This window comes from Streptomyces griseochromogenes (genome assembly GCF_001542625.1).
GTDB lineage: Bacteria > Actinomycetota > Actinomycetes > Streptomycetales > Streptomycetaceae > Streptomyces > Streptomyces griseochromogenes.
On record NZ_CP016279.1, the window covers coordinates 6,224,162 to 6,279,549 of the forward strand.

At 72.7% G+C, this 55,388-nt stretch carries 55 protein-coding genes (2 of these 55 running past the window's edge); 34 read left to right on the forward strand and 21 right to left on the reverse strand.

Going from position 1 to position 55,388, the window contains the following annotated elements; all coding sequences use genetic code 11:
• A protein-coding gene (locus AVL59_RS26735; protein WP_067309103.1) for a TetR/AcrR family transcriptional regulator crosses the window boundary here: on the forward strand, positions 1-101 show its 3' portion. The gene continues 469 nt to the left of window position 1, outside the view; 101 of the gene's 570 nt are visible here — the last part of the coding sequence; its start codon lies off the left edge, out of view; it ends in the stop codon at positions 99-101.
• 29 nt (positions 102-130) lie between these two features.
• Complete coding sequence (locus AVL59_RS26740) at positions 131-1,318, forward strand: GDSL-type esterase/lipase family protein (RefSeq protein ID WP_067309106.1); 1,188 nt, start codon at positions 131-133, stop codon at positions 1,316-1,318.
• A gap of 22 nt (positions 1,319-1,340) precedes the next feature.
• Here AVL59_RS26740 and AVL59_RS26745 read toward each other — a convergent pair whose 3' ends face one another.
• Both AVL59_RS26745 and AVL59_RS26750 read right to left on the reverse strand, forming a co-directional pair.
• Positions 1,341-1,991, reverse strand: coding sequence for a class F sortase (locus AVL59_RS26745; RefSeq protein ID WP_067309109.1), 651 nt, complete (start codon positions 1,989-1,991; stop codon positions 1,341-1,343).
• Between the two features lie 111 nt (positions 1,992-2,102).
• Positions 2,103-2,708 (reverse strand): hypothetical protein, encoded by a 606-nt coding sequence (locus AVL59_RS26750; protein ID WP_067309112.1) that lies wholly within the window; start codon positions 2,706-2,708, stop codon positions 2,103-2,105.
• A 1,094-nt stretch (positions 2,709-3,802) separates the two neighbouring features.
• Here AVL59_RS26750 and AVL59_RS26755 point away from each other — a divergent pair.
• Both AVL59_RS26755 and AVL59_RS26760 read left to right on the forward strand, forming a co-directional pair.
• On the forward strand, positions 3,803-4,801 hold the full coding sequence (locus AVL59_RS26755; RefSeq protein ID WP_067309114.1) for a Vgb family protein: 999 nt from the start codon (positions 3,803-3,805) through the stop codon (positions 4,799-4,801).
• Between the two features lie 122 nt (positions 4,802-4,923).
• A complete protein-coding gene (locus AVL59_RS26760; protein ID WP_067309116.1) occupies positions 4,924-5,799 on the forward strand; it encodes an SCO6745 family protein in 876 nt (291 codons plus the stop codon).
• 74 nt (positions 5,800-5,873) lie between these two features.
• Here AVL59_RS26760 and AVL59_RS26765 read toward each other — a convergent pair whose 3' ends face one another.
• Both AVL59_RS26765 and AVL59_RS26770 read right to left on the reverse strand, forming a co-directional pair.
• Positions 5,874-7,082, reverse strand: coding sequence for a cytochrome P450 (locus AVL59_RS26765; RefSeq protein WP_067309117.1), 1,209 nt, complete (start codon positions 7,080-7,082; stop codon positions 5,874-5,876).
• Positions 7,079-7,789 (reverse strand): cyclodityrosine synthase, encoded by a 711-nt coding sequence (locus AVL59_RS26770; RefSeq protein ID WP_237281683.1) that lies wholly within the window; start codon positions 7,787-7,789, stop codon positions 7,079-7,081. The genes AVL59_RS26765 and AVL59_RS26770 overlap by 4 nt, the downstream gene beginning before the upstream one ends.
• A 188-nt stretch (positions 7,790-7,977) precedes the next feature.
• Between AVL59_RS26770 and AVL59_RS26775 the strand changes: the two genes are divergently transcribed.
• From AVL59_RS26775 to AVL59_RS52595, 8 genes are all read left to right on the forward strand, one after another.
• Positions 7,978-8,853 (forward strand): fructosamine kinase family protein, encoded by an 876-nt coding sequence (locus AVL59_RS26775; protein ID WP_067309120.1) that lies wholly within the window; start codon positions 7,978-7,980, stop codon positions 8,851-8,853.
• A gap of 172 nt (positions 8,854-9,025) precedes the next feature.
• Positions 9,026-9,217 (forward strand): putative ATP-grasp-modified RiPP, encoded by a 192-nt coding sequence (gene tgmA, locus AVL59_RS26780; protein ID WP_067309123.1) that lies wholly within the window; start codon positions 9,026-9,028, stop codon positions 9,215-9,217.
• A 17-nt stretch (positions 9,218-9,234) separates the two neighbouring features.
• A complete protein-coding gene (gene tgmB / locus AVL59_RS26785) occupies positions 9,235-10,218 on the forward strand; it encodes an ATP-grasp ribosomal peptide maturase (RefSeq protein WP_067309126.1) in 984 nt (327 codons plus the stop codon).
• 35 nt (positions 10,219-10,253) lie between these two features.
• Positions 10,254-11,150 (forward strand): Gfo/Idh/MocA family protein, encoded by an 897-nt coding sequence (locus AVL59_RS26790; protein WP_067309128.1) that lies wholly within the window; start codon positions 10,254-10,256, stop codon positions 11,148-11,150.
• 128 nt (positions 11,151-11,278) lie between these two features.
• A complete protein-coding gene (locus AVL59_RS26795) occupies positions 11,279-11,983 on the forward strand; it encodes a response regulator transcription factor (protein WP_067309130.1) in 705 nt (234 codons plus the stop codon).
• Positions 11,980-13,443 (forward strand): sensor histidine kinase, encoded by a 1,464-nt coding sequence (locus tag AVL59_RS26800; RefSeq protein WP_067309133.1) that lies wholly within the window; start codon positions 11,980-11,982, stop codon positions 13,441-13,443. The genes AVL59_RS26795 and AVL59_RS26800 overlap by 4 nt, the downstream gene beginning before the upstream one ends.
• 55 nt (positions 13,444-13,498) lie before the next feature.
• On the forward strand, positions 13,499-13,900 hold the full coding sequence (locus AVL59_RS26805) for a hypothetical protein (protein WP_067309136.1): 402 nt from the start codon (positions 13,499-13,501) through the stop codon (positions 13,898-13,900).
• Complete coding sequence (locus AVL59_RS52595) at positions 13,900-14,142, forward strand: hypothetical protein (RefSeq protein ID WP_067309137.1); 243 nt, start codon at positions 13,900-13,902, stop codon at positions 14,140-14,142. The genes AVL59_RS26805 and AVL59_RS52595 overlap by 1 nt, the downstream gene beginning before the upstream one ends.
• A 93-nt stretch (positions 14,143-14,235) precedes the next feature.
• Here AVL59_RS52595 and AVL59_RS52600 read toward each other — a convergent pair whose 3' ends face one another.
• Together AVL59_RS52600 and AVL59_RS26815 are read right to left on the reverse strand one after the other, a co-directional pair.
• Complete coding sequence (locus AVL59_RS52600) at positions 14,236-14,379, reverse strand: hypothetical protein (protein WP_159400087.1); 144 nt, start codon at positions 14,377-14,379, stop codon at positions 14,236-14,238.
• 63 nt (positions 14,380-14,442) lie between these two features.
• Positions 14,443-14,709, reverse strand: a complete 267-nt coding sequence (locus AVL59_RS26815) for a hypothetical protein (RefSeq protein ID WP_159400088.1) — start codon at positions 14,707-14,709, stop codon at positions 14,443-14,445.
• Between the two features lie 139 nt (positions 14,710-14,848).
• Between AVL59_RS26815 and AVL59_RS26820 the strand changes: the two genes are divergently transcribed.
• Positions 14,849-15,955, forward strand: coding sequence for a PP2C family protein-serine/threonine phosphatase (locus tag AVL59_RS26820; RefSeq protein ID WP_067309141.1), 1,107 nt, complete (start codon positions 14,849-14,851; stop codon positions 15,953-15,955).
• A gap of 237 nt (positions 15,956-16,192) precedes the next feature.
• Complete coding sequence (locus AVL59_RS26825) at positions 16,193-16,660, forward strand: hypothetical protein (protein WP_067309143.1); 468 nt, start codon at positions 16,193-16,195, stop codon at positions 16,658-16,660.
• 19 nt (positions 16,661-16,679) lie between these two features.
• On the opposite strand, the gene AVL59_RS26830 is transcribed toward AVL59_RS26825, so the two are convergent.
• On the reverse strand, positions 16,680-16,925 hold the full coding sequence (locus AVL59_RS26830) for a hypothetical protein (protein ID WP_159400089.1): 246 nt from the start codon (positions 16,923-16,925) through the stop codon (positions 16,680-16,682).
• A gap of 248 nt (positions 16,926-17,173) precedes the next feature.
• Here AVL59_RS26830 and AVL59_RS26835 point away from each other — a divergent pair, with 248 nt between their 5' ends.
• Together AVL59_RS26835 and AVL59_RS26840 are read left to right on the forward strand one after the other, a co-directional pair.
• Complete coding sequence (locus AVL59_RS26835; protein WP_067309145.1) at positions 17,174-18,409, forward strand: serine hydrolase domain-containing protein; 1,236 nt, start codon at positions 17,174-17,176, stop codon at positions 18,407-18,409.
• Positions 18,410-18,527: 118 nt separating this feature from the next.
• Positions 18,528-19,760 (forward strand): cytochrome P450 family protein, encoded by a 1,233-nt coding sequence (locus AVL59_RS26840; RefSeq protein WP_067309148.1) that lies wholly within the window; start codon positions 18,528-18,530, stop codon positions 19,758-19,760.
• 118 nt (positions 19,761-19,878) lie between these two features.
• On the opposite strand, the gene AVL59_RS26845 is transcribed toward AVL59_RS26840, so the two are convergent.
• On the reverse strand, positions 19,879-21,420 hold the full coding sequence (locus AVL59_RS26845) for a PucR family transcriptional regulator (RefSeq protein ID WP_067317817.1): 1,542 nt from the start codon (positions 21,418-21,420) through the stop codon (positions 19,879-19,881).
• A gap of 176 nt (positions 21,421-21,596) precedes the next feature.
• On the opposite strand from AVL59_RS26845, the gene AVL59_RS26850 reads away from it, so the two are divergent.
• From AVL59_RS26850 to AVL59_RS26860, 3 genes are all read left to right on the forward strand, one after another.
• Positions 21,597-22,217 carry an L-threonylcarbamoyladenylate synthase gene (locus tag AVL59_RS26850; RefSeq protein ID WP_067309151.1) on the forward strand — a complete coding sequence of 207 codons (621 nt, stop codon included), beginning with the start codon at positions 21,597-21,599 and terminating at the stop codon, positions 22,215-22,217.
• Positions 22,218-22,326: 109 nt separating this feature from the next.
• Positions 22,327-23,082 carry a dienelactone hydrolase family protein gene (locus AVL59_RS26855; protein ID WP_067309154.1) on the forward strand — a complete coding sequence of 252 codons (756 nt, stop codon included), beginning with the start codon at positions 22,327-22,329 and terminating at the stop codon, positions 23,080-23,082.
• A gap of 145 nt (positions 23,083-23,227) precedes the next feature.
• Positions 23,228-24,427, forward strand: coding sequence for a glycoside hydrolase family 64 protein (locus AVL59_RS26860; protein ID WP_067309157.1), 1,200 nt, complete (start codon positions 23,228-23,230; stop codon positions 24,425-24,427).
• Between the two features lie 46 nt (positions 24,428-24,473).
• On the opposite strand, the gene AVL59_RS26865 is transcribed toward AVL59_RS26860, so the two are convergent.
• Complete coding sequence (locus AVL59_RS26865; RefSeq protein ID WP_067309160.1) at positions 24,474-26,870, reverse strand: M4 family metallopeptidase; 2,397 nt, start codon at positions 26,868-26,870, stop codon at positions 24,474-24,476.
• Between the two features lie 768 nt (positions 26,871-27,638).
• Here AVL59_RS26865 and AVL59_RS26870 point away from each other — a divergent pair.
• The 5 genes from AVL59_RS26870 (at position 27,639) to AVL59_RS26890 (ending at position 33,759) form a co-directional block, all read left to right on the forward strand.
• Positions 27,639-28,712, forward strand: a complete 1,074-nt coding sequence (locus tag AVL59_RS26870; protein WP_079147004.1) for an NADP-dependent oxidoreductase — start codon at positions 27,639-27,641, stop codon at positions 28,710-28,712.
• A gap of 23 nt (positions 28,713-28,735) precedes the next feature.
• Positions 28,736-29,128: a MerR family transcriptional regulator gene (locus tag AVL59_RS26875; protein ID WP_067309161.1), complete on the forward strand. Its 393-nt coding sequence runs from the start codon at positions 28,736-28,738 to the stop codon at positions 29,126-29,128.
• 155 nt (positions 29,129-29,283) lie between these two features.
• Positions 29,284-31,080: an alkaline phosphatase family protein gene (locus tag AVL59_RS26880; protein WP_159400090.1), complete on the forward strand. Its 1,797-nt coding sequence runs from the start codon at positions 29,284-29,286 to the stop codon at positions 31,078-31,080.
• Positions 31,081-31,160: 80 nt separating this feature from the next.
• The gene (locus tag AVL59_RS26885; RefSeq protein WP_079147006.1) at positions 31,161-32,663 is read left to right on the forward strand and encodes a metallophosphoesterase family protein; all 1,503 of its coding nucleotides are present in this window, start codon (positions 31,161-31,163) and stop codon (positions 32,661-32,663) included.
• A gap of 67 nt (positions 32,664-32,730) precedes the next feature.
• Positions 32,731-33,759: an LLM class flavin-dependent oxidoreductase gene (locus AVL59_RS26890; RefSeq protein ID WP_067309174.1), complete on the forward strand. Its 1,029-nt coding sequence runs from the start codon at positions 32,731-32,733 to the stop codon at positions 33,757-33,759.
• Positions 33,760-33,934: 175 nt separating this feature from the next.
• On the opposite strand, the gene AVL59_RS26895 is transcribed toward AVL59_RS26890, so the two are convergent.
• The 4 genes from AVL59_RS26895 to AVL59_RS26910 all read right to left on the reverse strand — a co-directional run bounded on the left by AVL59_RS26895 (position 33,935) and on the right by AVL59_RS26910 (position 38,664).
• Positions 33,935-36,313 carry a SpoIIE family protein phosphatase gene (locus AVL59_RS26895; RefSeq protein ID WP_159400091.1) on the reverse strand — a complete coding sequence of 793 codons (2,379 nt, stop codon included), beginning with the start codon at positions 36,311-36,313 and terminating at the stop codon, positions 33,935-33,937.
• Between the two features lie 80 nt (positions 36,314-36,393).
• Entirely contained in the window at positions 36,394-36,960 is a 567-nt protein-coding gene (locus AVL59_RS26900) for a TetR/AcrR family transcriptional regulator (protein ID WP_067317821.1), read from the reverse strand.
• Between the two features lie 94 nt (positions 36,961-37,054).
• Entirely contained in the window at positions 37,055-38,227 is a 1,173-nt protein-coding gene (locus AVL59_RS26905) for a permease (protein WP_067309177.1), read from the reverse strand.
• A 77-nt stretch (positions 38,228-38,304) separates the two neighbouring features.
• The gene (locus AVL59_RS26910) at positions 38,305-38,664 is read right to left on the reverse strand and encodes an ArsR/SmtB family transcription factor (RefSeq protein ID WP_067317823.1); all 360 of its coding nucleotides are present in this window, start codon (positions 38,662-38,664) and stop codon (positions 38,305-38,307) included.
• 140 nt (positions 38,665-38,804) lie between these two features.
• Here AVL59_RS26910 and AVL59_RS26915 point away from each other — a divergent pair, with 140 nt between their 5' ends.
• Positions 38,805-40,145 carry an MFS transporter gene (locus AVL59_RS26915; protein WP_067309179.1) on the forward strand — a complete coding sequence of 447 codons (1,341 nt, stop codon included), beginning with the start codon at positions 38,805-38,807 and terminating at the stop codon, positions 40,143-40,145.
• 84 nt (positions 40,146-40,229) lie between these two features.
• Here AVL59_RS26915 and AVL59_RS26920 read toward each other — a convergent pair whose 3' ends face one another.
• The 5 genes from AVL59_RS26920 to AVL59_RS26940 all read right to left on the reverse strand — a co-directional run bounded on the left by AVL59_RS26920 (position 40,230) and on the right by AVL59_RS26940 (position 45,142).
• Positions 40,230-41,483 carry an MDR family MFS transporter gene (locus AVL59_RS26920; protein WP_067309180.1) on the reverse strand — a complete coding sequence of 418 codons (1,254 nt, stop codon included), beginning with the start codon at positions 41,481-41,483 and terminating at the stop codon, positions 40,230-40,232.
• Positions 41,480-42,604, reverse strand: a complete 1,125-nt coding sequence (locus tag AVL59_RS26925; protein WP_067309183.1) for a PLP-dependent cysteine synthase family protein — start codon at positions 42,602-42,604, stop codon at positions 41,480-41,482. Before AVL59_RS26925 ends, AVL59_RS26920 begins: the two co-directional genes overlap by 4 nt.
• Before the next feature lie 118 nt (positions 42,605-42,722).
• Positions 42,723-43,151, reverse strand: a complete 429-nt coding sequence (locus AVL59_RS26930; protein ID WP_159400092.1) for a hypothetical protein — start codon at positions 43,149-43,151, stop codon at positions 42,723-42,725.
• Positions 43,152-43,280: 129 nt separating this feature from the next.
• On the reverse strand, positions 43,281-44,474 hold the full coding sequence (locus AVL59_RS26935) for an FAD-dependent oxidoreductase (protein WP_067309186.1): 1,194 nt from the start codon (positions 44,472-44,474) through the stop codon (positions 43,281-43,283).
• 104 nt (positions 44,475-44,578) lie between these two features.
• Positions 44,579-45,142, reverse strand: coding sequence for a hypothetical protein (locus AVL59_RS26940; RefSeq protein ID WP_159400093.1), 564 nt, complete (start codon positions 45,140-45,142; stop codon positions 44,579-44,581).
• Between the two features lie 633 nt (positions 45,143-45,775).
• Here AVL59_RS26940 and AVL59_RS51690 point away from each other — a divergent pair.
• Genes AVL59_RS51690 through AVL59_RS26960 form a run of 5 tightly spaced genes read left to right on the forward strand, consistent with a single transcriptional unit; the run spans position 45,776 to position 50,330 of the window.
• Positions 45,776-45,886: a keywimysin-related RiPP gene (locus AVL59_RS51690; protein WP_107407388.1), complete on the forward strand. Its 111-nt coding sequence runs from the start codon at positions 45,776-45,778 to the stop codon at positions 45,884-45,886.
• 25 nt (positions 45,887-45,911) lie between these two features.
• Positions 45,912-47,762, forward strand: a complete 1,851-nt coding sequence (locus AVL59_RS26945) for a lasso peptide isopeptide bond-forming cyclase (RefSeq protein ID WP_067309194.1) — start codon at positions 45,912-45,914, stop codon at positions 47,760-47,762.
• 29 nt (positions 47,763-47,791) lie between these two features.
• Positions 47,792-48,046 carry a lasso peptide biosynthesis PqqD family chaperone gene (locus AVL59_RS26950; RefSeq protein ID WP_067309199.1) on the forward strand — a complete coding sequence of 85 codons (255 nt, stop codon included), beginning with the start codon at positions 47,792-47,794 and terminating at the stop codon, positions 48,044-48,046.
• Positions 48,043-48,480, forward strand: coding sequence for a lasso peptide biosynthesis B2 protein (locus AVL59_RS26955; protein ID WP_067309203.1), 438 nt, complete (start codon positions 48,043-48,045; stop codon positions 48,478-48,480). The genes AVL59_RS26950 and AVL59_RS26955 overlap by 4 nt, the downstream gene beginning before the upstream one ends.
• Positions 48,477-50,330, forward strand: coding sequence for an ABC transporter ATP-binding protein (locus AVL59_RS26960; RefSeq protein WP_067309205.1), 1,854 nt, complete (start codon positions 48,477-48,479; stop codon positions 50,328-50,330). The genes AVL59_RS26955 and AVL59_RS26960 overlap by 4 nt, the downstream gene beginning before the upstream one ends.
• Positions 50,331-50,349: 19 nt before the next feature.
• Here the strand turns inward: AVL59_RS26960 and AVL59_RS26965 are convergent, their stop codons facing one another.
• Positions 50,350-50,736 (reverse strand): nuclear transport factor 2 family protein, encoded by a 387-nt coding sequence (locus tag AVL59_RS26965; RefSeq protein ID WP_067309208.1) that lies wholly within the window; start codon positions 50,734-50,736, stop codon positions 50,350-50,352.
• Positions 50,737-51,139: 403 nt separating this feature from the next.
• On the opposite strand from AVL59_RS26965, the gene AVL59_RS52605 reads away from it, so the two are divergent.
• From AVL59_RS52605 to AVL59_RS26980, 4 genes are all read left to right on the forward strand, one after another.
• Positions 51,140-51,313: a hypothetical protein gene (locus AVL59_RS52605; protein ID WP_159400094.1), complete on the forward strand. Its 174-nt coding sequence runs from the start codon at positions 51,140-51,142 to the stop codon at positions 51,311-51,313.
• Positions 51,310-51,660, forward strand: a complete 351-nt coding sequence (locus AVL59_RS26970) for a hypothetical protein (RefSeq protein ID WP_159400095.1) — start codon at positions 51,310-51,312, stop codon at positions 51,658-51,660. Before AVL59_RS52605 ends, AVL59_RS26970 begins: the two co-directional genes overlap by 4 nt.
• Positions 51,657-51,935 (forward strand): hypothetical protein, encoded by a 279-nt coding sequence (locus tag AVL59_RS26975; protein WP_067309214.1) that lies wholly within the window; start codon positions 51,657-51,659, stop codon positions 51,933-51,935. The genes AVL59_RS26970 and AVL59_RS26975 overlap by 4 nt, the downstream gene beginning before the upstream one ends.
• Positions 51,936-52,053: 118 nt before the next feature.
• Positions 52,054-52,530, forward strand: a complete 477-nt coding sequence (locus tag AVL59_RS26980; protein WP_067309217.1) for a cupin domain-containing protein — start codon at positions 52,054-52,056, stop codon at positions 52,528-52,530.
• Here the strand turns inward: AVL59_RS26980 and AVL59_RS26985 are convergent, their stop codons facing one another.
• Positions 52,531-54,870, reverse strand: coding sequence for a SpoIIE family protein phosphatase (locus AVL59_RS26985; RefSeq protein WP_067309220.1), 2,340 nt, complete (start codon positions 54,868-54,870; stop codon positions 52,531-52,533).
• Between the two features lie 54 nt (positions 54,871-54,924).
• Positions 54,925-55,388: the 3' portion of a peroxiredoxin gene (locus AVL59_RS26990; RefSeq protein WP_067309222.1), read on the reverse strand. 4 nt of this gene lie beyond the right edge of the window; the window shows 464 of its 468 coding nt (coding positions 5-468); the start codon falls outside the window, past its right edge; its stop codon occupies positions 54,925-54,927.

A 55,388-nucleotide genomic window follows, 5' to 3' on the forward strand; every position in this document is an offset into this window, starting at 1 on the left:
CGGCCGGCGGATTCAGTCACAGCGCCCCCGACGCGCAGGAGTCGTGGACCCGGATCCTGGACGCCCTCGACGCGCTGCTGCGCAACTGGCCGACGCCCTGACCCCGCACCCCGACCGACAGGTACGCACCATGTCCTCCACCCGGCACGACTGGATCACGACGCCCCTGACCGAAGACCTCGTCCGCGGCGCCCTCGATCTGGAGCGCACCGAACACGGGCTGTTGCCGCACCGGCTGCCCGCCCGGGCCCGCGCCCAGTGTGCCGACCCGCAACTGCACATGGCGGAGTCCCAGCCCTCCGGGGTACGCCTGGTCTTCCGCACCCGGGCCACCGCCGTCGAACTCGACACGCTGGCGACCAAACGGGTCTACGTCGGCGCCCCGCCACGCCCTGACGGCGTCTACGACCTGCTCGTCGACGGGCACCCGGCCGGCACCGCCTCGGTCACCGGCGGGGCGAGACTGACGATCGACATGGCCACCGGAACCGTCGAGCACCGGCCCGGCCCGGTCGGCACCGTGCGCTTCACCGGCCTGCCCGGTGAGGCCAAGGACGTCGAGATCTGGCTCCCGCACAACGAGGCCACCGAACTGGTCGCCCTGCGCACCGACGCGCCCGTCGAGCCCGTGCCGGACCGGGGCCGCAAGGTGTGGCTGCACCACGGCAGTTCGATCAGCCACGGCTCGGACGCCGCGAGTCCCACCACCACCTGGCCGGCGCTCGCCGCCCGTCTCGGCGGGGTGGAGCTGATCAACCTGGGCCTCGGCGGCAGCGCGCTCCTCGACCCCTTCACCGCTCGCGCGCTGCGCGACACGCCCGCCGATCTGATCAGCCTCAAGCTCGGCATCAACCTGGTGAACACCGACCTGATGCGGCTGCGCGCCTTCGGTCCCGCCGTCCACGGCTTCCTCGACACGGTGCGCGAAGGCCACCCCGACACTCCGCTGCTCGTGGTCTCGCCGATCCTGTGCCCCATCCACGAGGACACGCCGGGTCCCACAGCCCCGGACCTCAGCGCGCTGAGTGCGGGGCGGCTGCGGTTCCAGGCCTCCGGGGCCCCGGAGGAGCGGGCCCGCGGAAAGCTCACTCTGGGCGTCATCCGGGAAGAGCTGGCCCGGATCGTGCGCGAGCGCGCCGCCGAGGACCCGCGTCTCCATCACCTCGACGGCCGTGACCTCTACGGCGCGTCCGACTTCGCCGAACTGCCGCTGCCCGACGACCTCCACCCGGACGCCGCCGCGCACCACCGGATCGGCGAGCGCTTCGCCGCGCTGGCCCTCGCCCCGGGCGGCCCTCTCTCGGACGGCTCCGTGTGAGCCGTCCGGGTCGGCCCGGAACTCACAGCAGGTGGGCGAAGACCACCAGGTTGTCGGTGTAGTCGTTGACCGTGTGGTCGTAGTCCCCCGCGCAGGTGATGAGCCGCAGCTCGGGGCGCGAGGTGTCGGCGTACACCCGCTTGCTGGGGAAGTCGTCCTTCGGGAAGGTCTCCGTGTCGTCCACGACGAAGCTCGCCCGGCGCCCGTCGGCCCGGTCGACGGAGAACAGGTCGCCCTCCTCCAGCCGGTCGAGGTTGGCGAAGACCGCCGCGGAGGTCGCCGTGTCGACGTGCCCGGCGATGACCGCGGTGCCCTTCTCGCCGGGCGAGGCGCCGTCGACGTACCAGCCGACGAGATTGGTGTTGTCGGAGGGCGGGGGCTCGAGCTGGCCCGAGCCCCCGATGGTGAGGGCGGTGAAGGGGGCGTCCACGGAGATCTTCGGGATGAGGAGCCGCAGCGGCGTGGAGCGGGGCAGCGCCTCACCGGCCCCGCGCGGGTCCGTGCGGGCGGCGCTCGACCCCGAGGCGCGGGACGTGCCCGCGGGGTCGCCGGCCCCGTGGGGGCCGCCGAACACGGTGACGGCGAGGACGACGATCACCACCGCCCACAGGGTCCGCCGCCCGCCGCGGCGGGCACCCTGCTCGCCGGGCGCGGAGGAGGGATCTGCTGCCATCGGACACCACCTCACTCGGGCACGGCAGCAACAGGGATCGGGACGGCGGGCCGTACCGCCGGCGTGTCGCGTGCCGGCGGCGGCCGCGTCCCCTGGTGTGTGGCGGGTCGGTCAGGACACCGGCTCGGTGCCCTTCTTACGGCGCAGCGCGTACATGCCACTGGCGCCTACGGCGAGCACGGCCAGGCCGCCCGCGGTGACCCCGGGCGTGGCGAGGGCGCCGCCTCCGGTGTGCATGCCGCCGCGCGGCTTGCCGTGACCGCCGCCCCCGCCCTGGTCGCCCTTCTCACGGCCGCCGCCGCCCTCGTCGTCATCGTCCTCGTCGTCGCTGTCCTCGCCCTTGCCCTTGCCCTCGTCCCGGTAGGTCTCGGGGTCGAACCTGCTGTCGTCCCGGTCCGAGCCCCGGTCGTCACCCCGCACCGCGGCGAGCGCACCGCCACCCGTGTGCATTCCGCCGCGCGGTCCGCGGTGGCTGCTGTCGTCGTCGTTCTCCGTGCTGTAGTCGTTGTCGTGGTCCCTCCCGGAGCCCTTGTCGTGGTCGCTGTCGGAGTCACTGTCGCGGTCACGGCCGGAGCCGCTGTCGCGCTCCTTGCTGTGCGAGGAGTCGTCCCGGCCTCCGTCGTTCCCGGCGGCCACGGCGAGCGCGGCGCCAGGTACGGCGAAGGCCAGGGCGGCGGTGGCCGCCGCCGTGGCGAGCAGAAGGCGGGCAGAACGCATGTCGGTGTCCTCTCGCCGTGGCCGGGCAGCGGATACGGCATCAGCTGAATGGACCCGGCCTCGACATGAACCACCGTCAGTCAGGTCCTCGCGGCGCACCATCCGGGCCGCCCAGCCGGGTCATGGCGCCACCCGTCTGTCCCAGCGACACGCCGGAGGACCCCCCGTTTGAGGCCAATCCGGTGTGACCCGGCGGCACGCCGCTCGGCCAGTACCCGGGCCGTGCCGCCGCCCGCCCCTCCGGTCCCCGGGCCCGCTTCCTGTCCGGCAGGCCCCGCTCCCACGCCCGCCCGATGCACATCAGGGAGAGGCCGCGCAGGACGGCCCAGCCGCGCGGCCCGCCGGGCCGTCGGCTCGTCGACCTGCCCGTACGCCTGGGGGAAGCGTGTGCTCGCGCCCTCGGGCAGGAGCAGTCGGGCGGCCGCAGGTCGGTCGCGCAGAGGTCACCGACATCGGCCACACCGGCGAGGGGGCCCTCCGCGGTGAGCACGTCGGCCGGGTGGAGGTCGCCGTGCAGCCGGACGGGTCGCCCGTCCCGTCCGGGGCGGCGAGGGCCTCGGCCCAGACGGAGCGGGCGGCGGCAACGTCTTCGGCGGGCAGGGGTCCGCGATGTCCCCGAGCCGTGCCTCGAACTCGTCCGGACGGGTGGGGGCGGGCCGCGCAGGGGGTTGCGTGGGACGTCGGCGGGCGCGGGCAGACGCAGGATGCCCGCCAGCCGGTCGGCGGCACGCTTGCCGCGGGTGGCCGGGGAAGGTGGGCGCCGGGCTCCCCGAGGCGTTCGGGCCGGGGCTGCTGATCGCGCTGTGCGTCGAGTGGGAGCGGCCCGGCTGGTACGTCGTCGGAGCCCTGTTCGCCGTGACGGACCTCCTCGCGCCGCTCGCGGTCGGCCCGGCGCGACACGGGCGACTCGCCCCCTCACCCCTGCGCCGATCGTGCCGCGGGTACGGGCCGTGCCCTGACCCGTCCCCCGTCCCCGTCCCCCGTCCAGGCCGGTCCGGTCGTACGACGGTGCGGGCGCCCCTAGCCTGAATCCGACGTTCCATCAGCCGCCGGCGGTGTCCCTCTCCCCGGACCCGCTTGGAAGGGGCCGCCCCATGTCCGGCGCAGCCATGCTCGGGCGAGCGATCCGCCGCCTCCTCCCGGCCTGCCTGGGTGCCCTGCTCGGGGTCACCGCCGTCGCCGCCCCGGCCCGGGCCGACGCCGGTGATGTGACGGAGTATCCGATCACCACCGCGCCCCGCACCCTCCCCGCCGGTATCACCGCCGGACCGGACGGGGCACTGTGGTTCGCTGCGTCCGGAGCCGGCCGGATCGGGCGGATCACCACGGAGGGCGAGCTGACCGACTTCCCCACCTCGAACCCGGACAGCCTCCCCTTCGCCATCACGGCCGGCCCCGACCGCGCGCTGTGGTTCACCGAGGGGACCGCGAACAGGATCGGCCGGATCACCACCGCCGGACACCTCACGGAGTTCCCGGTGCCGACGGCGGACGGTTTCCCGGCCGGGATCGCGGCGGGGGCCGACGGAGCCCTGTGGTTCACCGAGCAGAACGGCGGCAGGATCGGCCGGATCACCACCGCCGGGCACATCACCGAGTACGCGGTCCCAGCCCCGAGCGCCTCCCCCTGCTCGATCGCGGCGGGCGCGGACGGCGCCCTGTGGTTCACCGAGCTGACCGGCGGGAAGATCGGGCGGATCGACTTCAGCGGCCGGATCACCGAGTTCCCGCTGCCCCGTGGCTCCGGCTTCCCCGAGGCGATCGTCGCCGGACCGGGCGGGATGTGGTTCACCGCGTCCGGCGCGGGCTCGGTCGCCCGGATCGACCGCGCCGGACACGTCACCCGGTTCCCGCTGCCCGACCGGGACAGCGGCCCGAGCGGCATCGCCCTCGGACCGGACGGCCGGGTCTGGTACACCGACCAGGCCGGACGCATCGGACGGGTCGACGCGACCGGGAGGATCACCACCTTCCCGGTGAAGGGGGGCGCGGACACGGTGCCGTTCCGTATCACCGCGGGTCCCGGTCACGGGATGTGGTTCACCGAGCTGTTCGGCAATGCGGTCGGGCGCCTCCGGACCCTTCCCCGGTGATCGCCCGGTGACGGCGAAGGGCCGCGGGAGACGGAAATCCGGCCGCAGCCGCTTGTTATGACATCCGTCATAGAGCAGGCTGGTGCCGACAGCGGGACAGGCCGACGCGGTGGGAGGAAGCGGTGGCGGGCGGGACGGCGCGGGGGATGTGGGAGCGGTACGAGCCGGTGCACGATCTCGTGTACTTCGCACCCGAGGCACGACGGGCGGCGGACCGGCTGGGGATGCGCGGGTTCTGGATGGGGTACTTCGCGCTGCGGGCGGCGCCGCTGGGCGCGGTGTCCCCGGCCGTGGTGACGAGTGGTTTCTATGTCTTCCATCCCGCCCGGGTGGCCCGCGCCCTGCCCGACGCATGGGGGTACGCCGCTCCGGCGAATGTGCTGGCGGCCCGGTGGGATGCCATGGACGCGGCGATGACCCGTGTGTTCGGGCCGGAGAGGGCGGGGTCGGCCGACCTCGCGGAGGCGGCCGATCTCGCGTGGGAGGCGGCGGCCGCGGCGGACACGCCGGGGCGGGTCCTGGCCGCCGCGAACCAGGCGCTGGAGCGGCCGGAGCGGCCGACGGTGCGGCTGTGGCAGGCCCTGACGACCTTGCGCGAGCACCGGGGTGACGGGCATGTCGCGGTCCTGGTGGGCCTCGGCATCGGGCCCGTCGAGGCCATGGTGCTCAAGGCGGCCGCCGGGGAGTCGGACGGATCGTTCCTGCGGGAGACCCGCCAGTGGGAGGCGGCGGACTGGGCCGCCGCCGAGGCCGCTCTGCGCGAGCGTGGCCTCCTCGCCGAGGACGGGTCGCTGACCCGGGCGGGCGCGGCCCGGCGCGATGTGATCGAGACCCGGACGGACGACGCGGCCGAGCGCCCGTGGAGCGCGCTCGGCGCGGAGCGCACCGCGCGCCTCGCCGAGCTGCTGGAGCCGCTGGCCCGCGCGGTCCAGGACTCGGGACTGCTGCCGCCCGGCAACCCGGTGGGCCTGACCCGAGGGCGTCTCACCGGTCGGTGAGGCCCGGGTACGTCGGCGTCCCCGCCCGGGGTGCCGGGCCGGGACGCCGTACGGACGTACGGAGCGCCTTCGGGCTACCAGGTCACCGGCAGCCGTTCGGGGATCCGCTTCATGAACCCGGTGCGCCACACCAGTTGGCCGGACGGCACGGCGAGTGCCAGCTCCGGCAGGCGGTCGAGCAGGACCTCCAGGGCGATCCGGGCGTGCGCGCGGCCCAGGGCGGTCGCCGGGCAGTAGTGGGCGCCGCCGCCGAAGGAGAGGTGGTCGGCGGTGTTGTCACGGTGGACGTCGAAGCGGTGCGGGTCGGGGAACTTCTCCGGGTCGAGGTTGGCGCCCTCCACCAGGACCAGGACCAGTTCGCCCGCGCGGACCTCCACGTCGCCGAGCCGGACGTCCTCCAGGGCGAGGCGCGGCAGGGCGTCGCCGATGGAGAGGTTCACCCGCAGCAGCTCCTCCACGCCCGGTCCGATCAGGTCGGGGCGGTCGCGCAGCAGGTCCCATGCGATGGGGTGGGTGAGCAGGTAGACCAGGGCCATGGCGAGGAAGCCCGAGGTGGAGATGACACCGGCGCCGAACATGGTGACGCCGACCGTGGCCAGCATCTCGTCGGTCAGATGGGCGTAGTCGGGGTCGTCGCGCAGGGCGGCGAGTTCGCCCATCAGGCCGTGCGTGGCCGGGTCGTCCAGCAGGCCGGACATCCGGGCGATGTCCCGGTCCCAGTTGATCCTCGCGCCGGTGATCGGGCACGGCGAGTTCATGAAGGCGATGTCGAGGCTGCGCAGGAAGGCCGGGGCCTCGGTTTGCGGGATGCCGAGGATGCGGCAGTGCATGCCCGCCGAGTAGGGCTCGCAGAACGCCGCGCGCAGATCCGTCGTCGGGCCGTCGGCCTCCATCAGGTCCACCAGACGGTGGGCCTCGGCACGCAGCCACTCCGTCAGGCCGGGCGCCTTGGGGTTGAGCGCCTTCAGCACCGCACGGCGCAGCCCCGCCCCGGTGATGTTGCCCATGTTGTTCACGACCTCGGGCGGGATCGTGAGCGCGTACTGGCGGGGCACTCCGGGGGCGGAGGTGTCCTTGAGGGAGAAGCGGTCGTCCTTCAGGACCTGCCGGCACAGCTCGTAGGAGGACACCAGCCAGGCCTCGTCGCCGGCGATGGTCCGCACGCGCCGTACGGGGGTGGCGGCGCGCAGGTCCTCGACTTCGGCGGGCGGGCGGGTGCCGTCCCAGGAGAAGGGGAAGTCCAGCAGGGCTGGGTACGTGCGGAGGTCGGGGGCGGTGGTCATGCCGCGGCTCCTTCGGGGGCGGCGGGCGTCACGATGGCGTGGCCCTGGTTGCGGGAGGCGCGCAGACCGGCGCCGCGGGAGTACAACAGCTCGGCCATCGGCAGCAGTTGGTGGTAGCAGTTGAGCGAGGACGGGACCTTGAGGATGGCGGGGGTGTCGAGGAAGAGCGGAGCCTCGGCGCACACGTACTCCAGACACACGGTGCGCTGCCGCTCGCTCACCGTCTCGCCGCGGGCCGACAGGAAGCGGCTCACCAGGGCGTCGCAGACGGCGCGGAAGTCGCTGTCCGCCTGCAGCCGGCTCTTCAGCCGCTGGTGGATCTCCTGGTAGGCGGGGTTGGTGCGGAAGGCCGACATCGGCTGCCAGTCGAGCCGCTTGCCCTCCGGGTCGGCCGCGGAGACCGCGTCACGGACCTTCGCGCGCACGCCCCGCAGGTTCTTCACCGCTTTGCGGCGGGCCTCGTCCGGCGCGTAGCCGGACGCCTCGTACATTTCGGCCACGTACAGATCGGTGTAGACGAAATCGACCCTGTCGAAGTGGTCCAGGCCCCAGCGGGCGAGGTCGTGCAGGCGTTGGGCGGAAAAGTAGCTGTTGCCCGGCGACACGCCGATGACGGCGTGTGCGCCCTCGCCGAAGATGACTTCGCAGTGAGAGGTGTAGGGCTGAACCTCGAAGACGTCGGCCATCAGCACGGATGCTGTGGTCAAAGGGGGAACCCTCCGCCGCGCGCTAGTCCCGACAGGGCCCTGTGCCCCTGGTGTGGCGACGCGGCGGGATCACGCTAGCCGTACGAAGCCAACACGGGTAGTAACTGCCTGGGTTTGGCCGAAAACAGTCGTATCAACGGTCGAAGTGCCTTCAGGAGAGCCTCATTTACGGGTCGTACGCTGAGGCCGTGGCCAACCGAGGCGAAGATCGCGAAGAACCAGGACATGCGGCGTCCCGGCTCACCGGGCGCCGGGTCGCGGGTACGCGGGCGGCGTCCGCCTCGCCCGCCGAAGTCACGCTCGAGGGCGGGCTGGTGGTGATGGTCAAGCGCGGCGACGCCCCCGGCGCCGTCCGCGCGGAGGTGGCCGGGCTGCGCTGGCTCGGCGAGTCGGGCGCGGTCCGGGTGCCGGAGGTGTTCGGCCATGACGAGTCGTGGATGGTCACCGAGCGCGTGCCGACCGGCCCTCCCGACGGCGAGGCGGCCCTGCGTTTCGGCCGCGCCCTGGCCGCCCTGCACGCCGCCGGAGCACCCGCCTTCGGGGCACCGCCGCCCGGCGGGCCCGAGGATGCCTACATCGGCCTCGCGCCCATGCGCAACGCACCGGGCGCCGACTGGCCCACCTGGTACGCCGAGCACCGGGTACTGCCGTACGCGCGCCGCGCCGTCGACGCCGGCACCGTGCGGCCTGGCCAGGCCGCGGTGATCGAGCGGGTCTGCGAGCGGCTCGCGGATCTCGCCGGGCCGGCCGAGCCGCCCGCGCGACTGCACGGCGACCTGTGGAACGGCAATGTGCTGTGGGGCACCGACGGGGAGGTCCGGCTGATCGACCCCGCCGCGCACGGCGGGCACCGGGAGACCGACCTGGCGATGCTTCGGCTGTTCGGCTGTCCTCATCTGGACCGGGTGCTGGCCGGATACCAGGAGGCGGCACCACTGGCCGACGGCTGGCAGCGGCGCGTCGGCCTGCACCAGCTCTTCCCGCTCCTGGTGCACACGGTCCTCTTCGGCGGCGGATACGGCGAACAGGCCCTCACCGCGGCCCGCGACGCCCTGGCGGGATGATGGGCGGCCGGGACGAATCGGCGGCACCGCGGCGCAGCCTCGCGGCCTCCGTCGGCGTCCTACTACCCGACGCCCCGAACGACCCTGCTCCGGACCATGATTACGGAGCGTAAGGAAACCAATCACTCGTTCGATTCGTATAAGGACGTGAAAGCCGAATCAGGGAGAGACCATGCAACCGTTCACGCTCAACTACGCACGGCCCGCTGTGCAGTTGGACGTCACCATTCCGTACGCGTACGACTCCGGACTGCAGTTGAACGTCCTCCCGGACGGCCGGATCGCCGCCACCGACCACACCACCTTGAGAGCACTGGGGACAACGACGTCAACGGCCGGCTCCAAGACGCACTTCGACGACTGAACGCGGGCCTGTGGAAGATGACCGTGCTCATCCTGACCAGTGAAGAGGACGTGACGGCGGACATGGTGGTCCTCCGGCTGGGCGAGGCGGGCGTGCCCGTGGTCCGGCTCGACCCTGCCGACCTCACCAACGGGGTGGCTCTGTCGGGCGAGTACGTGCAGGGCGCCTGCCGCGGACATCTGTCCGTCGGCGGGCGCCTGGTGAGCATGAACGGCCTGCGCTCCATCTGGGTGCGCAGGCCGGGTGAGGCGGCCGCACGCGCCGCCCAGCCCTCGGCCTGGCTGACGGAGGAGTCGTCCCAGGCGCTGTACGGCATGCTGCGCTGTACGGACGCGCGCTGGATGAACCACCCGGACGCGGCCCGCCGCGCCCGCCACAAGCCCTGGCAGCTGCGGCTCGCCCAGGACAGCGGGCTCGCGGTGCCGGCCACGCTGATCACGACGTTCCCGCAGGCGGCCCGGGAGTTCGCCGAACGCTTCCCGGACCTGGTGGTCAAGCCCGTCTCCGGCGCCCATCCGCAGGAACCGCCGCGGGCGGTGCCCACCAGTCGGGTCGCTCCGGACGCCGACTTCGCCGCCGTCGCCTTCGGCCCGACGCTGTTGCAGCGCCGGGTCTCGAAACGGGCCGACATCCGGCTCACGGTCGTCGGCGACCGGCTGCTGGCCGCGCGCAAGCCGGCCGATCCGGACGCCCACCCCGACGAGGTGGACGTCCGCTTCGCCCGGTCCGTCTCCCCCTGGCTCCCGGCGGACGTGCCCCCGCGCGTCGCCGAAGCCGTCCTCCGCTACCTGAAGGACGCCGAACTCGCGTACGGCGCCTTCGACTTCGCGGAGGACGCGGACGGGATCTGGTGGTTCCTGGAGTGCAACCAGTCGGGCCAGTTCGGTTTCGTGGAGATGGACACCGGCCAGCCGATCGCCGAGACCATCGCCCGATGGCTGGCGGGGGACCGGCGAGCGGCGCGGTCGTGCGGCGACGGCGACGGGGAAACGGCATCGTGAAGCTGCGGCTTCCGGCTCGGAGAAAGGAACGCGGCATGCGCATCGGACTGCTCGGAACGGGCCCGTGGGCCCGGGCGGCCTACGCTCCGGCCCTGGCCGGGCACACCGGCCTGGACTTCGCCGGGGTGTGGGGCCGCAGGCCCGAGGCGGCGACGGCGCTGGCGGAGCAGTACGGCGTCGAGGCGTACGACGAGGTGGACGCGCTGCTGGCCGACGTGGACGCGGTGGCGGTGGCGCTGCCGCCGTCCGTGCAGGCCGGGATGGCGGTGCGGGCGGCGCGGGCCGGCCGTCATCTGCTGCTGGACAAGCCCCTGGCGGTGGAGGTCGCCGAGGCACGGGCCGTCGCCGAGGCGGCCGAGCGGGCCCAGGTGGCCTCGGTGGTGTTCTTCACCGCCCGCTTCCAGAAGGAGCCGGATGCCTGGATCGGTGAACAGGCGGCCGTGGCGGGCTGGTTCACGGCGCGGGCGCAGTGGCTCGGATCGGTGTTCACGAGCGACAGCCCGTTCGCGGCCTCGCCGTGGCGGCGCGAGAAGGGCGCGCTGTGGGACGTCGGGCCGCACGCGCTGTCGGTCCTGCTGCCGGTCCTCGGTGACGTACGGCAGGTCCTGGCGGCGGCGTACGGTCCCTCGGACACCGTGCATCTGGTCCTCGACCATGCCACCGGCGCGTCGAGCACGCTCACGCTGAGCCTGACGGCGCCGCCCTCGGCCGCCGGAGCCGATGTGGAGCTGCGGGGCGAGGCCGGGGTGTCGGTGCTGCCGGGGAGTTCCGAGGGCGCGGTCCCCGCCCTCACCCGCGCCGCCGACGCCCTGGTGACCGCGGCTCGCACCGGCCGCCCGCACGCCTGCGACGCCTCGTTCGGACTGCGGGTCACCGAGATCCTCGCCGCGGCCCAGGCCCGGCTCACCGGGAGCCAGAGCCCGGCGGACTAGGGGATGTCTTCCGGGGTCCCCCCACCGCCGGGGACCCGCCTCCGGTCCAGCGCCGTGGTCCACGCGGGGCCCCGCCACAGACGCCCCGAGCACAGGGGCCCTACCCTGGCCGGACGATGAGGAGGGGCATGAGGGAGACGGTGTGCACCGGCGCGGTGCTGGTCGTGGACGACGACGCGGCGATCCGCCGCTCGCTGGAGCGCGGGCTGCGGCTGAACGGCTTCGCGGTGCGTACCGCCGCCGACGGGACGCAGGCGCTCGCCTCGATCGGCCGGACACCGCCGGACGTCCTCGTGCTGGATGTGTCGATGCCCGGGATGAGCGGCATCGAGGTGTGTACACGGCTGCGGGACGAGGGACGCGACCTGCCCGTGCTGATGCTCTCCGCGCTCGACGAGACCGCCGACCGGATAGCCGGGCTGCAGGCGGGCGGGGACGACTACCTGGTCAAGCCGTTCGCCCTGCAGGAACTGGTGCTCAGGCTGCACGCCCTGCTGCGCCGGCGTCCGCCGGCCGGCCGGGAGGTGCTCCGGGTGGCCGGCCTGGTGATCGATCCGGCGGCGCGCACCGCCGAGCGGGACGGCCGGCCACTGGAGCTGACCCGCCGGGAGTTCGAGCTGCTGGAGGTGCTGGCCCGCAACGCCGGGCTGGTTCTCACCCGCGACCAGCTGCTGGAGCGGGTGTGGGGCTACGACTTCGACGTACGCACCGACGCCGTCGACACCTTCGTCAGCTATCTGCGGCGCAAGCTGGAGGCGGAGGGGCACGGCCGGCTGATCCACACGGTGCGCGGGGTCGGCTTCGTGCTCAGGGAAACGCGGGACACGCCGTGAGACTCTCCACCCGTGTCGGCCTCGCCGTCGGCTGCACCGTCCCGCTGCTGGTCCTGGCGTCCGGCTGGCTGCTGCTGCACCTGGTCGCCCGCGATCTGCACCGCGCCGAGGACCAGCACCTGCGCCGGCGCGCGGCGGCCGTCGCCCCGGACGCCCGGGCGCTGCTGCGAGCGTCGCAGAAGGGCCGCCCCAAGGCCGCCGACACCCGGGAACGACAGCTGTTCAGCGCCGCGCTCGACGTCGGTGTGCGGATCGTCGGACCGGAGGCGGTCTTCAGCGGCGGACCCCAGCCCGGGCCCTCGGTGAAGCTGCCCGACCGCACCGCCGGACCGGTCAGCGTCCGCGACGGCGCCCGTGGCTGGCGTGCCCTGGCCCGGCCGATCCGGGGCGCCACCGTCTCCGGCACCCTGTGGGTCTTCTCGCCCGACACCGCCGACCGCACCCAGCTGGGGCTCGTACGGCGCCGGGTGCTGCTCACCGCACTGCTCGCCGCACCCTTGTCCGGGCTGCTCGCCTGGGGCCTGGCCGGCGGCGCGAGCGCACCCCTGCGCCGGCTGACCCGACGCACCGCCGGCCTCGACCCGCGCACCAGCGGCACACGGCTCGACCACACCCGGACCGGGGTGCGCGAGGTCGACGAGCTAGCGGCCACCCTGCGGACCGTCCTCGCCCGCTACGACGAACAGGCCGCGCGCACCGCCGAGGCCCTGGACACCGCCCGCTCCTTCTCCTCCGCGGCCGCGCACGAGTTGCGTACCCCGCTGATGAGCATGGGCACCAACCTGGAGATCCTCGCCGGACATCCCGACCTGCCCGGGCCCGACCGCGCCGAGGTCGTCGCCGACCTGCGGCACGAACACGCCCGGCTGCTGGGCCTGTTGCTCATGCTGCGCGAGCTGGGCCGTGGGGACCTGGTGGAGGCGGAGGCGTTCCGGGACGTCGATCTGTCCGACGTGGCCGACGCCGCCGTCGCCGAGGCCCGCCGCCGCGCTCCGGACGCCGGCATCGGCCTCGACACGGCGCCCGGTCTCACCGTGCACGGCTGGGAGCCGGGCCTCAGGCTGCTGCTCGACAACCTGCTCGGCAACGCCCTCGCCCACGGCCGCGACAGCCAGGGCCGGGCGTGGGTTCAGGTGAGCGTGACCGGTGCCGCGGAGCACGTCCTGATCGCGGTGGAGGACCGTGGGGCCGGTGTACCACCGGATGCCCGGGGCCGGATCTTCGAGCGGTTCCAGCGGGGCCCGGACAGCGGGGGCTCGGGGCTCGGTCTCACCCTCGTCGCCCAGCAGGCGGCCCTGCACGGGGGAAGCGTCGCGGTGACGGACCCGCCGGGCGGTGTGGGAGCGCGCTTCGAGGTGCGGCTGCCCGCGGGGGACGGCGGGCTGCCCGGCCGACGGGACTGGCTGATCGGCACAGACCGGGCAGACCGGTCACAGAGATTCCCCAAAGACGGTCTCTAGCCTCCGTCACGACGGACGGACGACGTGACCGTCCGGGAAGTGAACGGAGAGGCAGATGTACGTACGACGAGGGACGCGCACGCTGCTCGCGGGGCTCGCCGTGACGGCCGTGCTGGCAGGCACGGCGGGGGCGGCGGCCGCGGCCGACAGCACGCCCGCGAAGCCTGCCGGTGACAAGGCCCAAGTGCTGTGCAAGCGGGTGCCGAAGATCGACCGGCGCATCGAGCGGGCCCTGAAGCGGCTGGACGCCGGAACCGACAGGCGCGGCTCCGTTGCCCGCCTGCAGAAGCGCGTCGACGACGCGAAGAAGGCCGGGCACACCGAGATCGCCACCTACCTCCAGGACCGGCTGAACTTCCGCAAGTCGCTGCGCACCAGCCTGCAACAGCGGCAGAAGGACCTGGCCGCGGTCAAGACGTGGTGCCGGGACAACAACGGCGGGAAGGCGGCGGGCTGATGCGGGCCCGGGGTCGGCTGCCGGTCCTCGCGGCCACGGCCGTGGCACTGCTGGTGGCCCTTGCCTCGGGCTGCGCCCGGCACGCCGGCGCCTCCCCGAGGACCACGCCCGGCACCGCGTCCTCGTCCACCGCCCCGGCCGGCACCCCCTCGGGATACGCGCGGATGGAGCAGAAGGTGAACGCGGCCGAGTCGGCGGCGTCAGCGGCCGACCGGGACGCGTCGAGCACCGCGGACCGCTGACCGTCGGTCCCCTGCCGTCGACGCTCCGTGGAACGCCGGTGCTCAAGGCGCACACGGCCGATGCCGGTGCACACGCGGGGGCGCGTCCGTTCCTTACCGCGTCCGCTCCCCCGCGTCCGGTCCACCGGGCTGGTCATTCGTGGCGTCGGGAACCGCCGCCAGGTCGTCCGGTTCGTTCTCGCGGCCCATGACCAGGTGCAGTGTCCACTCCTCGGCGCGCATGGGCTCGACCGTCATCGTGACGTCTGCTCCGCCGGCACCGGGGCTCAGGTCGACCTCGGTGAGGAGCTCGACGGGGCTTCACCGGGCACGAAGTCCACGAGCGTGGTGCAGCACAGCCGGCTGGTGGGCGTGACCTTGGTGAACGTCGTGCGCGACGGCGTTTCCAGCGGCCGCGCCGCAGGCGCGCATGGACTCGACCTGGTCGGGCTCGCTCGCGGTCATGGTGTGGACGAACTCGCCGCCGGGGCGCGGGGCGATCTTGTCGGTGAGCTGCGTGTGCGGCATGTGCGGCATGTGCGCGCAGGGTCCTTTCGGGTTGTCGTACGGGTCCTGCGGCCCGCTCACGGGCGGGCCACCGGACCGCTGACGCCACCGCACCGCGGGCGCGGCCCGCTGTCGCGGCCGACCCCGTGATCGCAGGGACGGTCGATCACGGGCCCTCGCGCAGGGCGACCCGCTCCCGGTGGCGGGGTAGCGTGGGGGTGTGACATCGGTGCGCGGCTGGTCGTCGCGTCGGAACCGGGAGGAGCGCGGCTGGCTGCGGGGCGCACCACCGCCGCGGTGGGTGCGGGTGCTGCCGGTACTGCTTCTCGTGGCGGTGACGGCGGCCACGACCGTCACTCCGCACGCGCGCGATCTCGGATTCCTGCTGGGCGCGATCCCGCCGCTCGCCGTTCTGTCGTACGGTCCGCTGGCCACCGCCGCCCTGGGAGCGCTGGTCGTCGTGGTGCTGAACGTGCCGAGCACCCACCTGGACCGCCCCGGCAACACCGATCTGCTGACCATCGTGTTCGTCGCCCTGCTGAGCGTGTTCGTGTCCTATGTGCGCAGCCGGCGGGATGCCCAGCTGGACACGGAGCGCGCGATCGGTGAGGCGGTGCAGCGAGCCGTGATGCCGCCTTTGCCGGTACGCGTCGGACGGGTCGGGTGCGCCGGTTTCTACCGGGCCGCAGAGGACGGGACGCTGGTCGGCGGGGACTTCTTCGACGTGCGGGAGGGGCCGTACGGCGTCCGCGCGGTGATGGGGGACGTACGGGGGCACGGGCTGTCGGCGGTCGCGACGGTGGTGTCACTGCTGGGCGCCTTCCGGGAGGCGGTGCTGGACCAGCCGGATCTGGAGTCGGTCGCGGCCCGGCTGGACCGCAGGCTGGCGGTGGACGCGGCGGGGGTACGGCACGGCGAGCTGTTCGCGACGGCTGTGCTGCTGGAGTTCACGGCCGACGCGCGTGCGGTGCGGGTGGTCGTCTGCGGGCATCCGGCGCCGGTGCTGCTGCACGACGGGCGGGCCGAGGAGCTGTCCGTGGCGGGGGCCGCTCCGCTCGGCCTGGCCCTGGTCGGCGTCGAGCCGCCCAAGGAGGTCACCGTGCCGCTGGAGCCGGGTGATCGCCTGCTGCTGGCCTCCGACGGGGTCTGGGAGGCCCGGGACGCCTCCGGCGGCTTCTATCCGCTGCCCGAGCGGCTGGCCGCCTTGGCGGACACGGCCTCCGGTGAGCTGGCCGGCGCCGTGTGGGCGGACCTCGGGCGGCGGCGCTACGAGGTCCGCGACGACGCCAGCGTGCTCGTCCTGACACCCGGCACGGCGATCACCTGACCGCTGTGCCGGACCCCGGCGGGGCATGCCGAGGGCGCGATGGTGACACCCCGGCCGACGAACGGATGCTCGGAGTTCGAACGTGACGCCTCAAGCGCCAGGGTTCGCCACCCTTTCCGTACGTGGAGACATCTACCAGCATGCATATGCCGGGTTGGCGTGCGGAGGTGCCGAGTGCCCGGCCACGGCCGTTGTCCGCCCTCGGGTCAGGCGAGCGAGGATCACCCGGAGCAGTGCATGACGAACACGATGTGGATGCGGGGCGTGGAGTGGGCGGCCGCGGCGGCGGCCGATCCCCACGCCTGCGAGAGCGAGTGGGACCGCGGCGAGGGCATCGCGCTGCTGGAGGCGGGCCGGTTCTGGGACGTCCTGAGCGTCCCGGACCGGCTCGGCCTGCTCGCCATGGACCTGCTGTGGCGGCCTGCGCGGCCCTCGCCGGGGCCCACTCTGGTGGACACCGCCGCGGGACGGGTCGGCTTCTTCCTGCCGCCGGACCCGTCCGCGGGCTGGGGCGGCGCCGGCCTGCGGTACGCGACCAAGGGGTCCTGGGTCGCCGTGCCGCCGCCGTACCGGCCCGCCCGCTTCCTGGAGTGGCTGGTCCCGCCGGACGGCACCGGCGCGCTGCACGAGCCCGGCGCCCTGGAGGCGGCGCTGCGGCGAGCCAGCGGCACGCTGGCCGTGCTCGCGCCGCTGTGCGGGGGGTAGCCGAAGCGGATCGGGAGCGTCAGGGCTCGTGCCGGGTGCGCCGCGCGCGCCCGGCCAAGGAGGCCCACAGGCCGTCCCCTTCGGCGGGGACCGTCCGCCCCTCGGCCCGCCACTCCTCGACGAGCTGGGTGTAGATCGGCTCGCGCGTCCTGAGGGCGCCGGCCACGTCGGTGCGGACACGCGGAGCGGTCTCGAGGCTGGACAGGCGCTTGAAGAGAAGCGACGTCATCTGATCCATCGGGGCCTTGAGGTCCATACGGTTCATGCCGGGGCAACGTCCGGGACGCGCCGCTGGTACTCCCCCGCCCCGCCCGCTCACCGGGTCGGGTGACCGCACCCCTCGAACGAGGCGTTCCGCCCGTCCGACAAACATCCCGCGGGACGGCGCCGTACGACGGGAACCGGCGGCCGCGGCCGACGGGCGTCGTACGGTGCGCGCTCCTATGCTGGACGGGCAGGGCTCCGACGTCTCGCCCACCGCACGTTCGGTTCTCACGTGCTTGGAGTCAGCCCATGTCGCATTCGCCCGCACGCCTGCGCAAGGGAGCCGCGGCCGCCGTCGCGGCGGCGACGCTGATGGTGCCCCTCGCCGGCGCTCCCACGGAGGCGGCCCCCGCGTACGCCGCGGACTCGCCGAGCCCCTCCCCTTCGGGTTCGGACGTGCGTACCCTCACCCCCGACGTGGCCCGCCGGCTCGACGCCGCGGTGCAGAAGGTGATGACCGAGGCGAACGTGCCCGGCGTGACGGTGGGCATCTGGACGCCCCACCAGGGCAGTTACGTGGCCTCGTACGGTGTCGCCGACAAGAGCGACGGCCGGAACATGACGCCGAACCTGTACATGCGGATCGGCAGCGAGACCAAGACGTTCACCGTGACGGCGCTGCTGCAGCTGGTGGACCAGGGCAAGGTGGGTCTGGACGATCCGATCGGCAAGTACGTCGACGGCGTGCCGGACGGCGGCACGATCACGCTGCGGCAGCTGGCGGGCATGCGCAGCGGCCTGTTCAACTACTCGGAGGACGACGGCTTCTACAAGGCGCTCACGTCCGATCCCCGGCGCGGCTTCACACCCCAGGAGTTGCTCGGCTATGCCTTCGGGCATCCGGTGCTGTTCCCGCCGGGGCAGAAGTTCTCGTACTCCAACACCAATCTCATCCTGCTGGGCCTGGTGGTCGAGAAGATGAGCGGGCAGCCGCTCGGGACCTACATCCAGCGGAACATCCTCGACCCGGCCGGCATGCGGAACACGCTGTTCCCGGTCGGCGCGGAGTTCCCCGTCCCGCACGCGCAGGGCTACACGGACCAGACGGCCGACGGCAAAGTCGCGGACGCGGCCGGCTGGAACCCGTCCTGGGGGTGGGCGGCGGGCGCGATGATCTCGAAGCAGGACGATCTGCGGGTGTGGGCGCGCACGGTGGCCACCGGCCAACTGCCGGACGGCCGCTGGATGATCAGCCCTGCCACGCAGAGGCAGCGGCTCACCACACCCGCGACGCCCATCCCGGGCGCGGGGTACGGGCTCGGCATCTTCGATGTGCAGGGCTGGATCGGACACAACGGCTCGCTGCCGGGCTATGAGTCCCTGACCGTCTATCTCCCGTCGGCGCGGGCGACCCTCGTGGTGCTCCTCAACACCGACATCGACCACAACGGCCAGGAACCGAGCACCCTGTTCGGCGAGGCGATCACGAAGATCGTCTCGCCCGGTCACGTCTTCGACCTGCCGGCCCAGCCGGCGGCCAGGTGAGGTCGCGAACCGGCCGGATTCACGCCGGGGCGAGGACGCGTCGTTCGCTCACGGCCGATTGACGGTGTGTACTGGGCGGTGACCGCCTCGCGAGAGACGACCAGCCAGGAGAGCCGTCGTGTCCGACATCGCTCGCATCCCGCTCGACCCGTTCGGCACCGACATCGCGGCGGAGAGCGCCCGCCTGCGCGCCCTCGGTCCCGTCGTCGCCGTGGAGTTGCCCGGGGGCGCCCCCGCCTGGGCTCCGACCGGTTACGACGTCCTCAGGGAACTGATCCTCGATCCGCTGGTGAGCAAGGACGCGCGCCGGCACTGGCGGCTCTGGCCGCGGCTCGCCGACCACCCCACCTGGAGCTGGATCGCCACCTGGGTGGGCGTGGCCAACATGCTGTCCGCCTATGGCCCCGACCACACCAGACTGCGCAGGCTGGTGGCGCCGAGCTTCACGCACCGGCGCACCGAGGCGCTGCGCCCGCGCGTGGCCGCCGTCACCGCCGAACTGCTGGACGCGCTGGAGGCGGAGGGGGCCGACGGCCGCCCGGTCGACCTGCGGGCCGGGCTCGCCCATCCGCTGCCGATCCGCGTGATCTGTGAACTGCTCGGCGCACCGGAGGAGTTGCGCCCGGACGCCGGACGGCTCATCGCCGACATCATGGACACCTCCGACCAGAGCCCGGAGCGCGCGGCGTCCGTGCAGGAGCGGATCGGCACGGTGCTGGGGGCGCTGATCGCGCACCGGCGCGAGGATCCGGGCGACGATCTCACCACGGAGCTGATCCGGGTCCGGGACGAGGACGGCGACCGGCTCTGCGACGAGGAACTGCTGCACACCCTGCTGCTCGTGGTGGGCGCGGGGTTCGAGACGACCGTCAATCTCATCGGCAACGCGGTCGTCGCGCTGCTGACGCACCCCGGGCAGCTGGCCGCGGTGCGCTCCGGGCAGGTCGGCTGGGAGGGGGTGGTCGAGGAGACGCTGCGGGTGCACCCCTCGATCGCCGCGCTGCCACTCAGGTTCGCGGTGGCGGACCTGAAGGTCGGGGAGGTGACGATACCGGCCGGGGACGCGATCATCACGACGTACGCGTGCGCCGGCCTGGATCCGGCGCGCTACGGTCCGGACGCGGCGGGTTTCGACGCGGCGCGCGGTGCCGGGGACCATCTGGCGTTCGGGGTCGGCGTGCACCGGTGCGTCGGCGCTCCGCTGGCCCGTATGGAGGCGCTGACGGCGCTGCCCGCGCTGTTCGCCCGCTTTCCGGGGCTGCGGCTGGCCGTGCCCGCCGACGAACTGCGCCACGTGCCGTCGTTCATCGCCCACGGCTGGCAGGAAGTGCCGGTCCTGCTGGGCGCCTGAGCCGGGTGCGGGGCTCCGACCGGACCCCCGTGCCGGTCGTGCCCCGCGGAAGACTGAACTTACGTGCGTTCAGCGGCGTCGGGTATCGCGCCGGTGCCCCTTCGGTGCGGGTGAGGACTCACCTGTGCACAGGTGAGTCCGGTTGGCCCCGGTTCGCCCCGCCGAGCGCGGGTGTGGCGAGGGTGCCGGTGACGAGGTGCGCGAGGACGATCTCGTACAGATCGCTGCCCAGGGCCAGCAGCTGGCGTTCCAGGACGGGTTCGGCGGCCCGGACGTGGTCGCGGACGGTCTGGGCGTGGACACCGAGGTCCCGGGCCGCGCGCTCGGCGTTCGCGTCCGCGGCGATCCAGGCGCGCAGGGTGCGGCGCAGGTCGCGGCCGTCCGCGTCCAGACGGCCGAGCAGGTCGCGGGCCCAGGCGCGCAGCGCCGTCGAGTCGAGCAGATCACCGAGCCCGGCCCGGGGTGACGGGTGCGGGTCCGTGCCTCCCGGGTCGTACGGCCCCTGCACCGCCTCGGTGTTGAGCGCGAGGTGGGCGGCCGCCCGGGTGGTGAGGTCGGAGAAGTCGCTGCCGAGCAGGGCCTCGACGCGGTCCATGCGGGCGCGGACCGTGTTGCGGCTGACGCCGAGGACCCTGGCCGCGCTCACGGCGGTGAACTCCAGACCCAGCCGGGTGGTGGCGAGCAGTTCGGCGCGGATGTGGTGGGGCAGGGCGTCGAGCGGGCGCAGCACACCGGCGGACCAGGCGCGCAGCGCCACCGGGTCCATGAGCCGTTGGGGGTGGGTGCGTTCGGCGTAGACGGCCGTCTGGTCCGGGCGGAAGCGGGCGACGGCCAGGGCGCTGATGGCCTGCCCGTAGGCGGTGGCGGTCCGGGTGAGGCGCTGGCGCAGGCTGCCGCCGAGGAAGACGCCGGGCCGGCCGTCGACCAGCGAGCGCAGCCGGTCCTGCGCCGCCGGTGCGGGGCTGACGACGATGACATGCCCGTCCATCGCGGGGCAGCGCACGACGAGTGCCTGGCCGTCGACGGCGTCCGCGCAGGCTTCGGCGAGGGCGTCCCGCTCGGCGGGGGATCCCTCGACGACGTACACGCGGGCGGTGTCCCCCTCCAGCAGGCCCGGCCACAGGCCCGCGGCCACCCGGCGGGCCGAGACGGTGTCCTCCACCATCAGCAGCTGCAGAATGGCCAGCCGCAGGTCGGCGGTGGCCCGCCGCAACCGGTGCCCGGCCTCGGTCAGTTTCCGCTCCCGCAGCAGGAGTTCGAGCACGCCCGCGGTGTGGTGCACGATCCCGGCGGCGCGCCGATCGAAGGGTTCCGGGCGGGCCACGGCCAGCACCGCGCCCGCCGCCGGACCCTGTTCGGGGTGCGGCAGCCCGACCATACGGAGGTGGCGTGAGCCGTCCTGCAGGGCGGCCGCGGCGAGACGGCCGGTGACCAGGTCGGCGAGCACGCCTGCGTCGAGCGGCAGGCGGTCACCGGCGAGCAGGTGGCCCTGCGCGTCCTGGAGGCAGACCGCCGCCCGGACGGTCCGCCCGAGCCAGGCGACGACCCGGCGCGGATCACGGCCGGCGGGGCTCAGCTGTCCGAGCAACTGCTCGGCCCAGGCGGTGTCGTTGTCGTACGGTTGCGGGGCGTGGGGGCCCTCGTCTGCTCGGCCGGCCACGTCGCCCTTCTCCTCGTCTCCGTGCTGACCTCGGCTTTCGAGGTGCACGTTACCCAAGATGCGGGTGCGTCCATGCCGGACACGGGCGGGCACCTGTGCGGATTCGCCCCGGGGCGACGCGGCCGACGCCTCGCTCGGACCGCGCACCGCGCCCGGGGACGGCATAAGCTCGGCGGATGGCGAAGTACTTCGACGTGCACTCCCAGAACCCGCAGCCGCGCAGCATCGGTCAGGTCGCCGACGCGGTGCGGTCGGGGGCACTCATCGCATACCCGACCGACTCGTGTTACGCACTGGGCTGCAAGCTGGGCAGCCGGGACGGCATCGACCGCATCCGCTCGATCCGCCATCTGGACGACCGGCACCACTTCACACTGATGTGCCGGGACTTCGCGCAGCTCGGCCAGTTCGTCCGCGTCGACAACGACGTGTTCCGGGCCATCAAGGCCTCCACTCCCGGCAGCTACACCTTCATCCTCCCGGCCACCCGCGAGGTGCCGCGCATGCTGCAGCACCCCAAGAAGAAGACCGTGGGCGTGCGCATCCCCGACCATGTGGTCACCCAGGCGCTGCTGGAGGAGCTGGGCGAGCCGCTGCTGTCCAGCACGCTGCTGCTGCCGGACGAGGAGGAGCCGATGACCCAGGGCTGGGAGATCAAGGACCGGCTCGACCACGCGGTGGACGCGGTGGTCGACTCCGGGGACTGCGGCACCGAGCCGACGACGGTCGTCGACTTCTCCGGCGGCGAGGCGGAGATCGTGCGGCGCGGCGCCGGGGACACTTCTCGGTTCGAGTGAGGCCGAGCGTCCGGTCACGGCGGTACGGATCTCGCGTGGCAGCATGAGGTGTACACGGCACCAAGAGGCGACCGCCTCCCGCCGCTGATTCCCCAGGAGGCTTCTCACCATGACCGCCGTACAGGGAGCAGACGTCGACATCCCGACCTCGGACGGCACCGCCGACGCCTACCTCGCCCACCCGGCGGACGGGAGCCCGCATCCCGGCGTCCTGCTCTACCAGGACGCCTACGGCCTGCGCCCGCAGCTGAGGGCGATGGCCGACCGGCTCGCCGGTGCCGGTTACACGGTCCTGGCGCCGAACGTCTTCTACCGGCACGGCCGCACCCCGATCGGAGAGGTTCCGGAGTTCATCGACCCCGCCGCCGACCCGGCCATCTGGGAGCGGATCGGCCCGGTCATGGCCTCCCTCACCCCGGAGCAGACCGAGCGGGACGCGGACGCCTATCTGGGCCGGCTCGCCGACAGCCCCTTGGTCAGCGACGGTCCGGTCGCGCTGACCGGTTACTGCATGGGCGCCCGGCTGGCCCTGCGTACCGCGGCGACCCACGCCGAGCGGGTGGCCGCCGCGGCCGGCTTTCACGGTGGCCGGCTGGCCACCGACGCCCCGGACAGCCCGCATCTCGGCGCCGGGCGCATCACGGCGGAGCTGTACTTCGGCCACGCCGATCAGGACCACTCCATGCCCGAGGAGCAGATCCGGCGCCTGGAGGACGCGCTCTGCGCCGCCGGCGTCCGTCACACCTGCGAGGTCTACCCGGGTGCTCAGCACGGCTACACCCAGGCGGACACCCCCGCCTACGGCCGCGAGGCCGACGAGCGGCACTGGGCGGCCCTGCTCGACCTGCTGAAGCGCGCTTTCTGAGCTCCGCGGGGCGCCCGCACGCGGCGGGCGCCCCCAATCCCGTCCAACTCATTGACATGCACGCGCCTGACCGTAAACCTGAGAGCGCTCTCAAGCAGGTACGGACCAACGTCCGTACGACCCCGACCCCACACGGAGGTGGAGAGTGCTCCCCAGCATCACCCGACCGGCGCTGCCCCTGGCGGCGGCGACGGCCCTGGTCGGCGGCCTCCTCACACTGGCCGTACCGGACCGCGCCGGCGCCGCCGTACCGGACACCGTCCCACTGAAGATCACCAACAACTCGGGCCGCTCCGGCCCGGTGTACGTCTACGACCTCGGCACCCAGCTGTCCTCGGGACAGCAGGGCTGGGCCGATGAGAACGGCGCCTTCCACGCCTGGCCGGCCGGCGGCAACCCGCCGACTCCCGCCCCGGACGCGGCGATCACGGGCCCGGCGGCCGGGCAGTCGAAGACGATCCGGATCCCGAAGTTCTCCGGCCGGGTCTACTTCTCCTACGGCCAGAAGCTCGACTTCAGGCTGACCACCGGCGGGCTGGTCCAGCCGGCCGTGCAGAATCCCTCCGACCCCAACCGGAACATCCTGTTCAACTGGTCGGAGTACACGCTGAACGACTCCGGGCTGTGGCTCAACAGCACCCAGGTGGACATGTTCTCGGCGCCGTACGCGGTAGGCGTGCAGCGCTCCGACGGCAGCGTGAGCAGCACCGGGCATCTCAAGTCCGGTGGCTACACGGGCTTCTTCGACGCGCTGCGCGGACAGCCGGGCGGCTGGTCCGGTCTGATCCAGACACGCTCCGACGGCACCGTACTGCGCGCCCTGTCCCCGCTGTACGGCGTGGAGACCGGGGCCCTGCCGGCGAACGTGATGGACGACTACGTCAACCGGGTCTGGCAGAAATACGCGACGGCGACCCTGACCGTCACGCCGTTCGGGGACCGGCCGGACACCAAGTACTACGGCCGGGTCTCCGGGAACGTCATGAACTTCACCGACTCCTCCGGCGCGGTGGTCACGAGCTTCCAGAAGCCGGACGCGGACAGCGTCTTCGGCTGCCACAAGCTGCTGGACGCACCCAACGACCAGGTGCGCGGGCCCATCTCGCGCACGCTGTGCGCCGGTTTCAACCGCTCGACCCTGCTGGTCGATCCGAACCAGCCGGACACCTCGGCGGCGAACTTCTACCAGGACCCGGTGACCAACCAGTACGCGCGCGCGATCCACGCGCGGACGGCCGACGGCAAGGCGTACGCGTTCGCGTTCGACGACGTCGGCAACCAGGAGTCGCTGGTCCACGACGGCAGCCCGCAGCAGGCCTATCTGACGCTGGATCCGCTGAGCTGACATGCCACGGTCCCGCACCCGGGGTGCGGGACCGCAGCGTCATGCCTCAGCCGGTCGTGAGAGCCGTGTCGTCCACGACGAAGCTGGTCTGGAGCGAGGAGTCCTCGACCCCGTTGAACTTCAGCGTGACCGTCGAGCCCGCCAGCGAGGACAGGTCGAAGGACTTCTGGCTGTAGCCGGAGGCCTTGTTGAGGTTCGAGTAGGTCGCCAGGGTCTTCGAACCGGCGGTCACCGTCAGCTTGTCGTACTGGATGCTGCCGGTGGTCTCGTCGGTGTCGATGTGCAGGTAGAAGGTCAGGGTCGCCTTGCAGCCGGCGGGGATCGTCACCGACTGGGACAGGGTGTCGGTGTGCGTACTGCCGTAGCCGTCGATCCAGGCCTTGTAGGAGCCGCTGTGGGCCGCTTCACCGCTGTCGGTGGTGATCACCCCGCTGGTCGCCGTCCAGCCGGTGCCGCCCGATTCGAAGCCGGGGTTGGCCAGCAGCTGGGTCGCGGTGCAGCCGCCGCCTCCGCCGGAGCTGACGGTCCAGCCGAAGGTCGCCGTGCCGGTCGCACCGGTGGAGTCGGTCACCGTGACCGTGGTGTTCGAGGTGCCCGCGGTGGTGGGTGTGCCGGAGATCAGGCCGGTGGAGCTGTTGATCGACAGGCCGGCCGGCAGACCGGAGGCGCTGTAGCCGAGGGCACCGCTGTTGGTGCTGCTCGCCTGGATCTGCAGGCTGACCGGTGTGCCGACGGTGGCGGTCTGGCTGCCCGGGTTGGTGACGGTCACTCCGCTGCTGGGCGGGGTGATGTGGCTGCCGACGTTGATGCCGGCGAAGGCGTTGCCCACGCCCGCGTACTGGGTGGAGTTGGTGCCGTAGAGCGCGGCGGCCGCGTTGAGGGCGGCGGTGCGGGCGGCGGCGTAGTCGGTGCTGGACGTCATGTACGTCGTCAGCGCCTTGTACCAGATCTGCAGCGCCGCGGCCCGGCCGATGCCGGTGACGGCGACCCCGTCCGAGGTCGGGCTGTTGTACGTGACGCCGTTGATGACCTTGGTGCCGCTGCCCTCGGACAGCAGGTAGAACATGTGGTTCGCGGGGCCCGAGGAGTAGTGCACGTCCAGGTTGCCGACGCCGGAGTACCAGCTGTCGGCGGAGCCGCCGTCCTTGCTCGGCTTGTCCATGTAGCGCAGCGGCGTCCCGTTGCCGTTGATGTCGATCTTCTCGCCGATGAGGTAGTCACCGGGGTCGGAGCTGTTGTTGGCGTAGAACTCCACGCCGGTGCCGAAGACGTCGGAGGTCGCCTCGTTCAGGCCCCCGGACTCGCCGCTGTATTCGAGGCCGGCCGTGTTGGAGGTGACGCCGTGGGTCATCTCGTGTCCCGCGACGTCCAGCGCGGTCAGCGGGTCGTTGTTGCCCGACCCGTCGCCGTACGTCATGCAGAAGCAGCTGTCGTCCCAGAACGCGTTCACGTACGCGTTGCCGTAGTGGACGCGGGAGTAGGCGCCGACACCGTCGTTCTTGATGCCGCTGCGGCCGAAGGTGTTCTTGTAGAAGTCCCAGGTCTCGGCCGCGCCGTAGTGGGCGTCCGCGCCCGCGGTGGCCGCGTTGGAGTTGGTGCCGTCGCCCCAGGTGTCGTTGTTCTGCGAGAACAGCGTCCCGGTCCCCGAGGAGCCGTGGTTCAGGTTGTACGTCTTGTGGCCGCCGCGCGCCCCGTCGGTCAGGGTGTAGTTCGACCCCGACTGGGTCGTGGTCAGCGTGACCTGCCCGCTGTACCGGGTGTTGCCGGTACCGGTCTTGACCGCCTGGTAGCGGTACAGCTCCTTGCCCGTGGTGGCGTCGGTGATCACGTGCAGCTGGCTGGGCGTGCCGTCGTCCTGGAAGCCGCCGATCACGGTCTCCCAGGCAAGCTTCGGGGTACCGGTGCCCGCCCAGATCACCTTGCGGGCGCTGTCCGTGGTGGCCTTCTTGGCATCGAGGGCCTGCGCGGCCTTCAGGGCCTTGGTCTCGGCGGCGGACCTGGTGAAGGTCGCGGTGGTGGACGCGACCTTGATCCGGTGCTTGTTGTTGAAGGTCGTGCTCACGGTGCCCGCGGCCAGGGAGGCGGGCGGGGTGTGCACGACGAGGTCGCCGCCGAGGACGGGGAGGCCCGCGTAGGTGCGCTCGTAACGGGTGTGCAGGGTGCCGTCGTTGTCCTTGGTGACGTCCTTGACGACCAGCTTCTCCTGGGCGCCGAGGCCGAGGGAGCGGGCCGTCGTGGCCGTCTTCTCCTTGGCGCTCTTGATCAGCGCGGAGTGCTGCGCCGGGGTGAGTTTCGCCGCCAGGCCTCCGGTGCGCAGGGGGCTGGGGTGGGGGCCCGCGGGCTTGGCGGTCGCCGGGACGGACTGGATGCCGACGGCGAGGAAGGCGGCGGTGGAGACCAGTGCGGCTCCGACCGTGGCCCGTCTGTGGGGATGACGTCTCACTCGTACTCCTCCTGCTGCGGCCGCCGGGTCGCGGCCGGTGACAGACCGGGCAGACGGGTGTGCTGCCCGGGACGAGCTGAGCTGTGCGGGGGACCGTGATCCATGAACACACCTTGGGGGAACGGCGTGTTGGGGGAGGATGTCAGGCTTGTCCCGCACATGTCAGCCACGTTGAGGGCATTCGAGGGTTTTCCCTATGTCACCTCGTGCGCCCATTCGCCTGGAACTGCGGTGAAGTCACGTTTTCGATAGCAAGGCGGCGTTCTCGCTGCCTGGACGGGCGCACGCACCGTCCCGGGCGTCTACCGGGCATCCTGGCGGACGGGACGGCCCCCATGGCCGGATTCCGGCGGCTCCATCCTCAAGTGCCCTTGCAAAAAACGAGGTTGTCGGCTCCGCAGGCGTGCGGTGACAGAAGGACGGGCGCCCTTGCGGAGCCGGCGATCGGGTGACCGGTGGGAACCGGCCGCGGATCCTCGACCGGGCGCCGGACGCGCGGCCTCCGGGGCTCCCCTGCGCCCGCCCGGACGGTCCGCGGCGCGTCCGCGAGCGCGAAGGCGGGCGGCCGGGCCCGCCGCGTTGGTGGCGTACACCTCGCCCCCGCGGGTTCTCGGTCCCCCACCGACCGGCCGGACCGCGTCGACGACCGAGCGGGCACCCGTCCCATGCAGCGGCACACCTGGTCGATGCATGGGGGACCCGGCTTTCCGGCATCGGCGGCGGGCAGAGTTGACCTTGACGTATGGGTCAATGCCTAGCGTCCCCCGCATGAAGTCCTTAACGACGAACGCATTGCCGCCTGTCTTCTCCGGTCCGCCCCGCACCGGTCTGGAGGCCCGGCTCGCCGCACGGCCCGACGGCTTGCCCACCGCGGACCACATACAGGTCGTCACGACGACCGTCCCCGATCCCGCGCCGGGCCAGGTGCTGGTGCGCAACCTGTTCATGTCGCTCGACCCCGGCATGCTCCTGCTGATGTCGGGCGGCCCCCGGCTGCCCATGCCCCGCTACGAGGTGGGACAGGTCCTGTACGGGGACGCCGTCGGCGAGGTGGTCGCCTCGGCGGATCCCTCGCTGGCCGAGGGCGACCTCGTGGTGCACCGGCTGGGCTGGAGGGAGTACGCGACGGCAGGCGCGGAGGCGTTCCGCCGGGTCGACGCCGATGCCCACCCGAGCCCTTCCATGCACCTGGGGTTCGGGCTGGTCGCCTACGTCGGCCTGGTGGAGGTGGCCCGGCTGCGGCCCGGGGACACCGTGTTCGTCTCCAGTGCGGCAGGGGCCACCGGTGGTCTCGCGGGGCAGATCGCACGGCTCATGGGCGCCGCCCGGGTGATCGGCAGTGCCGGGTCGCCGGAGAAGGTGGCCCACCTGACCGGCACGCTCGGATTCGACGCCGCCTTCGACTACCACGACGGCCCCGTCCTGGACCGGCTGCGCGCGGCGGCGCCGGACGGGGTCGACGTGTACTTCGACAATGTCGGCGGCGAGCAGCTGCGCGCCGCCATCGAGGTCATGAACATCCACGGCCGCATCGCGGTGTGCGGGGCGCTCAACCGACAGCGCGCGGGCCGTCCCGACGAGGGGCCCGGCGATCTGCTGGCCGTGGCCGCCAAGCGTCTGACGCTCCGCGGGTTCACCCTGTTCGATCACCTGGACCGGGCCCCCGAGTTCGGTGAGCGCTTCCGTGGCTGGCTGCGCGAGGGATCCATCGTCTACGACGAGACGGTGGTCGAAGGCCTGGCGAGCGCGCCGCAGGCGCTCCTGGACCTGGTCGGCGGCCGGTACACCGGAAAGACCGTGGTCCGCCTCACCCCTGCGCCTGCGGGAACGTCAGTAGCCTGACCGGGAGTTCAGAGGGGGACACGATGCTGATCGGCGAGCTGGCGGCACGGACAGGTACGACGACCCGCGCCCTGCGCTACTACGAGGAACAGGGCCTGCTGGAGTCCGACCGGACACCGACGGGCTACCGCGTCTACGGCCCGGCCGCCGAGGCCCGGGTGCGCAACGTCCGTGATCTGCTGGCCTCCGGCTTCACCGTCGAGGACGTGAAGTCGTTCGTGCGCTATCTCGACACCGATCTGCCGGAGGTCTTCGCCTACTCGCCCGCGTGCGCCGACGCCTATGGCGTGGGCGCACGCCGGGTGGCGGAACTGGAGGAGAGGATCGCCTCCCTCACCGGGGTGCGGGACATCCTGGTCCGCCGGATGCCTTGGCTCGCGGCGTCCGGCGACGGCTCCGAGGGCGATGCCACCTGACCGTCTCCGTGCCAACTTGTCTGGTCAAGTTTGGCCCCGGTTCTTCCGTTCGACAGCACCGGCCGATACCCATGTCCCGTTCATCGTGCACAGCCGGGCCACAAGGCCCTCACCCTCACCACTTCTCCTCAACGGGACGAGGTACACGAATGCGCATGCGCTGGAGATCCTTCGGCGGGCAGCTCGCCCTCCTCGGCGCACTGATCGTCTGCGCCGAGCCGGCCCACGCGGCCGGCAGCAGCGGCAATCTGATCGTCAACGGCGACGCGGAGGCCGGCGGCTCCTGCACCGACGACTGGGCCGCGGCGACCACGGTGCCGGGCTGGACCACCCAGGCCGGCGGGCCGGACGTCATGTGCCACACCGTCGGCTCCTTCGGGCTGCCCGGCGACGGCAACTCCCCCGGCAAGGCCTTCTTCGGGCCCGGCAACTTCGGTGACGGCTCGATGACGCAGACCGTCGACGTCTCCTCGGCGGCGACGGCCATCGACGGCGGCGGTGTGCACTACAACCTCTCCGGCTGGCTCGGCGGCTGGACCGTGTACAGCGGGTACGTGGCGGTAGGCCTGCACTTCCACGACGCGAACGGCCGTCCGATCGGCACGTCGGCCAAGCTGCCGACGGTCTCCGCGTCCGACCGGGGCATGGCCACGAAGTTCCTCTCCCGCAGCACGACCGGCACGGTCCCCGCGGGGACCCGGTCGATCCAGGTCGAGGTGCAGTTCCTGTCGACGTCGCACGAGACCGGCTACCTCGACAACCTCTCCCTCACCCTGGACACCCCGGTGACCGCGCCGGCCCCGCTCGCCCCGCCCGTGTCCAAGGTGCCCGGCTACGACCACGTGTTCATGGTCATGATGGAGAACACCGACTACTCCGAGGTCATGAACGACCCGGCCGACACGCCCTTCATGCACAGTCTGATGTCCCAGGGCGCGACGCTGACCGACTTCCACGGCGTCTACCACCCGAGCGACGAGAACTACCTCGCCATCGCCGGCGGCGACACCTACGCCAAGGGCGCCACCTACTGGCCGAACATCAACTCCCCCCAGCGCAACCTGGGCGACACCCTGGAGGCGGCCGGCAAGAGCTGGAAGGCCTACGAGCAGGGCATGGGCACACCCTGCAACACCAGTAACAAGAACGACAGTTACTACGAGCCGGATGACGCGCCGTTCATCAACTACACGGACATCAGCGGCGATCCGGCCCGCTGTGCGGCGCACCTGTTCGACACCTCGCAGCTGACCACGGACCTGAAGTCGGCCTCGACCACGCCGAACTTCTCCTGGATCGCCGCCGACGACTACTACGACGGCGAGGCGTCCGGCAACGGCAGCGCCACCAGCCTGAAGACGCAGGACGGCTGGCTGAAGCAGACCCTCGCCCCGGTACTGTCCTCCCCCGCCTGGACCCAGCAGCGCTCGCTGCTCGTCCTGACCTGGGACGAGAGCCAGAGCGAAGGCTACAACCACATCGCCACGACGGTCGTCGGCTCGCAGGGCACCGTTCCGGCCGGGACCAGCAGTCCGGCCCACTACGACCACTACGGCATCGGCCGCACGATCGAGTCGGCCCTCGGTCTGCCCGGGCTGACCGCCAACGACACCTACGCGACGCCGCTGAACGACGCCTTCGCGCCGTCCAGGGCGACGGCGCCGACCCTCACCGGCGACCTGAACGCGGTCGCGGACGGCGGCAACGTGACGTTCCGGTACGCGGTGCCGTCCGCCGCGCAGGTGAGCGCGAAGAACTGGATCGGCATCTACCCGGCCGGCGTCACCCCCGGCCAGCAGTCCTCGCTCGCCTGGTCCTACACCCCGAACGCCAGCGGCGCGGCGACCTTCTCCACCGGCAAGCTGCGCGGCGCGGGCAAGTACGACGTGTACTACCTGGCCGACAACGGCTACTCGGTGCTGGCCGGGCCGTTCTCACTCACCGTGGACTGACCGGCCGCCCTCGGTCCGGCGCTCCGGGCGTCAGGCCCCGCCCTGCGGGGCGGGGCCTGCTCGTTGTTACCGTGCACGGCGTGTCTGACTCCTCACGCGATACCGCAGAGGGCGCCGGCTGGGGCTCTGCCGAGCACGGCGCCTATCGGCAACTCATGCCCGCCCATGTCGAGAAGCTGTCGTGGCTCAACCCGAGAACCCTGTGGGCCGCCCGGAACGGGGTGCTCGCGTCCTGGTTCGGCGACCCGACGGGCCGTACCCGCAGCCGCTGGGTGGCCCGGCGGGCCAAGGCCGGGGCTCCCGCCGACAAGGTGGTCCGCCGCGATGTGCCCGACCGGTTCTCCTTCATGGTCATCGGCGACACCGGCGAGGGCGACGACTGCCAGTACGCCGTGGTCCCGGGCTTTCTGAAGGCGGGTCAGGACACCGAGTTCGCGGTGATCGCGAGCGACGTGATCTATCCCGTCGGCAGCGCGGACGACTACGGCACCAAGTTCTTCCAGCCGTACCAGGACTACCCTGCCCCGATATACGCGATACCGGGCAACCACGACTGGTACGAGGATCTCGGCGCGTTCATGCGCGTCTTCTGCGCCGACCCGCCGCCGCTCGACCCCGAGCCCGCACCCCGTCCGCTCACCCGGGCCTGGTGGCGTGCCCTGCTCTGGCACCGGCCGCGCCCGACGGACGGTCAGCACCTGGCCGAGGCGGGCAAGTTGCGCTCGGCACCGGAGCAACAGGCCGTGCAGCCGGGGCCGTACTGGGCGATCGACGCCGGACCGGTGCGGATCGTCGGCATCGACACCGGGCTGCTGGGCACGATCGACGCCGAACAGGGCGCCTGGCTGCGGGAGGTCTCCCGGGGCCCGAAGCCCAAGATCCTGATCACCGGGTCTCCGCTGTACGTGGACGGCGAGCACCACCCCTGCGCCATCGAGGGCGGCGGCACGGTCGACGACATCGTCCGTGACCCGGAGCATCACTACGTCGCCGCGATCGGCGGAGACATCCACAACTACCAGCGCTACCCGGTCGACGTGCACGGCCGGACCATCCAGTACGTGGTGGCGGGTGGCGGCGGCGCGTTCATGCACGCCACGCACACCATCCCGCGGGTGTCGGTCGCCGATGTGACGGAGCGGGACTTCCGCTGCTATCCGCTGCGCGGCGACTCGCTGGCCTTCTACAGCCGCCTGTACGGCCGCCGGCTGCGCCTGCGCCGCTTCTTCACACTCACCGAGTCCGAGGCGACGGCCGTGATCGCCGAACGGCTCGGCATCGAGCCGGGCCGCGCGCCCGGCCCGGACGCCCGTGTCACCCGGCGCACCCGGATGGTCGCGAGCCTGCTGGGCGCCGGCGGCCGCCCCGACCGGACCTCGCGGTTCCGGCTGCCCGTGCGCAAGCTCTACACCCAGCTGTTCTCGCCCGGCTCCGCCACCTACAGCCCGCCGTTCTTCAAGTGCTTCCTGCGTCTGGACGTCACCCCACAGGCGGTACGGCTGCGCTGTTTCGCCGCGACGGGCAACCGCGCCCAGGAACTGGACCCGCCGGTCGAGGACGATTTCACCATCCCGCTGAAGTGATCACACGGTTGTCACACTCGGCTGCCAGAATCAGGGCAGTACTCATGTACGCCCCCTGGAGGAGCCCGTGCCGTCCACCGCTCGCCCGCTGCGCAGACTGGGCTTCCTGACGATCGGTCTCTTCGACGCGGCCGACCCGGGCCGGGGCCACGAGTCCACGCTGGAGATCATCGAGCTGGGCGAGCGGCTGGGCTTCGACAGCGCCTGGGTCCGCCACCGCCATCTCCAGTACGGCATCTCGTCCCCGGTCGCGGTGCTGGCGGCGGCTTCGCAGCGCACCCGCCGCATCGAGCTGGGCACCGCGGTGATCCCGCTGGGCTGGGAGAATCCGCTGCGCCTCGCCGAGGACCTGGCGACCGTGGACATCCTGTCCGGCGGCCGTCTGAACCCGGGCGTGAGCGTGGGCCCGCCGATGCACTACGAGCAGGTCAAGGAGGCCCTGTATCCGGACACCGCGGACACCGAGGACTTCAGCTACGAGCGGGTGCGGCGGCTGCTGGACTTCGTGCGCGGCGAGGCGGCCACCGACTTCAGCGGTGTGGAGGGCTTCGAGGTCTTCGCGGACGTGGTGCAGCCGCACTCCCCCGGGCTCGGGCGGCGGATGTGGTACGGGGGTGCCGGCCTCGGCTCGGCGCGCTGGGCGGGCGAGCACGGCATGAACTTCCTGACCAGCAGCGTCGTCAAGGCCGAGGACACGGACGGGCCGCTGGACTTCGCGGAGATCCAGCGGTCGCACATCCGCGCCTTCCGCGCCCGGCACCCCGACGGGGACGCGGCCCGCGTCTCCCAGGGGCTGGTGGTGATCCCCACCGACTCCGCGAGCCCCGGACAGCGGGCCAAGTACGCGGAGTACGCCGCCGCGCGGCTGCCCCGCACGGCCTCTCCGCAGGGTCCGGCGCGGCTGCTCTTCGCCCCTGATCTGGTCGGCACCAGCGAGGAACTGGCCGAGTGCCTGAACGCGCACGCCGCGTTCCGCGAGATCGACGAGGTGGCGTTCGCGCTGCCGTTCACCTTCGCCCACGACGACTACGTCCAGATCCTCACGGACCTGGCGACGAAGCTGGGCCCCGCTCTGGGATGGCGGCCGGCGGACTGACGGTACGTCGCCCGCGAGCATCACCCGGTGCGTGATCCACGGGAAGCGGGGCGGGCGTTGTCACCGGGGGCCGGCTGGATGGTGGCCCGGTGGTCCCGGAAGGCGACGCTGCCCGGCTCCCAGCGGAAGGGGACGGTGTGTTCGGGGCGGACCGCCCGCTCCGGCTGCGCCGCGCTCAGGCAGGAGCCGTTGACGGACAGCAGCCGCTCGGTGGGGTGAGGGCTTGTTCGGTCCAGACCGTCTTTCCGTGGGCCGTGTAGCGGATGCCCCAGTTCTGCGAGAGCTGGGAGCAGATGAACAGGCCCCGGCCGCCCTCGTCGATCGTCCGTGCGTGGCGCGGCCGCGGGGCGGAGGTGTTGGAGTCGTGCACCTCGCAGGTGAGGGTGCGGTCCTTGATGAGACGCAGTCGGACCGGCTGGGCGCCGTACCGCAGGGCGTTGGTGACCAGTTCGCTGACGATCTCCTGCGTGGCATAGGCGGTGTCCTCGTCCACGCCCCAGGTGGCGAGTTGCTGCCGGGCGTGCCGGCGTGCGGCGGCCGGGGCGGTGGGCCGGCCGTCCAGCGGCCAGGTGACGACACGGTCGGCGGGGAAGGGGCGGGTGCGGGCGAGAAGGAGGATGGCGTCGCCGGGAAGGGAGTCGACGCGCAGCCGGTACAGGATGTCGTCGCACAGGTCCTGCAGGGGCCGGTCCGCGTCGGCGAGCACGCTCCGGAGCAGTCGCGGGTCGCTCGTGCCGTCCTCGGACTGTGCGGCGGACAGGAGCGAGGGCGAGTAGAGGGCGAGGACGTCTCCGTCGGCCAGCGTGACGGAGGTGGCGGCGAACGGGGAACCGCCTGAGCCGCCGAGGACGGCACCGGCCGCCAGGTCGACCACTCGGGTCGAGGAACCGGGGCCTGCGACGACGGGCGGCGGATGTCCGGCGGAGGCGATGGCGCACGCACGGGTGAACGGGTCGTAGACCGCGCACAGGCATGTCGCGCTGAGGGGCTCAGCGCGCAGGGGGTCGCCGGACGGCAGCGCCCTGCGCTCCTGAGCCAGGTGTGCCGCGGCGTCGTCGAGCCGGGCGAGCAGTTCGTCGGGTTCCAGGTCCAGTGCGGCGAGCGACTCGATGACGATCCGCAGCTGGCCCATGGTGGTGGCGGTGTGGATGCCGTGGCCGGCGACCTGCCCGACGACCAGGGCCGTACGGGCGCCCGGGAGGGCGAGCGCGTTGGACCAGCCGCCCGCACCCCGGTTGTCGGCCACATACAGGCCTGCGGTCTCGGTCGCGGTCTGCGACGCGGGCGCCGGCGGCAGCAGGTGGCGCTGGAGTGCCGCGGCGACGGAGTGCTCGCGGGTGTAGCGGCGGGCGTTGTCGATGCTCAGGGCGGTGTGCGTGGCCGGTGCGAGGGTGAGGGTGACCTCGTTGTCGTCGAATGCGGCGGACTGTCGGACGCGGTAGAGACTCATCAGTCCGAGCACCGTGCCGCGCAGCGTCAGCGGTGCGACCAGCAGCGCGTGCGCGCCGGACGCCCGGATCGCCTCGGCACGCACGGGGTCGGCCGCCAGCCAGGGCGTGCCGGGGTCCAGGACCATCGCGCGCGGCTTGAGGTCGGCCAGCGTCTGTGCGTACGGGGTCGGGAACGGCAGTGCGCGGACATCGCCCACCGGGTGCGCCTGGATCTGTTGTTCACCGCCACTGTGCCCGAAGGCGGCCCGGCGCAGCGGCACATCCCGTCCCAGCGGGCTCAGCGGCGGTTCCTCTCCGCGCACCACCGGCTCCACCACCTCCACCACGCCGATGTCGGCGAACCCGGGGACCAGCGCGTCCACCAGTTCCTGGCAGGTGGTCACGACGTCCAGGGTCCGTCCCACCCCTTCCCGCACGGCATACAGAGCCTGCACTCTGCGGATCGCCTTCTCCTGGCCTGTGACGTCGTGCGCCAGGACCAGCACTCCCTGTGCGTCGCGCAGGGGAAGCACCGAGACGGCCACATGCGTGTGCCGGGGATCGTTGCCCGGGTCCGTGCGCAGCACGCGCTCCGCCCCCGGCGCGCCGCTCTCCAGAGTCCGGCGCACCATCTGCTCCAGATCTCCGGGCGACGAAAGCGGCCACGCTTCGGTGACGGCTCGTCCCTGGATCTGGGGAGCGCCCGCACCGGACAGTTCCTGCGCGGCCGCATTGGCCGACACGACCCGCAGCCGCTCGTCCACCACGAACAAGGCCCCTGACGTGTAGGCGGACAGCGCCTCGAACACCGCGGTCCCCATACCGGGCAACATCCCGATCGACGGCGGCAGGAAGATCCCCCACGCCACCGAACCGTCCTGCCGCGACAGAGGTCGCACGCGCAGGCCGTCGCCGCCCGGTCCGCCCGCGACATCCCGCAGATCGACCTGCCCGCGGCCCTTCGCATCATCACGACCGGACGCCGGGTGCGGGCTGACCAGGTCGGTTGCCGGGCGTCCTACGACCTCGCCCGCCGGGCGCCCCAGCAGCTGTTCTGCCTGGTGGCTCCACTCCACCACGACGCCCCCGCCGTCCACGATCATGAGCGGCGTATCAGCGGTCACGGCAACCACCTCCACCTCCCAGCTTGCCCGCGGGCCCAGGGCTTCGCCGCCCCTGCCCACGGCATCGCCGGCGCCGGCCGTCACCCAGGCGGTGCGGCCAGGGTCTTGACGGCCGGGCGGAGCAGGGCCGCGATGCGGTCGGCCGGGGCGTCGCGCAGAGGAGCCAGGCCGAGGAGCTGGTGGCCGATGGTGACGCCCAGCAGGGCGGTGACGACGAGTGCGGCGCGCAGTCCGGCGTCCTCGGCCGCGGGCAGGGCGGCGCCGATGCTGTCTATCTGCCGGCCGAGGTCGGCGCGGACCTGATCGGCGGCCGCCGGGTCGGTGAGCATGGAGCGCATCATCGCCAGCGTGCCCTCGGGAAGACCGCCGAGCTCGAGGCCGAGCGTGGCCAGCAGCTGATCGACGAGCGCGTCGGTGCCGGTGGCCGTCGGCGGAGCGGGGATGGGTTGCACGGCGTGCTCGAACAGCTCGCGTTTCGAGCCGAAGTACTGCATGACCAGCGCCGGGTCGACGCTCGCCGCGGCCGCGACGGCGCGAATGGTGGTGCGTTCGAAGCCCTTCTCGGCGAACAGCTCCCGGGCGCTGTCGAGGATGCGGGCCTCGGTGGCTCGACGGCGATCGGCGCGGGACCGGCGAGGGGTGGACATCATGTCACTCTACTGGCGTTGACCGAACTGGCGACCGAACCATGCGGCGATCGGGTCAACACCCGTTGAGCTTCGATCGGCCGCGAGGACATGGTCACTGGTGTTCCTGCCGTGACGCCGTCATGGCGTGGCCGGTTTCGGGCGAGCCGCCCATCATGCGGAGCATGGCGGGCCCTCCGGTCCGCAGGAACCGCACCAGGAGCACGGCGGCGAGGAGGAGGAAGGCGATGTTGAGCCAGGTGGTGTAGTTCCAACTGACGCCCTCCATGGGGACCTTGGCGTCGGCCTGGTCGGGGATCAGGCCGAGACCGCCGAAGACGAACTCCACGACGTATCCCGCGACGACCATCGACAGGTAGAAGGTGCCGAGGAGGAAGGCTGCCATCCTCGCGCCGTAGTACTTCCGGTAGATGTTGAGGATCGGCAGGATCAGCAGGTCGGCGAAGATGAACGCCACCACGCCGCCGAAGCTGATCCCTCCCTTCCACAGCACCACCGCCAGCGGCACGTTGCCGATGGAGCACACGAACGAGGCGATCGCCACCAGCGGGCCGACGACGGGCCCCCACAGCCTGGCGGCGAGCGGGTGACCCTCGAAGAAGAAGGCGCCCCAGAACGAGTCCGGGACCCAGGCGGCGATGGCACCGGCGATGAGCAGGCCGGCGACCAGGTCGCGCAGGATCGCCGCCCATTCCATGACGAACACATGGCTGGTGGCGGTGAAGCCCTCCCGGGAGAACAGGCGTCGGGCGAAGGAGCCGTCGCGCCGCACGGACATGTCCATCGCGGCATGGCCCTCCATCGAGCCGGCGAGGCCCCGTCGCGCCTGTTCACGAGCCTGGCGCAGGAGCCCCGTGCGCAGGAACAGCCGGAAGAGGACAGCCAGCAGGACGATCATGACGGGGCCGCCGACGAACTCGGCGGCGGTGAACTGCCAGCCCATCAGCAGCGCGAGGATGACGCCGAGTTCGACGACGAGGTTGGTGGAGGCGATCTCGAAGGCCATCGCGGCGGTGAAGTCCGCGCCCTTGCGGAACAGCGAGCGGGCCAGCGCCACCGCGGCGTAGGAGCAGGACGAGGACGCCACACCCAGGCCCGCGGAGACGGCGAGGGTTCGGGGCCGGTCGTCGCCGAGCAGGGAGACGACGGTGGATTTGCGGACGACGGCCTGGACGACGGCGGACAGTGTGAAGCCCAGGATCAGGGCCCAGGTGATCTCCCAGGTCATGGACCCGGTGATCGCCAGTGCGTGGAGTACGGCGTGCATCCGAGAAGCCTCGCCTCCCTGGTACGGCGTACGGGCGGCGGACACGCCGACCGCCGGAAAGCCTTCCGCCGAGCCGCTCAGTCGTGCGGAGCCGCCCCGCTCACCCGGTGGTCCGCGTGACTGAGCGCCTCCATGACCAGGCGTCGCAGATGCCCGTCGCGGAGGCTGTAGTACACGTGCCGTCCCTCGCGGCGCGTGTCCACGAGCCCGGCGAGCCGGAGCTTCGCCAGATGCTGGCTGACCGCGGTGCGCGAGGCCGCACACCGCTCGGCCAGCGAACCGACGTCCGACTCCCCCTGGGCGAGCAGCCACAGCAGATGCAGCCGGGTCACGTCGGACAGCAGCGCGAAGACCTCGGTCGCCTCCGCGAGACGCGTGCTGTCCGGGGGGCGCAGATGCGCACCTGGCGCAGTTGGCAGGGGCTCGCGAGCAGGCATGCACACAGGGTAGAGGGCCGGGCGCCCGGTCACAGCTGTCGGCTGCCCCGACCCGGAATCGTTCATGTGCGCAGATGCGCACCTATAGGTACAGTGGGCAGTGGTCGTGCTCACCCCGCCTTCGGCCCAGGGACCGCCCCATGCTCTCCGTGCTGCGCAACCGCACCTACCGACACCTCTTCATCGCCCAGGTCATCGCCCTGATCGGCACCGGTCTGGCGACAGTGGCGCTCGGACTGCTGGCGTACGACGTCGCGGGTGCCGATGCCGGCTCCGTGCTGGGCACCGCTCTGGCGATCAAGATGGTGGCGTACGTGGCGATCGCTCCGGCCATCGGCGCGGTCGCCGACCGGCTGCCGCGCCGCACGCTCATGGTCGGCGCGGATCTGACACGGGGCGCCGTCGCGCTGATGCTGCCGTTCGTGAGCCAGGTCTGGCAGGTCTACGTCCTGATCTTCCTGCTGCAGGCGGCGTCGGCCGCGTTCACGCCCACCTTCCAGGCAGTCGTCCCCGACGCGCTGCCCGCCGAGCGCGACTACACCCAGGCACTGTCGCTGTCGCGGCTGGCCTACGACCTGGAGAGCCTGTTCAGTCCGGCGCTCGCCGCCGCCCTGCTGTCCGTGATCACGTACAACTGGCTGTTCCTCGGCACGGTGGCCGGTTTCCTGGCCTCGGCGGCACTGGTGGTCTCGGTCGTCCTGCCCAAGCCGGTCGGCTCCCCCGCGCCACGCACCGGCGGCGCGTACACGAAGGCCGCCGCGGGGACGCGCCTGTTCTTCGCCACCCCGCGACTGCGCGCGCTGCTCGCCCTCAACCTCGCGGTGGCGGCGGCGAGCGCGACGGTCACGGTCAACAGCGTGGTGTACGTCCGGCGGCTGCTGGGTCTCGGCGCCGCCGAGGTGTCGTTGGCCCTCGGCGCCTACGGCGGCGGTTCGATGATCGTCGCACTGCTGCTGCCCCGCGTGCTGGACCGGGTGTCCGACCGCGCGGTGATGCTGGGTGGCGCCCTGCTGCTCACGCCGGTCTTCACCGCGCTCGGCGTCCTCACCGCTGCCGGGAACGGCGGGTGGCGCCGGCCCGCGCTGCTGGGGATCTGGGCGGCCTTCGGTGCCGCCTGTTCGATGGTGCTCACGCCGGCGGGCAGGCTGATTCGCCGCTCGGCGCCTCCGGCGGAGCGCACGCCGGCGTTCGCCGCGCAGTTCTCCCTCTCGCACGGTTGCTGGCTGCTGACCTATCCGCTGGCGGGCTGGGTCGGTGCGGCTGCCGGTCTGGAGTCGGCGGTGATCGCGCTCGGCGTGATCGCCTTGGGCGCCGGGCTGCTGGCGGTGCGTCTGTGGCCGGCGAGGGAGCCGGTCCTCGTCGAGCACGAGCACGCCGGGCTCCACGCCGGTCATCCGCACCTCGCGGACGCCGTCCGGGTGCCCGGCGGCTGGCGGCACCGCCACCGTCGGCTCGCCGACGGGCTCCACGTGCACGGGTGAGGGGGGCGATCCGCCCTCCACGGCTTTCCGGATCCGCCGGGAAGGAATGAACCGGGACGCACCGAGCGGACCGTCCGGATCACCTCACCCGGTCGTCGGCACGGGCACAGCCACGAGGTGCCCGGCACGGTGCAGGCGTGCCACCAGTGCGGCGCACACGAGCCCGGTGGCGGCCAGCGCCGCCCACGGAAGCCAGCGCACGCCCGTGTCGAACAGTGCCCCGACCGCGAGGTTTCCGAGGGAGACCGCGATGCCGGAGGCGGTGTTGTAGGCCCCGTAGTAGGTCGCGACGAGCCGGTCGCTGGAGAGGCGGACCACGGTGTCCATCTCGAAGGGGTAGAGCAGGGCACCGCCCCATGCCAGCAGCGCGGCGCAGCACGTGAGCGCGAGGACACCGGCCGCCAGGCCGCCGGTTCCGTCGTAGGAGCCGGGCAGGACCAGCAGGAACGCGGCGCCCATCAGCACCAGCCCGTACGCGATGGCCCTGGGTCCGGGCAGAGTCCGCCGCGCCCACGCGGTCAGCTTCAGCTGCCCCGACAGGGCGGCGAGAGCGGAGACGGCGAAGACCGCCCCTGTCACCAGTCCGGTGCGTTCGCCGAACAGTTCCCGGGCACGCAGTGGCAGCGCGAGATAGACCTGGAAGCCCAGGACGTACGAGCCCGTCATGGCGGCGGTGAACAGGAGGAAGGGCCGGTTGGCCGCGACGGTGCGCCAGTCGGCGGCGACGGCGCGCCAGGCGGGCTCGGCGGTCCTGCCGGCCGGAGGGCGTGCCGGCAGCGCGCGGGCCTGAAGGACGGCCAGGATGGCGAAGATGAGCGCCGAGACCGTACACACGGCGCCGAAGTCCCAGGTCAACAGAGCCAGTCCCGCCAGTGGGCCGATCAGGATGCCGGCCTGGTAGAAGATGTTGAAGGCGGCGAAGGCCTCCACGCGGCGTTCCTCACCCGCGTCGGCGGCCAGGTACGCGCGCACGGCCGGGTTGAACAGCGCACCCGCCAGGCCGGTCAGAGCGGAGGCCGTCACCAGCGCGGGCAGCGTGTCCGCCGCCGCGAGCAGTCCGAAGGCGACCGTCCGCAGGGTGCACCCGATGAGGATCATCGGCTTGCAGCCGTAGCGGTCGGCGAGGGTGCCGCCGACGAGGAACATGCCCTGCTGGGAGAGGTTCCGCACGCCGAGGACCAGGCCGACCGTCCAGGCCGCGAGCCCGAGGCCGTGGGCGAGGTGATCGGCCAGGTAGGGCATCAGCATGTAGAAGCCGAGGTTGATGGCGAACTGGTTGACCATCAGCAGCCGCGTCGGCAGGCCGAAGGAGGCCATCTGCGCCCGCAGCCCCCTCATCGGACGCCCGCCCCGGCACGCTCCACGGTGGCCCGGCCGAGCGGATCGCGGACCTTGCCGCACCTGGTCCAGCCGGTCACCACACGCTCGTCCGGCTCTGCGATCTCGTCGGGTCGCGGCGGGGGTTCCTGGCCCAGCAGCCGGTGGTCGCGGCACCATGCGTCGTTGTAGACGGTGTCCAGGTAGCGGTGCGGGCCGTCGGGGAAGACCGCCGCGACCCGGGTTCCGGCGGGATACGTGCGCGCGACCCATCCCGCGACGAGCGCGACGGCCCCGACGCTCCAGCCCCCTGTCGCGTAGTGGCGGCGGCCCAGTTGGCGGCAGGCCCACACCGCTTCGGCCGGCGCCACCCAGTGGACCTCGGCGAAGGCCGGGTAGTCGACGTTGCCCGGGTGGATGCTGGAGCCCAGGCCGCGCATCAGCCTCGGCGCGGCGGGCTGCCCGAAGATGGTGGAGCCGACCGCGTCGACCCCGATCAGGGTCAGGGCCGGGAAGGACTCGCGCAGTACGCGGGAGATGCCGGCGGAGTGCCCTCCTGTGCCCACCGATGCCACGAGGACGTCGACGCGGCCGAGTTGTGCGATCAGTTCTGTGGCCAGCGGGCGGTAGGCGCGCGCGTTGTCGGGGTTGTGGTACTGGTCCGGGCAGTACGCGCCCGGTGTGCGGGCCAGCAGTTCGGCGACGCGCTCGCGGCGGGCCCGTTGCCAGCCGCCGTCCGCGTGCGGGGCAGCGACCTGGTCGACGTGCGCGCCGAGCGTGGCCAGCAGCCGCAGCACCGACGGCTCCATGCCGGGGTCGGTCACGACGGTGACCGGATGCCCGAAGGACAGCCCGGCCAGCGCGAGTCCCAGCGCGAACGTACCGCTGGAGGACTCGACGATCGGGGCACCCGGCACGAGGTCCCCGCGCCGACGGGCCTCACGGATCATGTGCAGACCGGGGCGGTCCTTGATGCCGCCGGGGTTCGCGCCTTCGAGCTTGGCGTAGAAGCCGCGGCCGGGTGGGGCGAAGGGTTCGTCGATCCACAGGACCGGAGTGCCGCCGACCAACTGGGCGGGGCGGCGGGCGACCACGGGGAGCGGAGCGTGGGCTCCGCGGGTTTCGGGCAGAGGGAGGTTCATGCGGGTACGGCTCCTTCGCACCGCGCGGGGCATGGACGCGGTGCGGTCGTCGGGGTCATGGGCGCGCGGGCACGCCCCTGCCGCGGAACGCGGGCGGGTGGGGGCGTGCGGGCGGCGTCTAGAGACGCCGGACGCAATGGAGCGCGAGGGTGTCCGGGGCGTCGGTGCCGGAGGCGGCGGGGCCGGATGGCCGGCACCGGACGGCGGGCGAAGGCGGGCCGTCGACCGCTCCGAACGGGCTGTCGGCCGGATCGGCGTGGCCGGGCTCGACGATCGTTTCGTCGACGGCGGTCCTGGGGCGGTCGGCCGCGTGATCGATGTGGTCTCCGGACCGGTGCTGATGCTCGGGGGCCGGTTCGCTCTCGCGCCCGGCGTCGTGCAGCGGCCGAGCGATCTCGGCAGCCTCGACGCTCACAGGGGGTCCGGCGACGGCGGAGACATGGACGGCACCGGCGAGATGGGCGGTGACCAGGAGGACGAGGCCCAGCAAGAGCCCTGCGCGGCCGGACCGCATCGAGGCCTGTCGCACCTTCCACACTCCGATCACATACACAGAGTAGTCGATCGACCACGACTCGTGCGGGAAGAGGGCGGCCGGGGCGAGGCGCAGGACCGGACGAGAACCCTCGCCGGCGCGTGCGGTCCGGGGGCCGTGCCCCCGGACCGGATGAGTGGTTCAGTGGCGGAGGCCGGCCGTCAGGGCGGCGGACAGCCGGGGCGCCGCGAACCGGGTCCCGCAGGTGAAGCGCATCAGCGGGCCGAAGGTGGCCGCGGACGTGATGCCGGTGAAGTAGAGCCCCGGCACCGACGACTGGAACCCGGTGTCCAGAGCGGGAAACCCTCCCGTCCGGGCCAGCCCGGACCGAAGCCGCGGGGCGAGGAAGTCCAGGGCGTCCAGCTGGACCCGGTAGCCCGTGGCGGCCAGGACGTGCGCGGTCTCGATCGTGCGGATGGTGCCGTCGGCGCCCCGGGTGACGAGACGGACACCGTCGCCCTTCCGCTCGGCTCCGGTGACGGTCTCTCCCAGGTGTACGGGGACGCCGTCCAGCCTCGGCTTGAGCCACCACGAGCCGAACGGCCCCAGCACGCGCTTCACCAGCCGCAGCCGGGTGGGCGCGGGCAGGAAGCGGAAGAACCGCGCCTGATGGACCACCGCGTACAGCCCCCACGAGCGTCCCAGGGGCGTGTCCGGCTGCCAGTGCGGTGGCGGCGAAGGCGCCGTCCCGAACACCAGCCGCCGGGTCCGCGCGAGCAGCCGGACTTGAGCGCCTGCCTCCGCCAGCAGTGCGGCGCTCTCCTGGGCCGACTGGCCGGCTCCCACCACGACCACGTCCCGCCCCGCGAACTTCGCGAGATCGCCGTGGTGCGAACTGTGCGAGACCAGCCCCTCGGGCACGAGCGGCGCCAGCGCCTCTGGGACGTACGCGAAGCCGTCCATGCCGCTGGCCACCACCACGGCCCGCGCGCGCGGTTCCTCCCCGGAGGACAGCTTGAGGTGGAAGCCGTCCGTCTGCCGGTCGACACCGAGCACCCGGACGTTCGCCACCTCCGGCACCAACCGCTCGGCGAACCAGCGCCCGTAGCGGACGAACATCTCCACGGGTACCGGGTCATGCCCGGTCAGCCGGGGCTCCCCGGCCTCTCGGCAGTAGGCGTCCAGGGTGAACCCGGCTTCCGGAGCCGACAGCATCGACGCGCTCGGCGGCGACTTCAACAGCATGCCCGCGGGCATGTTCTCGGCCCAGCTCGCCATCGGCGAGCCGAAGACCCTGACCGGCAGGCCGCGCGCCTTCAGATGCGCGGCCGTGGACAGGCCGTACGGGCCCGCCCCGATGACAACGATTGGTGCGGCAGCAGTACTACGGGACACGTGAATTCCCCCCTGGCGCGGCACTCCCCTCGGAGCCCGCGCCCCGGCATGACTGGGTGCGGAACGGGCGGTTGAGCACACCGGAAGCCGCTCACGGCCGAACGTCAGGCCGTGAACGACGGGGAGGGGCAGGGCGGGCCGCGCCGCACGACGGCGTCGGCCAGAAAGGTCACGGCAGGAGACGTACGGTCGCCGCCGCAGCAGGGGCGTCGCTCGGCATTCGTGCCCACGGCCAGCTCGAGCGGCGCGCGCACCGGTGCGAACAACCGGCGCAGCAGATCCCGCCCGGCCGCGCGCAGCACGCGCCGCCGGCACGTGTCCATGCCGCGCAGCAGCACGGCGCTCAACACCGTCAGCAACAGGTGCGCGACGACGACGGGCAGGCCCGCGTGCACGGAGGACGGCCACAGCGCGTGCGCCGGCAACGCGACAGCGTCGTCGGTCCGCACGAACCAGTAGCCCACGGCCATCTGCGCTCCGGCGGCGAGCGTCAACTGCCGTGCCAGTGGCTTCTCCTGCCCCGCACCCGGAAGTGCGACGGCGAAGAAGAAGAGGGCCGCGGCAGCCCGCACACCCCACGAAGGGCTGGAGTCGAAAGCCAGATGGTGGACGGTGCCGGCAACCGCCGTACCCAGTACCGAGAACAGTCCCGCCCGGACAGCCGCCACCGGCACCACACGCGGTACCCGACCGCGGCGGCGCACACGGGACACATCCGCCGAACCCCCCATGACCCACCCATGATGGGGCTCGCGGCCCGCCCGTGTCATCACCGCGTCGGGCGCCGCTCGGCACCTGCTGCCGCTCGGATTCCCGTCGGACGGACCTGACCGGAAAGCCGGTCGGTGGCTATGACACCGGATACGCCGATCCGCTCATGGCCGATCGTGAATCAATTGGGGAACCCTTCGCTCCTCCAGAGAACGCTTCGTCGTGGCGCGACAGGAAAGGGAGCACGTCCTGGGACGCGGAGCGCGCCCGGCGGCTCCCGTCCGCAGCCGCTGTCATGGGCGTCCGGCAGGTGCGGCGGGAAACTGCCAGGCAGCATGTCGAATCGTTTATTCGAGCATGCGCGCTCACGGATCGAGGGCCAATGACGCGCTGACGGCAGCCGGAACGAGAGGGGCGCACAACCCAAGCGATTCGGATTCTTCCGATTAGCCGACCTTCCTCAAGGCTCTTGCCCCGGTATCACGCTCTGCAGCTAGCTATGCGCTGCGTCCACTTCCTGGCCGGGGCTCCCGACGAGCCTTGGCGGCTGGTCAGGGGAAGTGGTCTGAACCCGCATGTGAGGAGTGGTCATGAAGAAGGCCTACGAGGCGCCGACGCTCGTCCGGCTCGGTACGTTCCGCAAGGAGACGGGGCTCCTGCAGCGCCACGGCAACGACCGGCTGATCCTGAGCAAGAACTGACGACCGACGGTCGCTGACCGACGTCATGACTGAACTGCACGAAAGTGCGGGGACGGGCCCCGGCGACGCGCACTTCACGGTCTTCACGGACCGTGCGGACGCGGCCGCCGTGGCCCGCTCCTTCGCCCGTCCCGGAAGCCGGACCCTCGCCCACGCGTCGGGCCGGCCCTGGCTGGTCGGCCACTGGCACGACGACGAGGTGCTCACGGCGGGCGCCGGTGGTGCCTCCGTCGCCGTGATCGGCTGCTGCCCGGTCGACGCCGACGAACTGCGGCGCCGAACCGCACGGTTGCGTGATCTCGCGGAGCTCGACGCCCTGGCCCGATCCCTTCCCGGCAGCTTCCATCTCGTCGGCGCCCTCGACGGACAGATCAGGGTGCAGGGCACCGCCTCCGGACTGCGACTGGTCTTCCACGCGGAGATCGACGGTGTGCGGGTGGCCGCGACCCGCGCCGACACGCTCGCCGCCGTCCTGGGCCTCGAACCCGACGTGGAGGAACTGGCCGTCAGACTGTTGTGGCCCGCCCCTTATCCGCTGTTCGAGATGTCGATGTGGTCTTCGGTCACCGCCGTTGCTCCGCACGACGCCGTGGTCGTCGCCGCGGACGGGCGCACCGCACGGCACACCCGGTGGTGGACGCCGCCGGAGCCTGTCCAACCGCTCGCCGAAGCGGCGCCCCTGATCCGGAAGGCGCTGGAGGAGGCCGTCGGCGCGCGTACCCGTCAGGGCGGCGTGGTGAGCTGTGACCTGTCCGGCGGTCTGGACTCGACCTCCGTCTGCTTCCTGGCCGACCGCTCCCCCGCCCGCGTGGTGGCCAGTACCTGGCCGGGGCGCGATCCGGCGGACACCGATCTGTCCTGGGCCGAACGGGCGATGGGGTACCTCCCGGACGTCGAGCACGTGGTCTGGGACGCCGACGCCTCGCCGCTGGTCTACGAGGACCTGCTCGGTATCGACGACCTCCTCGACGAGCCCACCATCGGCGTCATGGACCGCTCCCGGGTCCTTCACCACCTGCCCGGCCTCGCCGCTCGCGGCAGCCGGTTGCACCTGACCGGCATCGGCGGCGACCACGTGGCCTGGTGCTCCGAGGCGTACTACCACCGGCTGCTGCGCACCCGTCCGCTGTTCGCCGTGCGGCAGTTGCGCGGGTTCCGGGCGCTGTGGCAGTGGCCGCTCGGCGGCACGGTCCACGCTCTCGCCGACTCCCGGCCGTACGGGAAGTGGCTCGCCGGCTCCGTCGCCAACCTGCGTGGCCCGCTGCCTCCGTCCGTCGCCACGGGGCTCGGCTGGGGCACGGCACCGCGTCTGTTCGGCTGGGTGACCCCCGAGGCCGAACGCATGGCCCGCCGGGCGCTGCTCGCCGCCGCGGCGACGGTCTCGCCGCTGCACCCGGACCGTGGACTGCACGCCGACCTGGAGCAGATCCGCTCGTGCACCCGTGTCATCCGGCAGTGGGACCGGATGGCGGCCCGCGCGGGCCTGCCGATGGCCTCTCCCTTCCTCGACGACCGTGTCATCGAGGCGTGTCTCGCGGTACGTCCGAGCGAGCGCGTCACGCCCTGGCGGTACAAGCCGGTCCTGAGCGCCGCGATGCGCGGGATCGTCCCCGATGCCTGCCTGCGCCGGGCCAACAAGGCCACGGCCGCCATGGACGCCTCCGACGGACTGCGCCGGCACCGCGGCGACCTGCTGGCCCTGTGGGAGGGCTCGCGGCTGGAGGAGCTGGGCCTGGTGGACGGCGCCGAGCTGCGCCGCCTCGCCCGGCGGCCCGCCTCCCCGGGGCTGTCCGACGCCATCCTGTACTCCACGATCGCCGCCGAGGTGTGGCTGCGCGGATCGGACCGCGGCCACACCCGCGTCCCACAGCCCTGATCGCATCCCCACGTCAGAAAGGCCCGCCCATGCCCCTGCGGTTCGGCGACAACGTATCCACTGCCCAGACCGAGTACGGCACGGTCCTGCTGGACGAACAGGCAGGCGCCTACTGGGAGTTGAACCCGACCGCCACCCTGGTGGTGCGGACGCTGCTCGACGGCGGCGAGGAGGCGGACGCGGCCGCCGCCCTGGCGACGGAGTTCGACATCGGCCGGGAGCAGGCCCTGCGGGACGTCCAGACGCTCGTACGGCAGCTGCGGAGCTCGGGGCTCGTCTCATGACGACGCCCAGCGCGCTGGAGCGGCCCACCGATGTGCCCCTGGCCCGACGCCTGGCCGCCCGCCTCGTCCTGCTCCCCGCCGTCGCCCTGGCCATGCTGCCGCCCCGCCGCATCCGCACCGTACTCGGCCTTCTGCGGCGCGGTGCCGCGCCCGCCACCACCACGCAGGCCCAGAACGCGCGCGACGCCATGTGCGCCGCCAGCCTGCGCTGCGCCGGACCGAAGGGCTGTCTGCCGCGCTCCCTGGGAGCCGCTCTGCTGTGCCGGCTCGGCGGAACCTGGCCGACCTGGTGCACCGGTGTGCGTGTCGTCCCGCCCTTCACCGCGCACGCCTGGATCGAGGCGGAGGGCCGTCCCGTCGGGGAGGGTCTGCCCGAGGGCTACTTCACCCGGCTGATCGCCGTCGACCCGCTGTCGGCTCCGACGGACCGATGACGAGCGACGCGCCGTCGTACGACGGCCGGGCCCCGGCCGCCGAGGGCGACACGTCCACCCGGGTGGCGGTGGCCACGATGTACCGGCTCACCGCCAGGCACCGGAGGGCCATCGCCGTCGCCACCGTGCTGACCCTCGTGGGCTCCGCCCTGGGACTGGCCGAGCCGCTCGTCGCCAAGCACGTCGTGGACGCGAGCGCCCGAGGACAGGTCATCTGGCCGCTGCTGGCACTCCTGGGCGCGCTGTTCGTGGCCGAGGCGGCGACGGGAGCCACGGGGCGCTTCCTTCTGGAACGGATGGGCGAAGGTGTCGTACGGCAGCTCCGTCACGGGCTGGTGGGACGGCTGCTACGGCTGGAGATGAGGGAGTACGACCGCCACCGGGGCGGGGACCTCATCTCCCGGGTGACGGCCGACACCACCTTGCTCCGGGAGGTCGTGTCACAGGCCCTGGTCGATCTGGTGACGGGCAGCCTTGTCGCGGCCGGGGCGATCGTCCTCATGGCCTGGCTCGACCCTCTGCTGCTGCTCCTGGTCGCCGGCACCGTGGCAGCGGCGGCCGTGGTCGTCGCCTCCCTGCTCACGGGGATCAGAGGCGCCTCCGCGCACATGCAGGACTCGGTCGGTGCCATCGCCGCCGATCTGGAACGCGCCCTCGGTGCCGTGCCGATGGTCCGGGTGCACCGCGCCGAGGAGCGCGAGGCGGCCGGCATCGGCGCCCGCGTCGACGCGGCCTACGGCGCGGGGGTACGCGCGGCGAAGCTCGCCTCCGTCATGAGCTCCGCCGTCGAACTCGCCGTCCAGGGCTCCTTCCTCATCGTGCTGGTCGTCGGCGGCCTGCGCGTCAACGGCCACGCCGGGTCCCTCGGCGATCTCGTCGCCTTCCTGCTCTACGCCTCGTACCTCGTCCTGCCGCTGTCCTCCGTCTTCCGTGCGGTGGGCCTGGTCCAACGCGGGATGGGCGCCTACCAGCGCATCGACGGGGCGCTCCGCCTGCCGGTGGAGCCCACCGCGCCCCGGAACCGGCGAGACCTCGCACCCGTACCGCGCCCGCACGGGCCGCCCGTCACCCCCGAACAACCCGTCCTCGCCCTGCGCGACGTCCACTTCGGCTACGACCCGCAGCGGCCGGTCCTCCGCGGCGTCTCGTTCGCCGTCCCGCATCGCCGGCAGGTGGCCCTGGTGGGCCGGTCCGGAGCCGGCAAGAGCACTGTGTTCGCCCTGGTGGCGAGGTTCTACGAGCCGAACGCGGGCACCCTGCTCTTCGACGGGCGGCTCGCGGCCGAACTCAGCCGTGACGCATGCCGACGGGGCATCGCCGTCGTCGACCAGAACACCCACGTCGTCCACGGCACCCTGCGCGACAACATCACCTACGCCGTGCCCGAGGCCACGGAAGAGGAGATCCGGCGCGTCGTCGAACTGGCCCGGCTCGACGAGGTCGTCGACCGCCTTCCCGACGGCCTGGCCGCCGTCATCGGCGAGCACGGCAGCAACCTCTCCGGCGGCGAACGGCAACGCGTCGCCCTCGCCCGCGCGTTGCTGGCCCGCCCCTCGCTGCTCCTGCTGGACGAACCCACCTCCCACCTCGACGCCATCAACGAAGCGGCGCTCACCACCGTCATGAAGGACGTCGCCCAGGAGTGCGCCCTGCTGGTCATCGCCCACCGCCTGTCCACGGTGCAGCACGCGGACCACATCGTGCTGCTGCAGGACGGCCGCATCAGCGCCGGCGGACGCCACGAGGAGCTGCTCACCGGTAGTGCCCTCTATCGCGAGCTGGCCGCCGGCCAGATGCTCCGGCCCGGCGTCGGGCCCGGAACCGGCAACCGAGGACACACGGACGACTGAAACGTGCCTTGCGCCGGTGTCAGTTCTCCAGTGCGCGGGCGATGGGCAGCGTGTCGGAGGTCTGCCGCAGCTGGGTGATCTTGCCCTTGCGAAGGGTGAAGAAGTGGGCGAACCGCGATGTCACCGGCTTGCCCCCGATCGTGACACCGACATAGCGGCCGAGCACGATGACCTGGTCGCCGTCCTCGTAGTAGGCCTCGCCGACGCAGCGGAACTCCTGGAAGCGGGAGAGGAAGGGAAAGAAGTCGTTCACGATGCTGCCGAGTCCGTCGTAGACACCCCCGTTGGGGAAGCCCTCGGCCACGTCCCAGCGCGCGTCCTCGTCCACGACGGACCTGATGACGCCCAGGTCGCCGGCCGCGTCGTAGAAGCGGCGGACGACGTCGATCTGCGGGGAGTCCGACACGGTGTTCCCTCTCGACATGTGAGGTGCCGATGTCCGGTTGGTCGCGCCTTCACCTTACTCACCGATGGACCGTCACGGGCGGAAAACCCGGCCGGGACAGCCTGACCAAGCGGCCCGCCACCAGGACGGCCTCGACCTGCCGGACCACCGGCACCGGCCTAGGGCCACGACCGGCCCGGTGCCGTCCCGCGGGTCGACGCCTGGCCGCACCCGTGGCCACGGCCGGCCGCCGAGGGCGAGCGGGGAACACCTCCCACCACGACTTCACTGACGCACCCAGGGCCCGGTTTCCACTTCGTGGACGCCGGACCCGACGGACGCCAGGCAGGCCGGTGCCGCTGACCTGCGCCCTCGTCAGGAACGCCCCTTCACCGGGTTCAAGGGCGTCTTCGACCGGAAGGACATGAACCCGCTCGGCCTCGGCGGGTTCATGGGCGTCCGGTCCGTGCCGTTGAAGCCGTCGGCGTCGACGGCGGGGGCGGTCTGGGCGCAGGCGGTCGGCGACGCCGACAGCCCCACCCGGGTCGCCTCCTACGTCGTCTCCGGCATCGGCTTCCTAGGCGGCGGCGTCACATGATGCTGCGCCCCGCGGGCCGGCTGATCGACCGCGTACCGCAGCGTGACCCCGACAACGAGGGTGTGCGCGCCACCGTCCACCTGATCTGCGAGCGCAACGACGAGACGCATGTCCGGGCGCTGCTGTCCCAGGCCCTCGCGAGCGACGGGCTCGCGCCCACCGGTCTGCGGGTGCGGCGCGACGACCAGGGCGGCACCAGCCTGCGGGCGGCGGTCTCCCTCAGCGGCGACCCCGCCCGAGCCCTGGAGCAGCTCATCACCCGCCTGTCCCTGGAACCTGGCGTCCGCGACCTGCACTGGCACCTGGACGACACGTCCCTCGACTCGGAGCGGGAGGCGGCGGCATGAACGACCCCGTCACCCGGCACGCCCGCCACGCCGTCCGCCGGGCCGCCCGGCAACTGGCGGAGGACGCCCCGAGACTGACCGCCGGCTCCGCGAGCGCGCTCCGTGCCGGGCTCCGCGTCCGCACCGCCCGCCTGCGCGGGGCCGCTCTCGCCGCCTGGCTCACCGGCGTACCCGAGCACGTGATCGCCGCCGACGGCCGCGTGCCCGTGGCCGTCGTCCGACACTGGATCGCGGCGCGCAAAGCGCCGCGACACCCCGGCGACAGGCGGCCGTGACGGACCACCCCGGTGGCGCCTTCGACCTGCCTCGGCCGATGCCCCATCACGACGCGGGGCTCGGCCGCATCGATCGGGATTGCCGGGTGCCGCCCCCCAACGCGCCCGCAGTGCCCCCATGTTCGCGGCGACGGCCGCTCGCGGTCCTGGAGGCTCCCCCACGCGCATCCCACTCCGCACCGTCGTCATCGGCGCGGTGACCGCCGCCTCTTTCCTCGCCTGCGGCACCGCCGGGGCGACCCCCGCGGGGCCCGGAGTGGCGGCCCGGACCATCAGCCGGACCACCGTCGGCGACACCGACCGCACCCTGCGGGAGATCACGGTCCCGCACGGTCAGAGCACCGGACGGCACTACCAGGGCGGTCCGCTGTACGGCATCGTCAGGCAGGGCATCCTCAGCCGCTTCGACTCCACCTGCGCCTCGGACCGCGTGTACCGGACGGGCGCGACGATCCGGGAGCCGTTCGGTCCGGACCACGGTCACATCGGCCCCAATCTCGGCGACACCCCGATCGACCTCTATGTGCTCTGTGTGCTGCCACACGGCTCGCCGTTCTCCGAGGACGCACCGAACCCGGGCCGCCCGTTCCGGTGATCAGGCGTCTGGCAGCGGCTGTTCCGCCCAGATCGTCTTGCCGCTGCCCGTCTGCCGGCTGCCCCAGCGCTGCGTGAGCTGGGCGACCAGCAGCAGCCCGCGGCCGCCCTCGTCGAAGGCGTGTGCCCGGCGCAGGTGCGGCGAGGTGGAACTGGCGTCGGAGACCTCGCAGATGAGGGCGCGGTCGCGGATCAGGCGCAGCTTGATGGGCGGTTCGCCGTAGCGGATGGCGTTGGTGACCAGCTCGCTGACGACGAGTTCGGTGACGAAGGAGGCCTCGTCCAGCCCCCAGACGGCCAGTTGCTCGGTGGCCGCCTGCCGGAAGGTGGCCACCTCGGCCGGGTCGGGCGGTACGTCCCAGGTGGCGACGCGGTCGGCGCCGAGCGCGCGGGTGCGGACCATGAGGAGGGCGACGTCGTCGGTCGGCTGTTCGGGCAGGACGGCCTTGAGCACGTTGTCGCTGAGCGTCTCCAGGGAGTCGGTGCGCACGCCGAGGGCGCGGCGCAGTTCGTCGACGGCGTGGTCGACGTCCCGGTCACGGTCCTCGATCAGGCCGTCGGTGTAGAGGGCGACGACCGATCCCTCGGGCAGTTCCAGCTCGATCGCCTCGAAGGGCAGCCCGCCGACCCCGAGGGGCGGTCCGGCGCTCATGGAGACGAACTCGGGCGTGCCGCCGGGCAGGACGAGGACCGGTGCCGGGTGGCCGGCGGCGGCCAGGGAGAGGCGGCGGGAGACCGGGTCGTAGACGGCGTAGAGGCAGGTGGCGCCGAGTTCGGCGACCTCCTCGCCGCTGCCCTCTGCGCCGAGGTGGGTGACCAGGTCGTCCAGGTGGGTGAGGAGTTCGTCCGGGGGCAGATCGACGTCGGCGAGGGTGCGTACGGCCGTGCGCAGGCGGCCCATGGTGGCCGAGGACTGGATGCCGTGGCCGACCACGTCGCCGACGACCAGCCCGACCCGGCTGCCGGAGAGCGGGATCACGTCGAACCAGTCGCCGCCGATGCCCGCCAGGGATCCGCACGGCAGATACCGGTGGGCCACCTCGACCGCGGCCTGTCCGGGCAGTCCACTGGGCAGCAGGCTGTGCTGGAGGGCGTGGGCGGTGCTGCGTTCACGGGCGAAGCGGCGGGCATTGTCGATGCAGACGGCGGCGCGGCTGGCGAGCTCCTCGGCGAAGACGGCGTCGTCGGGGCCGTAGTCGTCCGGGTGCGCCACGCGCACGCACACCGCGACGCCCAGTGGGGTGCCGCGGGCCCGCAGCGGCACCGCGATCATCGAGTGGACGCCCTGCCGGTAGGGGCGGCCCGCGGGCGAGCGCGCGTTGCGCTCCTCGAGCCAGCGGTCGAAATCGGGCTCGCCGACGTGGCTGAGCATGGCGCCACCCTCGCGCAGGGCACGGGCCGAGGGTGAGGACGGCTGGTAGACGTCCGCCTCGCCCAGGTACACGGCCGCTCCCGGGGTGCCCTCCCGGGTGGAGCCGTGAGCGACACGCCGAAGTGTGACACCGCCGTCCGGGATCATCGGCTGCTCGTCCGCCCCGAGGACCCAGTCCAGCAGGTCGACGCTGGCGAAGTCGGCGTACTGCGGAACGAGGAGCTCGACCAGTTCCTCGGCGGTGCGCACCACGTCCAGGGTGGTGCCGATGCCGGTGGCCGCCTCGTTCAGCAGGGCGAGCCGGCGCCGGGCCCAGAACTGCTCGCTGCTGTCGAAGGCCGCGACGGCGACCGCGGTCGGCTCGCCGGAGTCGTCCCGCAGCGGCCACATCTCGATGCTCCAGGCGTGTTCCCGGTTCAGGCCGGGCGCGCCGGTGAAGCTCTCGTAGTGGACGGGCCGGCCGGTCTCGGCGACCTGGCGCAGATGGCGCATGAAGTCCCGGCCGTGCGCGCCGTCCACCACGGTCTCCGGGTAGAGGCGGCCGACCAGCTCCTCCTCGGCCACGCCCTTCACCTGGCAGGAGGCGTCGTTGGCGCGCAGATAGCGCTGTTGGAGGTCGAAGACCGACATGGACATGGAGGCCGTCTGGAAGGCCTGGGCGGCCAGCGTGACGCCGGGCGGACCGGGCGGCTCGACGGTGACCACGTATGCGCTCGCCGCGCCGTCCGGGCCGAGGACGGGGCAGGCGGTCACGGCCAGCTCGACCCGGTGTCCGTCACGGTGCCGCAGTGCGAGGGTGCCGGCCTGGGCGCCGATGGCCGACGCGGGTACGTCCTCGGCGAGCAGGTCGGTCGCCGGCCGGCCGACGACCTCTTCCGCCGCACGACCCGTGAGCAGCCGGGCACCTTCGCTCCACCCCGTCACCCTGCCCTGGGCATCGATGATCGCCGCGGCCGCGACACGCTCCATATGCCCCAGGATGATCCGATTGTTCCGGGGCATCAAGCGCGGGAGCGGGCCGTCTCAGCCCCTGCGGGCGCGCAGCGCGGACAGCGCCCGGTCGGCGTGGGTGTTCATCCGGAATTCGCTGCGGACGATCTCCAGGACCGTGCGGTCCTCGGCGATGACGAAGGTGACCCGCTTGGTGGGCGCGATGGTGAAGCCCCGCTTCACGCCGAACCGCTCACGGACGGTCCCGTCGGCGTCGGAGAGCAGCGGCATGCCGAGGGTGTGCTGTCCGGCGAACTCCTGCTGCCGTTCGACGCTGTCGCCGCTGATCCCGACGGGGCGGGCGCCGACCGCGGCGAATTCCGCGGCGAGGTCGCGGAAGTGGCAGGCCTCGGCGGTGCAGCCGGGCGTCAGGGCTGCGGGGTAGAAGAACAGCACGACCGGCCCGTCGGCCAGCAGGTCGGTGAGGCGCCGGGTGGTGCCGCTCTCGTCGGGCAGCGCAAAGTCCTCGACCTTGTCCCCGACCTCGATGGACCGCG

What these genes read in the sequence shown, in the direction of transcription:
- AVL59_RS26740 (WP_067309106.1), top strand. Translation starts at nt 131, where the DNA reads ATGTCCTCCACCCGGCACGACTGGATCACGACGCCCCTGACCGAAGAC.
- AVL59_RS26745 (WP_067309109.1), bottom strand. Translation starts at nt 1,991, where the DNA reads ATGGCAGCAGATCCCTCCTCCGCGCCCGGCGAGCAGGGTGCCCGCCGC.
- AVL59_RS26750 (WP_067309112.1), bottom strand. Translation starts at nt 2,708, where the DNA reads ATGCGTTCTGCCCGCCTTCTGCTCGCCACGGCGGCGGCCACCGCCGCC.
- AVL59_RS26755 (WP_067309114.1), top strand. Translation starts at nt 3,803, where the DNA reads ATGTCCGGCGCAGCCATGCTCGGGCGAGCGATCCGCCGCCTCCTCCCG.
- AVL59_RS26765 (WP_067309117.1), bottom strand. Translation starts at nt 7,082, where the DNA reads ATGACCACCGCCCCCGACCTCCGCACGTACCCAGCCCTGCTGGACTTC.
- tgmA (WP_067309123.1), top strand. Translation starts at nt 9,026, where the DNA reads ATGCAACCGTTCACGCTCAACTACGCACGGCCCGCTGTGCAGTTGGAC.
- tgmB (WP_067309126.1), top strand. Translation starts at nt 9,235, where the DNA reads ATGACCGTGCTCATCCTGACCAGTGAAGAGGACGTGACGGCGGACATG.
- AVL59_RS26790 (WP_067309128.1), top strand. Translation starts at nt 10,254, where the DNA reads ATGCGCATCGGACTGCTCGGAACGGGCCCGTGGGCCCGGGCGGCCTAC.
- AVL59_RS26795 (WP_067309130.1), top strand. Translation starts at nt 11,279, where the DNA reads ATGAGGGAGACGGTGTGCACCGGCGCGGTGCTGGTCGTGGACGACGAC.
- AVL59_RS26805 (WP_067309136.1), top strand. Translation starts at nt 13,499, where the DNA reads ATGTACGTACGACGAGGGACGCGCACGCTGCTCGCGGGGCTCGCCGTG.
- AVL59_RS52595 (WP_067309137.1), top strand. Translation starts at nt 13,900, where the DNA reads ATGCGGGCCCGGGGTCGGCTGCCGGTCCTCGCGGCCACGGCCGTGGCA.
- AVL59_RS52600 (WP_159400087.1), bottom strand. Translation starts at nt 14,379, where the DNA reads ATGACGGTCGAGCCCATGCGCGCCGAGGAGTGGACACTGCACCTGGTC.
- AVL59_RS26825 (WP_067309143.1), top strand. Translation starts at nt 16,193, where the DNA reads ATGACGAACACGATGTGGATGCGGGGCGTGGAGTGGGCGGCCGCGGCG.
- AVL59_RS26830 (WP_159400089.1), bottom strand. Translation starts at nt 16,925, where the DNA reads ATGAACCGTATGGACCTCAAGGCCCCGATGGATCAGATGACGTCGCTT.
- AVL59_RS26835 (WP_067309145.1), top strand. Translation starts at nt 17,174, where the DNA reads ATGTCGCATTCGCCCGCACGCCTGCGCAAGGGAGCCGCGGCCGCCGTC.
- AVL59_RS26850 (WP_067309151.1), top strand. Translation starts at nt 21,597, where the DNA reads ATGGCGAAGTACTTCGACGTGCACTCCCAGAACCCGCAGCCGCGCAGC.
- AVL59_RS26855 (WP_067309154.1), top strand. Translation starts at nt 22,327, where the DNA reads ATGACCGCCGTACAGGGAGCAGACGTCGACATCCCGACCTCGGACGGC.
- AVL59_RS26870 (WP_079147004.1), top strand. Translation starts at nt 27,639, where the DNA reads ATGAAGTCCTTAACGACGAACGCATTGCCGCCTGTCTTCTCCGGTCCG.
- AVL59_RS26875 (WP_067309161.1), top strand. Translation starts at nt 28,736, where the DNA reads ATGCTGATCGGCGAGCTGGCGGCACGGACAGGTACGACGACCCGCGCC.
- AVL59_RS26880 (WP_159400090.1), top strand. Translation starts at nt 29,284, where the DNA reads ATGCGCTGGAGATCCTTCGGCGGGCAGCTCGCCCTCCTCGGCGCACTG.
- AVL59_RS26900 (WP_067317821.1), bottom strand. Translation starts at nt 36,960, where the DNA reads ATGTCCACCCCTCGCCGGTCCCGCGCCGATCGCCGTCGAGCCACCGAG.
- AVL59_RS26905 (WP_067309177.1), bottom strand. Translation starts at nt 38,227, where the DNA reads ATGCACGCCGTACTCCACGCACTGGCGATCACCGGGTCCATGACCTGG.
- AVL59_RS26910 (WP_067317823.1), bottom strand. Translation starts at nt 38,664, where the DNA reads ATGCCTGCTCGCGAGCCCCTGCCAACTGCGCCAGGTGCGCATCTGCGC.
- AVL59_RS26915 (WP_067309179.1), top strand. Translation starts at nt 38,805, where the DNA reads ATGCTCTCCGTGCTGCGCAACCGCACCTACCGACACCTCTTCATCGCC.
- AVL59_RS26920 (WP_067309180.1), bottom strand. Translation starts at nt 41,483, where the DNA reads ATGAGGGGGCTGCGGGCGCAGATGGCCTCCTTCGGCCTGCCGACGCGG.
- AVL59_RS26925 (WP_067309183.1), bottom strand. Translation starts at nt 42,604, where the DNA reads ATGAACCTCCCTCTGCCCGAAACCCGCGGAGCCCACGCTCCGCTCCCC.
- AVL59_RS51690 (WP_107407388.1), top strand. Translation starts at nt 45,776, where the DNA reads ATGAAGAAGGCCTACGAGGCGCCGACGCTCGTCCGGCTCGGTACGTTC.
- AVL59_RS26945 (WP_067309194.1), top strand. Translation starts at nt 45,912, where the DNA reads ATGACTGAACTGCACGAAAGTGCGGGGACGGGCCCCGGCGACGCGCAC.
- AVL59_RS26950 (WP_067309199.1), top strand. Translation starts at nt 47,792, where the DNA reads ATGCCCCTGCGGTTCGGCGACAACGTATCCACTGCCCAGACCGAGTAC.
- AVL59_RS26955 (WP_067309203.1), top strand. Translation starts at nt 48,043, where the DNA reads ATGACGACGCCCAGCGCGCTGGAGCGGCCCACCGATGTGCCCCTGGCC.
- AVL59_RS26960 (WP_067309205.1), top strand. Translation starts at nt 48,477, where the DNA reads ATGACGAGCGACGCGCCGTCGTACGACGGCCGGGCCCCGGCCGCCGAG.
- AVL59_RS52605 (WP_159400094.1), top strand. Translation starts at nt 51,140, where the DNA reads ATGAACCCGCTCGGCCTCGGCGGGTTCATGGGCGTCCGGTCCGTGCCG.
- AVL59_RS26970 (WP_159400095.1), top strand. Translation starts at nt 51,310, where the DNA reads ATGATGCTGCGCCCCGCGGGCCGGCTGATCGACCGCGTACCGCAGCGT.
- AVL59_RS26975 (WP_067309214.1), top strand. Translation starts at nt 51,657, where the DNA reads ATGAACGACCCCGTCACCCGGCACGCCCGCCACGCCGTCCGCCGGGCC.
- AVL59_RS26980 (WP_067309217.1), top strand. Translation starts at nt 52,054, where the DNA reads ATGTTCGCGGCGACGGCCGCTCGCGGTCCTGGAGGCTCCCCCACGCGC.
- AVL59_RS26985 (WP_067309220.1), bottom strand. Translation starts at nt 54,870, where the DNA reads ATGGAGCGTGTCGCGGCCGCGGCGATCATCGATGCCCAGGGCAGGGTG.